Source organism: Nonomuraea sp. NPDC050394, from assembly GCF_044459065.1.
Lineage (GTDB): Bacteria > Actinomycetota > Actinomycetes > Streptosporangiales > Streptosporangiaceae > Nonomuraea.
Genome location: NZ_JBITIO010000005.1, coordinates 337,385 through 392,769 on the forward strand (window position 1 = coordinate 337,385; position 55,385 = coordinate 392,769).

The 55,385-nt window shown below is 70.4% G+C and carries 56 protein-coding genes and 1 pseudogene (2 of these 57 running past the window's edge); 24 read left to right on the plus strand and 33 right to left on the minus strand.

All coding sequences use genetic code 11. The features are described from left to right. Positions 1 to 166 carry the 3' portion of a cystathionine gamma-synthase gene (locus ACIBKY_RS22470; RefSeq protein ID WP_397098979.1) on the plus strand. Its footprint begins 974 nt before the window's first position, so 166 of the gene's 1,140 nt are visible here — the last part of the coding sequence; its start codon lies beyond the left edge, outside the window; the stop codon is at positions 164 to 166. Here ACIBKY_RS22470 and ACIBKY_RS22475 read toward each other — a convergent pair. Beyond that, the gene (locus tag ACIBKY_RS22475; protein WP_397098981.1) at positions 163 to 591 is read right to left on the minus strand and encodes a hypothetical protein; all 429 of its coding nucleotides are present in this window, start codon (positions 589 to 591) and stop codon (positions 163 to 165) included. The two genes, ACIBKY_RS22470 and ACIBKY_RS22475, sit on opposite strands and share 4 nt — an antisense overlap. Before the next feature lie 10 nt (positions 592 to 601). After that, complete coding sequence (locus ACIBKY_RS22480; RefSeq protein ID WP_397098983.1) at positions 602 to 727, minus strand: hypothetical protein; 126 nt, start codon at positions 725 to 727, stop codon at positions 602 to 604. A 123-nt stretch (positions 728 to 850) separates the two neighbouring features. Between ACIBKY_RS22480 and ACIBKY_RS22485 the strand changes: the two genes are divergently transcribed. Continuing rightward, positions 851 to 1,273: a DUF6292 family protein gene (locus ACIBKY_RS22485; RefSeq protein ID WP_379610758.1), complete on the plus strand. Its 423-nt coding sequence runs from the start codon at positions 851 to 853 to the stop codon at positions 1,271 to 1,273. A gap of 327 nt (positions 1,274 to 1,600) precedes the next feature. Here the strand turns inward: ACIBKY_RS22485 and ACIBKY_RS22490 are convergent, their stop codons facing one another. Continuing rightward, positions 1,601 to 2,365, minus strand: coding sequence for a GntR family transcriptional regulator (locus tag ACIBKY_RS22490; protein WP_397098985.1), 765 nt, complete (start codon positions 2,363 to 2,365; stop codon positions 1,601 to 1,603). A gap of 114 nt (positions 2,366 to 2,479) precedes the next feature. Between ACIBKY_RS22490 and ACIBKY_RS22495 the strand changes: the two genes are divergently transcribed. Further along, a complete protein-coding gene (locus tag ACIBKY_RS22495) occupies positions 2,480 to 2,857 on the plus strand; it encodes a DUF6292 family protein (RefSeq protein WP_397098987.1) in 378 nt (125 codons plus the stop codon). On the opposite strand, the gene ACIBKY_RS22500 is transcribed toward ACIBKY_RS22495, so the two are convergent. From ACIBKY_RS22500 to ACIBKY_RS22510, 3 genes are all read right to left on the minus strand, one after another. Further along, on the minus strand, positions 2,854 to 4,809 hold the full coding sequence (locus tag ACIBKY_RS22500) for a hypothetical protein (protein WP_397099463.1): 1,956 nt from the start codon (positions 4,807 to 4,809) through the stop codon (positions 2,854 to 2,856). The two genes, ACIBKY_RS22495 and ACIBKY_RS22500, sit on opposite strands and share 4 nt — an antisense overlap. Positions 4,810 to 4,932: 123 nt before the next feature. Then, the gene (locus ACIBKY_RS22505) at positions 4,933 to 5,646 is read right to left on the minus strand and encodes a hypothetical protein (RefSeq protein WP_397098989.1); all 714 of its coding nucleotides are present in this window, start codon (positions 5,644 to 5,646) and stop codon (positions 4,933 to 4,935) included. Positions 5,647 to 5,704: 58 nt separating this feature from the next. Next, positions 5,705 to 7,132 (minus strand): sigma 54-interacting transcriptional regulator, encoded by a 1,428-nt coding sequence (locus tag ACIBKY_RS22510; RefSeq protein WP_397098991.1) that lies wholly within the window; start codon positions 7,130 to 7,132, stop codon positions 5,705 to 5,707. Positions 7,133 to 7,254: 122 nt separating this feature from the next. Between ACIBKY_RS22510 and ACIBKY_RS22515 the strand changes: the two genes are divergently transcribed. Continuing rightward, positions 7,255 to 8,424 carry an FIST N-terminal domain-containing protein gene (locus ACIBKY_RS22515; RefSeq protein WP_397099465.1) on the plus strand — a complete coding sequence of 390 codons (1,170 nt, stop codon included), beginning with the start codon at positions 7,255 to 7,257 and terminating at the stop codon, positions 8,422 to 8,424. Further along, positions 8,421 to 9,365 carry an ROK family protein gene (locus ACIBKY_RS22520; RefSeq protein ID WP_397098993.1) on the plus strand — a complete coding sequence of 315 codons (945 nt, stop codon included), beginning with the start codon at positions 8,421 to 8,423 and terminating at the stop codon, positions 9,363 to 9,365. Before ACIBKY_RS22515 ends, ACIBKY_RS22520 begins: the two co-directional genes overlap by 4 nt. Here the strand turns inward: ACIBKY_RS22520 and ACIBKY_RS22525 are convergent. Genes ACIBKY_RS22525 through ACIBKY_RS22575 form a run of 11 tightly spaced genes read right to left on the minus strand, consistent with a single transcriptional unit; the run spans position 9,362 to position 19,025 of the window. Beyond that, positions 9,362 to 10,174, minus strand: a complete 813-nt coding sequence (locus tag ACIBKY_RS22525; protein WP_397098994.1) for a hypothetical protein — start codon at positions 10,172 to 10,174, stop codon at positions 9,362 to 9,364. The two genes, ACIBKY_RS22520 and ACIBKY_RS22525, sit on opposite strands and share 4 nt — an antisense overlap. Continuing rightward, positions 10,174 to 11,019, minus strand: coding sequence for a hypothetical protein (locus ACIBKY_RS22530; protein WP_397098996.1), 846 nt, complete (start codon positions 11,017 to 11,019; stop codon positions 10,174 to 10,176). The genes ACIBKY_RS22525 and ACIBKY_RS22530 overlap by 1 nt, the downstream gene beginning before the upstream one ends. Positions 11,020 to 11,030: 11 nt before the next feature. Further along, entirely contained in the window at positions 11,031 to 12,209 is a 1,179-nt protein-coding gene (locus tag ACIBKY_RS22535; RefSeq protein ID WP_397098998.1) for an ABC transporter permease, read from the minus strand. After that, positions 12,196 to 12,873 carry an ABC transporter ATP-binding protein gene (locus ACIBKY_RS22540; RefSeq protein ID WP_397099000.1) on the minus strand — a complete coding sequence of 226 codons (678 nt, stop codon included), beginning with the start codon at positions 12,871 to 12,873 and terminating at the stop codon, positions 12,196 to 12,198. The genes ACIBKY_RS22535 and ACIBKY_RS22540 overlap by 14 nt, the downstream gene beginning before the upstream one ends. After that, positions 12,866 to 14,566, minus strand: a complete 1,701-nt coding sequence (locus ACIBKY_RS22545) for a peptidoglycan-binding protein (RefSeq protein ID WP_397099002.1) — start codon at positions 14,564 to 14,566, stop codon at positions 12,866 to 12,868. The genes ACIBKY_RS22540 and ACIBKY_RS22545 overlap by 8 nt, the downstream gene beginning before the upstream one ends. A gap of 49 nt (positions 14,567 to 14,615) precedes the next feature. After that, the gene (locus ACIBKY_RS22550; RefSeq protein ID WP_397099004.1) at positions 14,616 to 15,512 is read right to left on the minus strand and encodes a hypothetical protein; all 897 of its coding nucleotides are present in this window, start codon (positions 15,510 to 15,512) and stop codon (positions 14,616 to 14,618) included. Then, positions 15,509 to 15,841, minus strand: a complete 333-nt coding sequence (locus ACIBKY_RS22555) for a PadR family transcriptional regulator (protein WP_397099006.1) — start codon at positions 15,839 to 15,841, stop codon at positions 15,509 to 15,511. The genes ACIBKY_RS22550 and ACIBKY_RS22555 overlap by 4 nt, the downstream gene beginning before the upstream one ends. 45 nt (positions 15,842 to 15,886) lie before the next feature. Further along, positions 15,887 to 16,771, minus strand: coding sequence for a hypothetical protein (locus ACIBKY_RS22560; RefSeq protein WP_397099008.1), 885 nt, complete (start codon positions 16,769 to 16,771; stop codon positions 15,887 to 15,889). 2 nt (positions 16,772 to 16,773) lie between these two features. Continuing rightward, the gene (locus tag ACIBKY_RS22565) at positions 16,774 to 17,706 is read right to left on the minus strand and encodes a hypothetical protein (protein ID WP_397099010.1); all 933 of its coding nucleotides are present in this window, start codon (positions 17,704 to 17,706) and stop codon (positions 16,774 to 16,776) included. A 33-nt stretch (positions 17,707 to 17,739) separates the two neighbouring features. Next, positions 17,740 to 18,666: a hypothetical protein gene (locus ACIBKY_RS22570; RefSeq protein WP_397099012.1), complete on the minus strand. Its 927-nt coding sequence runs from the start codon at positions 18,664 to 18,666 to the stop codon at positions 17,740 to 17,742. Then, complete coding sequence (locus tag ACIBKY_RS22575; RefSeq protein WP_397099014.1) at positions 18,663 to 19,025, minus strand: PadR family transcriptional regulator; 363 nt, start codon at positions 19,023 to 19,025, stop codon at positions 18,663 to 18,665. The genes ACIBKY_RS22570 and ACIBKY_RS22575 overlap by 4 nt, the downstream gene beginning before the upstream one ends. A 226-nt stretch (positions 19,026 to 19,251) precedes the next feature. Between ACIBKY_RS22575 and ACIBKY_RS22580 the strand changes: the two genes are divergently transcribed. Then, positions 19,252 to 20,247, plus strand: a complete 996-nt coding sequence (locus ACIBKY_RS22580; protein ID WP_397099016.1) for an ROK family protein — start codon at positions 19,252 to 19,254, stop codon at positions 20,245 to 20,247. Here ACIBKY_RS22580 and ACIBKY_RS22585 read toward each other — a convergent pair. From ACIBKY_RS22585 to hppD, 3 genes are read right to left on the minus strand one after another with little or no spacing between them, the layout of a single operon-like run. Then, positions 20,244 to 21,659, minus strand: a complete 1,416-nt coding sequence (locus ACIBKY_RS22585; protein ID WP_397099018.1) for a M1 family metallopeptidase — start codon at positions 21,657 to 21,659, stop codon at positions 20,244 to 20,246. The genes ACIBKY_RS22580 and ACIBKY_RS22585 overlap by 4 nt on opposite strands. Before the next feature lie 55 nt (positions 21,660 to 21,714). Further along, positions 21,715 to 22,149: an RDD family protein gene (locus tag ACIBKY_RS22590; protein WP_397099020.1), complete on the minus strand. Its 435-nt coding sequence runs from the start codon at positions 22,147 to 22,149 to the stop codon at positions 21,715 to 21,717. Positions 22,150 to 22,183: 34 nt separating this feature from the next. Further along, positions 22,184 to 23,284 (minus strand): 4-hydroxyphenylpyruvate dioxygenase, encoded by a 1,101-nt coding sequence (hppD, locus tag ACIBKY_RS22595; RefSeq protein ID WP_397099022.1) that lies wholly within the window; start codon positions 23,282 to 23,284, stop codon positions 22,184 to 22,186. Between the two features lie 67 nt (positions 23,285 to 23,351). On the opposite strand from hppD, the gene ACIBKY_RS22600 reads away from it, so the two are divergent. Continuing rightward, entirely contained in the window at positions 23,352 to 23,831 is a 480-nt protein-coding gene (locus ACIBKY_RS22600; protein WP_397099024.1) for an Lrp/AsnC family transcriptional regulator, read from the plus strand. A 171-nt stretch (positions 23,832 to 24,002) separates the two neighbouring features. Continuing rightward, positions 24,003 to 26,087, plus strand: coding sequence for a transglycosylase domain-containing protein (locus tag ACIBKY_RS22605; RefSeq protein WP_397099026.1), 2,085 nt, complete (start codon positions 24,003 to 24,005; stop codon positions 26,085 to 26,087). Here the strand turns inward: ACIBKY_RS22605 and nadE are convergent. Beyond that, complete coding sequence (gene nadE, locus ACIBKY_RS22610) at positions 26,084 to 26,932, minus strand: ammonia-dependent NAD(+) synthetase (RefSeq protein WP_397099028.1); 849 nt, start codon at positions 26,930 to 26,932, stop codon at positions 26,084 to 26,086. The two genes, ACIBKY_RS22605 and nadE, sit on opposite strands and share 4 nt — an antisense overlap. 9 nt (positions 26,933 to 26,941) lie before the next feature. Further along, positions 26,942 to 28,913, minus strand: a pseudogene (locus tag ACIBKY_RS22615) (thioredoxin domain-containing protein). 92 nt (positions 28,914 to 29,005) lie between these two features. On the opposite strand from ACIBKY_RS22615, the gene ACIBKY_RS22620 reads away from it, so the two are divergent. Beyond that, positions 29,006 to 30,160, plus strand: coding sequence for a hypothetical protein (locus ACIBKY_RS22620; protein WP_397099030.1), 1,155 nt, complete (start codon positions 29,006 to 29,008; stop codon positions 30,158 to 30,160). Here ACIBKY_RS22620 and ACIBKY_RS22625 read toward each other — a convergent pair. The 3 genes from ACIBKY_RS22625 to mca are packed head-to-tail and all read right to left on the minus strand — an operon-like array spanning position 30,146 to position 31,531. Then, positions 30,146 to 30,427, minus strand: coding sequence for a GNAT family N-acetyltransferase (locus tag ACIBKY_RS22625; RefSeq protein WP_397099031.1), 282 nt, complete (start codon positions 30,425 to 30,427; stop codon positions 30,146 to 30,148). The genes ACIBKY_RS22620 and ACIBKY_RS22625 overlap by 15 nt on opposite strands. After that, positions 30,428 to 30,595 (minus strand): hypothetical protein, encoded by a 168-nt coding sequence (locus tag ACIBKY_RS22630; RefSeq protein ID WP_184967652.1) that lies wholly within the window; start codon positions 30,593 to 30,595, stop codon positions 30,428 to 30,430. A 51-nt stretch (positions 30,596 to 30,646) separates the two neighbouring features. Then, positions 30,647 to 31,531, minus strand: coding sequence for a mycothiol conjugate amidase Mca (gene mca / locus ACIBKY_RS22635; protein ID WP_397099033.1), 885 nt, complete (start codon positions 31,529 to 31,531; stop codon positions 30,647 to 30,649). 134 nt (positions 31,532 to 31,665) lie between these two features. On the opposite strand from mca, the gene ACIBKY_RS22640 reads away from it, so the two are divergent. The 13 genes from ACIBKY_RS22640 to ACIBKY_RS22700 all read left to right on the plus strand — a co-directional run bounded on the left by ACIBKY_RS22640 (position 31,666) and on the right by ACIBKY_RS22700 (position 43,928). Then, positions 31,666 to 32,085 carry a DUF4307 domain-containing protein gene (locus ACIBKY_RS22640; RefSeq protein ID WP_379610731.1) on the plus strand — a complete coding sequence of 140 codons (420 nt, stop codon included), beginning with the start codon at positions 31,666 to 31,668 and terminating at the stop codon, positions 32,083 to 32,085. A 100-nt stretch (positions 32,086 to 32,185) separates the two neighbouring features. Continuing rightward, on the plus strand, positions 32,186 to 32,686 hold the full coding sequence (greA, locus tag ACIBKY_RS22645) for a transcription elongation factor GreA (protein ID WP_184967656.1): 501 nt from the start codon (positions 32,186 to 32,188) through the stop codon (positions 32,684 to 32,686). Between the two features lie 10 nt (positions 32,687 to 32,696). Next, positions 32,697 to 33,965 (plus strand): C40 family peptidase, encoded by a 1,269-nt coding sequence (locus ACIBKY_RS22650; protein ID WP_397099036.1) that lies wholly within the window; start codon positions 32,697 to 32,699, stop codon positions 33,963 to 33,965. 74 nt (positions 33,966 to 34,039) lie between these two features. Then, positions 34,040 to 34,546, plus strand: coding sequence for a hypothetical protein (locus ACIBKY_RS22655; RefSeq protein ID WP_397099038.1), 507 nt, complete (start codon positions 34,040 to 34,042; stop codon positions 34,544 to 34,546). Positions 34,547 to 34,781: 235 nt separating this feature from the next. Then, positions 34,782 to 36,575, plus strand: coding sequence for a phosphoenolpyruvate carboxykinase (GTP) (locus ACIBKY_RS22660; protein WP_397099039.1), 1,794 nt, complete (start codon positions 34,782 to 34,784; stop codon positions 36,573 to 36,575). A gap of 40 nt (positions 36,576 to 36,615) precedes the next feature. After that, positions 36,616 to 37,581: a TIGR04222 domain-containing membrane protein gene (locus tag ACIBKY_RS22665; protein ID WP_397099041.1), complete on the plus strand. Its 966-nt coding sequence runs from the start codon at positions 36,616 to 36,618 to the stop codon at positions 37,579 to 37,581. 60 nt (positions 37,582 to 37,641) lie between these two features. Beyond that, positions 37,642 to 38,598, plus strand: coding sequence for a TIGR04222 domain-containing membrane protein (locus ACIBKY_RS22670; RefSeq protein WP_397099043.1), 957 nt, complete (start codon positions 37,642 to 37,644; stop codon positions 38,596 to 38,598). Positions 38,599 to 38,658: 60 nt separating this feature from the next. Then, entirely contained in the window at positions 38,659 to 39,489 is an 831-nt protein-coding gene (locus tag ACIBKY_RS22675) for a DUF692 family multinuclear iron-containing protein (protein ID WP_397099045.1), read from the plus strand. Between the two features lie 316 nt (positions 39,490 to 39,805). Then, the gene (locus ACIBKY_RS22680; protein WP_397099047.1) at positions 39,806 to 40,186 is read left to right on the plus strand and encodes a hypothetical protein; all 381 of its coding nucleotides are present in this window, start codon (positions 39,806 to 39,808) and stop codon (positions 40,184 to 40,186) included. Positions 40,187 to 40,195: 9 nt separating this feature from the next. After that, a complete protein-coding gene (locus tag ACIBKY_RS22685; RefSeq protein WP_397099049.1) occupies positions 40,196 to 41,023 on the plus strand; it encodes an amidohydrolase family protein in 828 nt (275 codons plus the stop codon). Between the two features lie 72 nt (positions 41,024 to 41,095). Then, positions 41,096 to 41,596, plus strand: a complete 501-nt coding sequence (locus ACIBKY_RS22690; protein WP_397099051.1) for a hypothetical protein — start codon at positions 41,096 to 41,098, stop codon at positions 41,594 to 41,596. 49 nt (positions 41,597 to 41,645) lie between these two features. Further along, positions 41,646 to 42,413, plus strand: coding sequence for an isoprenyl transferase (locus tag ACIBKY_RS22695; protein ID WP_184967670.1), 768 nt, complete (start codon positions 41,646 to 41,648; stop codon positions 42,411 to 42,413). 195 nt (positions 42,414 to 42,608) lie between these two features. Then, positions 42,609 to 43,928 carry a PhoH family protein gene (locus ACIBKY_RS22700; protein WP_397099053.1) on the plus strand — a complete coding sequence of 440 codons (1,320 nt, stop codon included), beginning with the start codon at positions 42,609 to 42,611 and terminating at the stop codon, positions 43,926 to 43,928. On the opposite strand, the gene ACIBKY_RS22705 is transcribed toward ACIBKY_RS22700, so the two are convergent. From ACIBKY_RS22705 to ACIBKY_RS22715, 3 genes are read right to left on the minus strand one after another with little or no spacing between them, the layout of a single operon-like run. Continuing rightward, on the minus strand, positions 43,918 to 44,466 hold the full coding sequence (locus ACIBKY_RS22705; RefSeq protein WP_397099055.1) for a hypothetical protein: 549 nt from the start codon (positions 44,464 to 44,466) through the stop codon (positions 43,918 to 43,920). The two genes, ACIBKY_RS22700 and ACIBKY_RS22705, sit on opposite strands and share 11 nt — an antisense overlap. Beyond that, positions 44,463 to 45,872 carry an ATP-binding protein gene (locus ACIBKY_RS22710; protein WP_397099057.1) on the minus strand — a complete coding sequence of 470 codons (1,410 nt, stop codon included), beginning with the start codon at positions 45,870 to 45,872 and terminating at the stop codon, positions 44,463 to 44,465. Before ACIBKY_RS22710 ends, ACIBKY_RS22705 begins: the two co-directional genes overlap by 4 nt. After that, positions 45,872 to 46,546 carry a response regulator transcription factor gene (locus tag ACIBKY_RS22715; protein WP_184967676.1) on the minus strand — a complete coding sequence of 225 codons (675 nt, stop codon included), beginning with the start codon at positions 46,544 to 46,546 and terminating at the stop codon, positions 45,872 to 45,874. Before ACIBKY_RS22715 ends, ACIBKY_RS22710 begins: the two co-directional genes overlap by 1 nt. A 322-nt stretch (positions 46,547 to 46,868) precedes the next feature. On the opposite strand from ACIBKY_RS22715, the gene ACIBKY_RS22720 reads away from it, so the two are divergent. Both ACIBKY_RS22720 and ACIBKY_RS22725 read left to right on the plus strand, forming a co-directional pair. Then, positions 46,869 to 47,504: a lytic transglycosylase domain-containing protein gene (locus ACIBKY_RS22720; protein WP_397099059.1), complete on the plus strand. Its 636-nt coding sequence runs from the start codon at positions 46,869 to 46,871 to the stop codon at positions 47,502 to 47,504. A 60-nt stretch (positions 47,505 to 47,564) separates the two neighbouring features. Then, entirely contained in the window at positions 47,565 to 49,559 is a 1,995-nt protein-coding gene (locus ACIBKY_RS22725; protein ID WP_397099061.1) for a glycosyltransferase family 2 protein, read from the plus strand. Here ACIBKY_RS22725 and ACIBKY_RS22730 read toward each other — a convergent pair. The 5 genes in view from ACIBKY_RS22730 to ACIBKY_RS22750 are tightly spaced (at most 31 nt apart) and all read right to left on the minus strand, a layout consistent with a single transcriptional unit that may run on beyond the window. Continuing rightward, positions 49,549 to 50,685 (minus strand): alpha/beta hydrolase family protein, encoded by a 1,137-nt coding sequence (locus tag ACIBKY_RS22730; RefSeq protein WP_397099063.1) that lies wholly within the window; start codon positions 50,683 to 50,685, stop codon positions 49,549 to 49,551. The genes ACIBKY_RS22725 and ACIBKY_RS22730 overlap by 11 nt on opposite strands. Continuing rightward, positions 50,685 to 51,680 carry an alpha/beta fold hydrolase gene (locus ACIBKY_RS22735; RefSeq protein ID WP_397099065.1) on the minus strand — a complete coding sequence of 332 codons (996 nt, stop codon included), beginning with the start codon at positions 51,678 to 51,680 and terminating at the stop codon, positions 50,685 to 50,687. Before ACIBKY_RS22735 ends, ACIBKY_RS22730 begins: the two co-directional genes overlap by 1 nt. Next, positions 51,677 to 52,948, minus strand: a complete 1,272-nt coding sequence (locus tag ACIBKY_RS22740) for an MFS transporter (protein WP_397099067.1) — start codon at positions 52,946 to 52,948, stop codon at positions 51,677 to 51,679. The genes ACIBKY_RS22735 and ACIBKY_RS22740 overlap by 4 nt, the downstream gene beginning before the upstream one ends. Positions 52,949 to 52,979: 31 nt before the next feature. Beyond that, a complete protein-coding gene (locus ACIBKY_RS22745; protein WP_397099069.1) occupies positions 52,980 to 54,860 on the minus strand; it encodes a helix-turn-helix domain-containing protein in 1,881 nt (626 codons plus the stop codon). Beyond that, on the minus strand, positions 54,860 to 55,385 hold the 3' portion of the coding sequence (locus ACIBKY_RS22750; RefSeq protein WP_397099071.1) for a 3-hydroxybutyrate dehydrogenase. Its footprint extends 224 nt past the window's final position; the window shows 526 of its 750 coding nt (coding positions 225–750); the start codon falls outside the window, past its right edge; it ends in the stop codon at positions 54,860 to 54,862. Before ACIBKY_RS22750 ends, ACIBKY_RS22745 begins: the two co-directional genes overlap by 1 nt.

Sequence of the window (55,385 nt, forward strand, 5' to 3'; positions counted from 1 at the left end):
GGAGTCGCTCGGCGGGGTCGAGTCACTGATCGAGCACCCGGGCAGGATGACCCACGCGTCGGCGGCGGGCTCGCCGCTGGAGGTCCCGGCCGACCTGGTGCGGCTGTCGGTGGGCATCGAGACGGTCGACGACCTGCTCGCCGACCTCACCCGGGCGCTCGGCTAGGACGGCACGACCATCAGGAACAGGATCGCCAGCCAGATCAGCGTGACCACGCCGGCGATGGCGGCGATCCGTCCTGTCTGCACCTTCGCGTCGTCGTCCGGGGTCTCGCTGGAGAGCGCCTGGACGGCGGTGCGCAGGTCGCGTTCGACGATGACGATCAGGACCGCGGCCACGATGAACAACGTCATGGACGCGGTCATGTTCCACTTGCCCAGGGTGCCGTTCCCGGCGATGACCCCGGCTCCGATGCCGAAGATCAGCACGCCCAGCGAGAGCAGGGCGTAGAGCCGGGTCGAGCGGTGGATGAACGTCAGCAATGCGGCGTTCTTGGTGCGAATTGCGCGGGGGGCGGCGTGCGTCAGCGCGGTGAGCGGCCCGACCGCGAAGATCGCGAAGGCGATGTGCAGCCAGATAAGCAGGGACATGCCGCAGAGACTAGTCCCCGGCGATCTCGGCCTGTGGCTCGACACTCTCTTCGCTCTTGCGGGAGCACCGCATGCACAGCTCGAAGGACGCCACAGTGACGACCATGACCATGATGAGCAAGACCATCGCGAACATAGCACTCCCTCCTTCCCCGAATATCCTCCGTAATGACTAGACGCCCTGGCAACGGAATAAGTTCAGCCCGGGTATCGTTGCGTACCGCCGTTTTCTTCCGTTCAGGCACAAGGGGGTGCCGTCGTGGCCGTCAGGCACGTCGAGCCGTACACCGATGAGTGGCAGCATCAGCCGCGCTGCTACGTGAAACAGGTGGTCGAAGTGCTCGACGCCGAGGTGGCCGAATGGTGGGAGGGGCCCGGCGAGCCGCGTACGGCGACGGTTCTGGTGTCCGGCGGCTCGGCGCTGGTGTGGGACGAAGAGAGCGGCTGGCGGCTCGGCCGCTTCCTCTCCGGGGCCCGTGGCGAGCACACCGAGCTGGCCGATGTGCGCTATCTGGGTGGCGGTCTGCTGCCCCGGCCCGAGCGGGTTCCCGCGGCCCTTTCGGACGCGCGGCTCGGGATCGGTGCGAGCAGCGCCTGGCGGCCCTGCTACCGCTCGCACCGCAACTGCCGGGACGGGTTCGATGTGGCGCTGGACTTCTGGTCCGGCCTGGTGCGCGCCTAGTTCAGGCGGGTGTGACGGTCTGGCGCCCTTCCCGGGCCACGCACTCCGTGCAGTCGGTGTTGTTCACGTGAAGGCCGAGAATCCCGCGGGTGCAGCGGGAGAAGGGCCCTGGGGCGCGATGCGTCGGCGAACCGCGCCAGTCCTCTCCGAGGACACTGAGCACGATCATGACGAACGTGCCGGTCGCTCCTCCGATCAAGGCGATCGGGATCATGAGGTACAAATCCATGGGTAATTATGGCAGCGGCACCCCGCCGGTCATCAATAGGTGGACATAGAAAAGGATCCGCCAGGTGATCTGGGTTGGCGGAATACAATTGACTACACTTATTGGGATAAGTGGCCCGAGCCTGCATAATTGATTTCGTAGGCCAGGTGGGTCATATCACCGGCATAGATCGCCACCGTGAGCCGGATCGGCCGCTCGGCCGAGTACGCCGTCCTGATCACCTCGATCACCGGCACCCCCGCCCTTCGCCCGAAGAACGGGACCTCCTGCGGAGTCGGCATCCTGGCCAGCACCACGTCGCGATGGCGCACCTGCACGTGGCCGTGGTCGGCCAGTTCGCGGATCGTGCCACGCTCCAGGTCGACGGGTAACATCAGGCCCGTTCCCTCGGCCACGTCCAGCGGATAGAACGAGTCCTGCAGCGACCAGCTCTCCCCGTCGACCAGCCGCCGCGACAGGCGCACGACCACCACGGAACCCTCGGGGATCTGCAGGTAGGAGGCGACTTTCGGGCTCGCCTCCCGGAACTCCATGGTGAAGCCCTCCTGCGCGGGCTGGCGGCCCTGCTCCTCCACCGCGGAGGTGAAGGCGTCCTTGCCGCTCGCCGTGCGCAGGCCCTCCCTGTTCGACATGACCATGGTGAAGGTCAGCCGCGCGTTCACGTACGTGCCCAGCCCCTGCCGCGACTCCACCAGGCCCTCGTTGGCCAGGACGGCGATCGCCAGGCGGACGGTGTTGGTGGAGACGCCGAAGAGCTGCTCGAGCTCCGACTGGGACGGCAGACGCTGACCTGGCTGAAGGGACCCGGCGGTTATCTTTTTCCGCAGGTCGTCGGCCACCTTGCGGTAGAGCGGCTCGGACATGCTCTCATTGTCCGCTTATTGGTATGAGCGGTCTAGGTCCTGGCTTTACAGCGCCGCCGCCCGGCGGGACGATTTCCTTCCGTCCCATTTCCCGAGAGGAAAGGCAGAATCAGGATGCCGGTTCCCTATAGCCAGGAATGGCTGAGGTTGCCCCTGGGTTACGTGTCGTCGGTAGCAGCCGCGGTGGAGCATGTGATGTGGTGGGACGACCCCTTCGACCCGCGGGACGCGACGATCCTGCTGGCCGGAGGCGACGCCCTGGTGTGGGACGAGGAGACCGGGTGGCGCCGCGGCCGGTTCGTCTCGGGTGAGCAGGGTGTGCGGACGGTCCTGGCCGGGGTCCGTTACCTCGGGGGCGGGGTGCTGCCGGAACCGGGCGAGGTGGTCGCGCTGATGGCGCGGGGCGGCGGCCGTACCAGGGTCGCCTACCGCTCCTTCCGCGACCTGCACGACGGGTTCGACGCCCGGCTGGGCCGCCACGCCCTCGTCTAGCGGGCGCGGCGCAGCCGCAGGAAGTCGCTGACCACGTACTCGCCCAGCCGTTCCGCGCTGGGCGAGAACACCCGGCCGCCGTTGCGGCGCGCGACCTCGTCGACGAACTCGCGCAGCCGGTCGTCGGCGGCCAGCATGAACACGTTGATCGTGGCCCGCCGCCTGGTCATCTTGTCGACCTCGGCCAGCGTCAGCTCCAGCGTCTCGTGCGAAGGCGGCCACTCGAAGGCCGAGCGGCCGTTGCGCATGAGGTGCGCGGTGGGTTCGCCGTCGGTGACCACGAGCACGACCGGCTCGAAGTCGGGGTGGCGGTCCAGGTGCCGCCCGGCGATCAGCAGCGCGTGGTGCAGGTTCGTGCCCTGCACCATGTCCCAGTCGAGCCCGGCCAGCTCGTCCGGCTGCAGCACCCGCGCGTAGTTGGAGAAGCCGATGATCTGCACGGCGTCCTGCGGGAACTTCGAGGCCACCAGCGCCTGCAGCGCCAGCGCGGTCTGCTTGGCCGCCGCCCACGTGCCCCGCAGCGCCATCGAGTACGACAGGTCCACCAGCAGGCAGACCGCCGCCGCGGTCCGGCGCTCGGTCTCGGCGACCTCGAAGTCGTCCACGGACAACCGCAGGCCTCCTGAGGTACGGCCGCCGCCGTTGCGAATGCCGTTGACCAGCGTGCGCACCACGTCGATGGGCTGCTCGTCGCCGAAGCGCCACGGCCGCGAGGACCCGGTCAGCTCGCCGGCCGAGCCCGCGTCGTGCTGCTCGTGGTCGCCGCGCCGCCCGGCGTCCAGCGAGGCGAACACGCGGCGCAGGGCGGTCTCGCCGAGCCTGCGCACCGCCTTGGGCGTCAGCTCCAGCTTCCCGCGCCGGCGCAGCAGGTAGCCCTGCTCCTCCAGTTCCCGTTCGATCCGCCGCAGCGCCTCCAGGTCGTCGACGGCCGAGCGGCCGAGCGCCCGGCGTACGGCGGCCTCGTCGATGTCGTCGAGCCTGGCGCCGGGGTAGTCCTGGCGCAGTGCCGCCTCCAGCTGGGTGAGGTCGGCCAGTTCCTCCAGGGCGGTGACGGCGTCGCCCATGCCGAGCGGCTCGTCGCCGGTGAGGCGTTCCGGGGTGTTCCAGGCGAGGTCGGGGCGGCGGGCGGTGAGGGCGTCGCCGAGGCGGCGCATCTGCTCGCCGAGCCCGGCCTGCTCCAGGGTCTGGTTGATGAGGCCGCCGAGCTCCTCGCGCTGGCGCGGGGTCATCGAGGCCAGCATGCGCTGCGTGGCGGCGGCCCGGCGGGCGAGGATGTCGACCAGCTCTTCCAGCGTGCGCGGCTTCTCGGGGAACATGTCCCCGTACGTGGCCATGAAGGCGTCGAAGTCGGCCTGGGTGTGCTCGCCGCGGGAGTCGCGCTCCAGCATCTCGTTGAGCGCGGCGACCATCTGGCGCACGCGCTCCATGGCCGCCGGGTCGGGGTTGGCCAGCGCCTCGCGCAGCCCCCGGAACTGGGTGTCCAGCACCTCCCTGCGCAGCAGGTCGCGCAGTTCCTCGAAGGTCTGCCTGGCCGCGGCCGAGCGCCACTCATAAGAGCTCAGCTGCTGGATGGCGCTGGCGGTGTCCTCGGGCAGGCCGTCGAGCTCGGCCTCGCGCATCCTGGCCGCGTCGGACGGGTCGGGGAACAGCTCGGCGCGCTCCTGGCCGATCGCCTTGTCCAGCAGCGCGCGGGCCCGCTCCAGGGTGCCGTCGAGCCTGCCGCTCTCGCGCAGCTCCCGGCGGCGGCGCCGTACCTCTCTGAGCATCTCGTCGAGGCCGCGGCGGTCGCGCGCGCCGGGCAGGCCGCGCTTGAGCAGGTCACGCAGCGCGTGCACGGGCGTCGAACCGGACAGGATCGCATCGCCCATCTCGTCCAGCGCCGCCCGCACGTCATAGGGCGGCGCGAGGGGATCGGGGCCGTCCTGATACTCGCCATAGCGATAAGCCACGATCTCACGCTAACTCGTCTTTTGTTCTTCCGTTACGGCAAGCCGCCCCCACACCACCCGCCGCCGCCGGTTTCCGCCGATCGTGGGGGTCGCTTCTCACGTCGGACGTGGCGCCCGCCGTCACGGTCACGCGTCCCCGAAGACCTCCCACACGCTCAGCAGCTCGTCGCTGAACGGGTTGTAGTGCACCACGGCGAGGTTGCCGCCCTTGAAGACCTTGGAGAAGTCCTTGTTCGTGCAGCCCTTGGTGCCGAGGCCGTCGTCGTCGGCGTTGACGGGCCTGCCGGTCAGCCAGCCGTCGCCGCACTTGGCGGTGACCCGGTTGAAGGTCAGGTGCCAGGTGTAGGTGAGGTGGCGCGTGCCGTGGGCGACGGTGTCGGCGTCCACACGCTTGATCACGCCCTTGGCGGTCCGGGTGTACCACTTGGCCGGCTGGAACTCGCTGACCCTGATCGCCTTCTTGCCCGAATAGACGATCTTCACGGGGTTCGGGCCGAGCTGGAGGGTGAAGGCCAGGTCCTTGGGGGCGCAGCGGGTCTTGCCGAGGCCGTCGGCGTCCTGGGCGACGCGGCCCTCGGTCTCCTTCAGCCCGCAGGCCACGGCCAGGCGGCGGAAGGCGGCCGATGCGTAGCCCAGCTTGATCTCCTTGGCGCCCTTCTTGGCGGCCAGCTGGTACTTCTTGCCGTCGCGGGTGGCCGTGACCGGTGTGACGCGCAGGGTGCCGGTTCCGTCGGCCCAGGCGTAGCCGTACACGGTGGTGGTGGTGGTGGCGGCGGCGGTGGTGGCGGACGGAGTCAGTGGAGCCGCGGCGACGAGCGCGGCGATGAGCAGAGTGTGCATTGGGCGGTCCCCCGGTGTCGTGAACTACCAGGTTGGACGCGCGGGACCGCCCCGATGTTCACGTGCGGTAGACGTTCACCCCGTCAAGATCGTCCTTGGACAGCCGGCGCATGAGGTAGAGGCCCTCCAGCGCGAACTCCAGGGCCGCCGCGGCGTGACCGGGCGACTCGTCGCCGGCCCCCATGCCCAGCTTGGCCATGATCTTCGCCAGGCCGTTGACCGGGCCGATCCGGCGCAGCAGCTCCGCGGCCGGGACCAGCTCGCCCGACTCCACCTGGCTGCCCTCGGCGAACTTGTCGGTCAGCGGCGCGAGGTCGGTGCCGCCCAGGCGGTTTCTGAACGTCTCGGCCGTAGCCCGGCGCAGCAGGTGGGCCAGGATCTCGGTCTCCCTGCCCTCCTCGCTGACCTCGAACTCGACCTTGCCACGCAGCGTCGGCACCATGCTCGGCAGGTCGCAGACGCGGGCCACCGCGTGCTCCTCGCCGGTGATGGCGGCCCTGCGCACCGCGGAGGCGGCGGCGGTCTCGGCGGCGGCGATGGAGAAACGGGCCGAGACGCCCGAGCGGGCGTCGACCGCGGTCGACTCGCGCACGAGGCGGGTGAAGCGGGCGATCACCTCGATCAGGTGCTCGGGGATGTCGGCCCCGATGTCGGGCATCGACTCCTGGCGGATGAGCGTGAGCTCGTCCTCGACCGTCTGCGGGTAGTGGGTGCGGATCTCGGCGCCGAAGCGGTCCTTCAGCGGCGTGATGATCCGGCCGCGGTTGGTGTAGTCCTCGGGGTTGGCGCTGGCGATGAGCAGGATGTCCAGCGGCAGGCGCAGGTTGTAGCCGCGTACCTGGATGTCGCGCTCCTCCAGCACGTTCAGCAGCGAGACCTGGATGCGCTCGGCCAGGTCGGGCAGCTCGTTGACGGAGAAGACGCCGCGGTTGGTGCGCGGGACCAGGCCGTAGTGGACGGTCTCCGGGTCGCCCAGCGTGCGCCCTTCGGCGATCTTGATCGGGTCGACGTCACCGATCAGGTCGCCCACCGAGGTGTCGGGCGTGGCCAGCTTCTCGCCGTAGCGCTCGTCGCGGTGCTTCCAGGCGACGGGCAGTTCATCGCCCATCTCCCGCGCCTTGCGCAGGCACGTGGTGCAGACCGGCGCGTAGGGATGGTCGTTGATCTCGCAGCCCTCCACGACCGGGGTCCACTCGTCGAGCAGGCCGGTGACGGTGCGGATGAGCCGGGTCTTGCCCTGGCCGCGCTCGCCCAGCAGGACCAGGTCGTGCCCGGCCAGCAGAGCGCGTTCGAGGTGGGGCAGGACCGAGTCGTCGAAGCCCACGATGCCGGGAAAACGGGGCTCGCCTGCCCGCAGCTTGGTCAGCAGATTATGGCGGACCTCTGCTTTGACACTGCGATGAACGTGATCGCTCGCTCGCAGCTCGCGGAGAATTCGAGGCTGATGCACGGGAACGAGACTACGTCTCCTGCGAGCCGTTCGCATCGTGGTGAGATTTCGGATCTTGACTATTGCGTGACGGTTCGTGCGCGTGCTTGTTGCTCCAGTGGGGAGAATCGGGCCAAGGGAACCAGCAAACAGCAAGGGAGGCGAGACGCGTGGCCCTGATGACGAGCCGCTTCGCTGATGGCCTCGCCGTGGGATCCGACCTGGGCGCGACCGCCGAGCGCGCCGTGGGGCAGGCCCTGTCGAGGCTTGCCGGCAAGGCCGACCTGGTCTGTTTCTTCATCTGCGGCGATGACCCCGACGACGTGGCGGAGGCCGGCCGCCGGGCCATGGCGCTCGCGCCGGACGCGCACGTGATCGGCTGCAGCGCCACCGGCGTGATCGGCGACGGCCAGGGCGTCGAACTCGCGCCGTCCGTCAGCGCCTGGGCGGCGACGCTCGACGGCGCCAGACTGTCCACCTTCGCCCTGGAGACGCTGACCGCCGAAGACCGATTCGTCGTCGTCGGCCTGCCGGAACGCGGCGCCGACGACCACGTGGCCGTCCTGATGGCCGACCCGTACACCTTTCCGACGGACGCGTTCGTCGAACGCTCCGTGGACGTGCTCGGCGACCTGCCGATCATCGGCGGCCTCGCCAACGGAATGAGCGGCAGAGGCTCGGTACGCCTGTTCGCCGACGGCCAGGTCTACACCGAGGGCGCCATCGGCGTGCTGATCAGCGGCCAGGTCAACGTCAGCACCGTGGTCAGCCAGGGCTGCCGCCCGATCGGCCCCACCATGGTCGTCACCCGCGCCGAGGAGAACCTGCTGCTCGAACTGGCCGGTCAGCCCGCCCTCGCCCGCCTGGAGGACATCGTCAGCGACCTCGACGAGGACGACCGCGACCTGGTCGCCTCCGGCCTGCAGATCGGCCTGGCCATGGACGAGTACGCCGAGCGCCACGAACGCGGCGACTTCCTCATCAGAGGTGTGCTCGGCATCGACCCCGACCGGGAGGCGGTCGCCATCGGCGACGTGGTCGAAGTCGGCAGAACAGTCCGCTTCCAGGTACGCGACGCCGCCACCGCCGACGAGGACCTCTACGACCTGCTCGACGCCCACCGCGAAGAGCTGGGCAAGGTCGACGGCGCGCTGTTGTTCGCCTGCAACGGCCGCGGCTCCGCCATGTTCGGCACCGCCGACCACGACGCCGTCGCCCTGCGCGACACCCTCGGCCACATCGGCATGGCCGGCTTCTTCGCCGCCGGCGAGGTGGGCCCGGTCGCCGGGCACAACCACGTCCACGGCTTCACCGCCTCGGTCCTGGTCTTCTCCTCGGGCAGCCGGTGATCCTCGCGATCGACGTCGGCGGCACCAAGATGGCTGCCGCCCTGGTCGCCCCCGACGGCGCCGTACGGCGCACCCGCCGCCTGGCCACCCCGCAGGACGCGGACGCCGAGACGCTGTGGAAGACCCTGCTCACGCTGATCGAGCCCTACGACGGATTCAGCGGCGTCGGCGTGGGCTGCGGCGGGCCCATGGCCTGGCCCTCCGGCGAGGTCTCGCCGCTCAACATCCCCGGCTGGCGCGGCTTCCCCCTCGGCGAACGGCTGGCCGCCCGCTTCCCCGGCAGGCCCGTGCGCGTCCACAACGACGCCATCTGCCTGGCCGTCGCCGAACACTGGAAGGGCCACGGGCGCGGCAGGGCCAACATGCTGGGCATGGTCGTCTCCACCGGAGTCGGCGGCGGTCTCATCCTCGGCGACCGGCTCGTCAACGGCGGCACCGGCAACGCCGGGCACGTCGGGCACGTCATCGTGGAGCCCGGCGGCCCGTCCTGCGGCTGCGGCGGCCACGGGTGCCTGGAGGCCGTCGCGCGCGGGCCCGCGCTCGTGGCGTGGGCGCAGGAGCAGGGCTGGACGCCTTCGCGGGCGGAGGGGACGGCTGGGCCGTACCGGGAGGATCGGGAGGCGACGGGGCAGATGCTGGCGGCCGACGCGCGCCGCGGCGACCCGGTCGCCCGCGCGGCCCTCTCCAGGGCGGGACACGCGCTGGGCCTGGCAATCGCCTCCGCCACACACCTGTGCGACCTGGACGTGGTGACGATCGGCGGCGGGCTGGCGCAGTCGGGCGAGTTGCTGTTCGGGCCGCTGGAGCGGACGCTGCGCGAGCACGCGCGCATGGACTTCGCGCGGCGCCTGTCCGTCGTCCCGGCCCTGCTCGGCCAGGAGGCCGGCCTCGTGGGGGCGGCGGCGCTGCTCCTGGGCGGCGACAGGTACTGGGCGGTCTAGTCGAGCGCCCACTCGGCGGCGACGCGCTCCCTGATCTCGGCCTCCTTCTGGTGGGTCTTCCTGAAGAACCGCGTCGCGCAGGTCAGGTCGGTCAGTGCCGCCTTGATCTCCCTGTCCAGGTACGGCCCGGCCTGTGCGGGCGAGAGCGTCGGCAGGTACTCCACGCCCTCCTGCTTGATCGGGAACTCCGCGGCGGCCAGCCGGGTGCGTTCGGCGACGAACGACTCCGGCAACTGGCTGGAGATCCGGCTGGGCAGGTTCGAGCGGACCGTGTAGCCGTGGTTCTCCAGACAGGCGGCATATCTGCGGGCCGACATCTGCGCCGGAGGGTAGCTGTCGAGCTCCCGCGCCAGGGCCCGCCTCAACGCCTTGTCCCGCTTCCGGTCGAGGTCGAAGCGCCCGGTGACCAGCCTGCCTGTGAGCCGCCGTACCGCGGAGCCGAGGCAGACGTCGTAGGCGCGGCTGTAGGCGCGTACCTGTGTGAGGGACAGCGCCCCGGTCAGCCGGTCGTTCGGGTCGAAGGGGAGTGCCGCGAGGCCACCCGCCTCCTTGTCGGTGGTGTGGACGTACATGGCGAAGACCTTGAAGCCGTATTGGGTCCGGCTCTGGAGTTCCTGCTCGGGGGTGTTCCGGTGCGGCGGACGGCGGGGGGTGCCGACCGGGATGTACCGGAACCCCTGATCCTTCATGCAGGCGGCCATGAGGGTCTCGCGCCGGTTCGCCACAGGCTCCGGCCCGGGTTCGGGAACGGGCGCCGCCGGGCCCGCGACCATCAGCGTGGCCAGCGCGAACGCCAGCGACCCCCGCACTATTCCTGCCCCCACTCCCGGGTGACGCGGGCCTGGACGGCGTTCGCCCGCGGCTGGTAGACGGGGTAGAAGTCCTTGCCGCACTCCAGGTCGTCCAGGGCGGCCCGCACCTCCTCCCGGAAGTACGGCGCCGCCTCGAAGCGGGACAGGTCGGGCATCACGTTGCCCCGCATCCGGGGCCACTGCCGGCGGCCGAGCTCCCACAACTGGTCCAGGAGCGACTTCTGGATCTGCGAGGTGATCTGGCTCGGACGGCTGTCGGCCACGGGACGGCCCTTGGACTTCAGGCAGGCGGCATAGGCTCGCGCCGCCGCGGTCAACCGGAGGTCCGCGTCGAGCGCGTCCCGCATCGCGGTCTCCGCGGCCACCTTGAACTGGGCGTCGAGGTCCTCGAAGCCCGTCACCTTCCGGCCCAGCGCCCTTCCCGCCGCCCAGGCGTGGCACGAGGTCTGGGCCTCGAAGTAGGCCTGAGCCTGGGCGCGCGACAGGGCTTTGATGATCTCGGTGTTGGGGTGCATGCGGTAGGCCGCGACGCCTCCGGGACCGGTGTCGTCGGGGAAGACGAACCGGGCGAAGATCCGGAAACCGTTCTTCTCCCGGTCGGCGAGCATGGCCGTGTAATCGCCCTCGGCCAGCCTGCGCTCCGCCTCCGTCAGCGGGGCCGGTGCCTCGAGGTCCTGGATGTAGCGGAAGCGGTGCCGCTTCATGCAGTCGGCCATCAGGCTCTCCCTGAGCTGTTTGGGCGACAGAGGCGGCCGGTGCGCGACGGACGGCACGGCGGGCAGCGTGCTTGAGCCGCTGACCAAAAGGATGGTCAGGGCGGCGGCCAGTTGCCGGAGTCCCATCGGGGCGGACACTATCTCAGCGCGTCCACGGGTTCCATCCTGGCCGCCCGCAGCGCCGGATACAGCCCGGCCAGCAAGCCGACGGCGGCTCCGGCCACAGGGGCGGCCAGCGCCAGCCGTACGTCCAGGAGGGGTGTCCACTCCTTGACCGCGCAGACGGCGACGATGGTCACCACCCCGAGCGAGGCACCGATCACGCCGCCGGTCAGCCCGGTCAGCGTGGACTCCAGCAGGAACTGCGCGGCGATGTGCCGCCGGGCGGCGCCCAGCGAGCGGCGCAGGCCGATCTCGGAGACCCGCTCCATCACGGTCACCAGCGTCACGTTGGCGATGCCGACGGCGCCGACCACGAGGGAGACCAGGCCGAGGATGAGGAAGAGGGCGTTGACGTCGTCCTGCGCCTTGTCGCGCGCCCTGATCGGGCTGGGCGGGGCGATGACCTGGAGCAGGTCGTCGTTTCCCGGGCTGAGCGCCGACGGGGCCTGGCGGGAGATGAGGTCGGCGGCGCCGAGGCTGGTGTTGATCAGGACCCGGGTCACGTCGCGCAGGCCGAACTGGCGGCCGGTGCTCGCCGGGATCATCACCGCCATCGACAGGTTCCGCTCCCGGCGCAGCTCACCGAGTATCCCGATGACCGTGTACGCGTGCTTGCCGATGAAGATGGCCGGAGCGCGCTTCAGGCTGCCGACGCCCAGCAGCCTGGCCGCCTGGTCGCCGATCACCGCCACCCGGTCCTGACGCCGCACGTGCCCGGCGTCGAAGAACCGGCCGGAGACCATACGGCCCCGCGCGGCCTGCGGCAGGTCCGTGGTCGACGCCAGGACGCTCAGGGTCTGGGCGGTCACCCGGGTGGGGTCCACCAGGTCGTTGGAGCGGACGGACAGGTTGGCGCTGTCCTTGGTCTCGGCCAGGGCGGCGGCCGAGGTGACGCCGCGCAGCCTGGTCACCCGGGAGACGGCGTCCCAGCTCACCAGCGGGTCGTTCTTCTGCTCGGGCACCTCGACCGTGACGGCGGTGGCGACGAGTTCGTCGAAGCGGCCGACGATCTGGTTGCCCGCCGTGGCCGCCACGCCCAGCGTGACGACGAGCGTGGTGATGCCGAGCACCGTGCCGAGCGTGGTCAGCGCGGAGCGCACCGGCCTGGCGAGCATGCCGGCGAGCGCTTCGGTCCACAGGTCACGAATCTTCACTGAGTACCCCGTCGGTGATCCTGACCCGGCGCCCGGCGCGCCGGCTGACCTCGTTCTCGTGGGTGATGACGACGATCGTCAGTCCCTGCGCGCGCAGGTCGTCGAACAGGGCGAGCACGGCTGCGGTGTTGCGGCTGTCGAGGTTGCCGGTGGGCTCGTCGCACAGCAGCAGGGACGGGCCGCCCATGAGCGCCCTGGCGATGGCGGCGCGCTGGCGTTCGCCGCCGGACAGGCGGTCGGGCGCGAAGCCGGTCCGATGGGAGAGCCCCACGCGGTCCAGGGCTTCGAGCGCGCGTTCCCGCCGGTTCTTGCGGGGGTGGGCGCCGTAGACCTCGGCCAGCATGACGTTCTCCACCACGCTGCGGTGCGCGAGCAGATGGAAGGACTGGAAGACGAAGCCGATACGGCTGCCGCGCAGCCTCGTCCGCGCCCCGTCGCGCAGCGTGGTGGTCTCGGTGCCGTCCAGCCGGTAGCTGCCCGAGGTGGGACGGTCCAGCAGGCCGAGCACGTTGAGGAGGGTCGACTTGCCGGAGCCTGACGGGCCGACGATGGCCAGGTAGTCGCCCTGCCGTACGGCGACGCTGACCTCGTCGAGCGCGCGGACCGGCGGGTCGGCGGGGAACTCCTTGGAGACCAGTTCCAGCTCGATGACCGGCTCAGGCACCGCTGATCACCACCCGGTCGCCCTCCTTGAGTTCGCCGCTCACCTCGACCTGGCCGTCGGCGGTCAGCCCGGTGCGTACCTCGACCTCTCTCGTCCGGTCCTGCGCCGTCTCGACCTGCACCCGCGCCCTGCCGTCGGCGGCGGTGACGACGGCGGCGACCGGTACCACCAGCACCGGCTCGTCGGTCGCGCCCACGGTCACCTTGACGGCGACGCTGGTCCCGGACAGGCCCTTGAGCCCCTTCATCGACTCGGGCGTGATCAGCACGGGCCGGCTGCCGGCGGGCGGCGCCTCCTCGCCGGGGACCTTGGCCTTCTCGCCGACCGCGCTCAGCGTGGCCGGATAGGTCTGGCCCGAGTCGAGTTCGATGCTGGCCTTGAGTCCCTCGCGCAGCAGGCCGGCCTCGCCGGACTCCACCGATCCCGCCACCATGAACGACGAACTGGTCACGGTGGCCACCTCGTCCTCGACCATCTGCCCCGCCTTCACCTTCGCCTTGTGCACCCGCGCGGGCAGCGCGGGCAGGAACACCACCTCGCCCGGCGGGATCGACGTGCCGAAGGTGCGCAGAAACTCGCCGAGCAGCGACGACGCCGCGGCGACGTCCTTCTTCGCGTTGGCGACCTTGAGCTTGGCGGGGGAGAGCTGCCGGGCGTGCCGCAGCGCCTGCTCGGCGGTGACGAGCCCCTCCTGCGCGGTCCGCGCGGCCGTACGCAGTTCGCGCAGGCGTTTCACGCGGGCCTGCGCGCTCTCCTCGGCGAGCCGGTCGCGCGCCCGGCGGGCGGAGTCCAGCTCCGCCCCGGCGTTGGCGACCTTGAGCTCCAGCAGCCGGATGCCGGCGCCCGGCGAGGGCGACGGCGTGGGCGCGGGCCTGTTCGCCTCGGCCAGCGCCTGCTCGGCTTCGAGCAGCTTCTCCTCGGCCGCGCGCACGGCCGCGTCGGCCGCGTCCATCTTGGCCTGGTCCTCGGGCGTGAGCCTCCCGTCCTCCGCCTCCTCCAGCGCGCTCTCGGCCGCGCGCAGCTCGGCCTCGGCGTTTCCGAGCTTGATCTTCAGCGGCAGGACGTCGCGTCCCTGGTCGAGCGCGCGCTGTTCGAGCGCGAGCGTCTCCTTGGCCGTCTGTACGGCCTTGCGCAACGTGTCCCGAGCCTGCCGGTCGGCCAGAGCCGGCCGCTGGGCCTCATAGCCGCCCTTCGCGTACAGCCGGGTGACCGCGGCGACCGTGGCCCCGTCGAACACCCCCGTGACCGCCGCGCCGAACCCGAGCCTGCGCAGCGCCCTCTGCAACTGCTCGACGTCGTCGCCCTTGGTGCCCGGGGCGATCGTGCGGTGCATCGGCACCTTGCCGCGCAGCGCGAACACCGGCCGCCCGTTGACCTCCATCAGCACGCCGCCCTCGCGCAGCCTGCCCTGGCGCGGGGCCCGCGTGGCACGCTGCAGCTCCGCCGGCCCGCCGACCACCCCGGCGAGGGTGATCGGGAACGGCGAGCCGTACTCCAGGGTGCCGTTGACGGCGACGGTGCTGACGAGCTTGCGGCGCTCGACCGCCACGGTGACGAGACTGGCCTTGGGCGGCGTACGGCGGGCCGCCTCGTCGGCCGGCGAGCGCAGGCGGGTGCTCAGGAACCAGCCGGCGCCCGCGATGGCCAGGACGCCCGCCAGGACGGCGGCGAGAAGCTTCCGCGGCGACTTCATGGGAACTCCAAAAGGGCATGCTGAAGAGAGCCGGTGGCGCCGGCGGGGTTCAGAGCAGGACGTTGCGCCTGGTACGGAACGGCAGAACCGCCGCGACCAGGGTCAGCAGGAGCACCAGCGCCCAGTGCGCGCTGTCCTGCCGGGCGACGATGACGAGCGTGAAGCTCTCGGCGAGCACCACCGTGCTGTGCAGCGTGTAGACGGCCGCGGCGATCGACCAGCGGTGGTCGGCCGTCACGTGGCCGGCGTAGCACGCCGCCAGGAGCAGCGCGGTCTCCAGCCCGACGCGGAGCATCGCGGAAGGGGTGGCTTCGACGATGTCGCGCCAGGCTGGATCCGCGCCGGCGGCCACGGGCACCGCGGCCAGCCACCACCACGAACGGCGGTGGAGGGTTTCGCCGCGAATGGCCAACGCCACGAGGCCGAGGATCAGGAGGCCGTTGGCGACGGCCGGGGCGATCGGGCCGCCGCTGGCGTACAGCGCGGGCGTCGACTGCCACGGCCGGTCGGGGAAGACCGGCAGCAGCGTCTCGTCCAGCCACGGCTTGGCCAGCGTGATCGCCAACGTCTTGACGGAGAGCAGGGCGGCCAGGGGGATCGCCAGACGTACCCGGCCGAGCAGGGTGGCCAGGAACGCCGCCGCGGCCACGCCCACCCACAGCGGGACGCTGCCCGCGTACGGGATGAGCACCGCCAGGTTGAGCAGGCTGAGCACCGTCACCGCGAGGTGCAGCCCGTCGGCCCAGGCCGGGCCGTGCGCCGACTGCAGGATGCGGGTCCTGATGCCGCCCTTGACGAGCGCGGCGGCCTCGCGCAGGGGAGGCAGTGCCCGGTCGGGCTCTGCCGTGGTCAGCAGGACGTCCAGCAGTTCGTCGCCGTAGTCGGCGCGGTAGCCGTCGGGGTAGGCGCGCAGCAGTAACCGGTAGCGGCGCTCCAGCCGGCTCATGAGAAGGTCATCCCGAGGGTGCGTCTGGTGACCACCGACGCGGCCTGCTGCATGCGCAGCGCCTCCTCCTCCACCAGGCGACGGCCGTCGTCGGTGATGCGGAAGTAGCGGCGCTTGCGGCCGTTGACGACCTCTTCCTTCTCGACCACGATCACGCCGTTGTCGGTGAGGCGGTCGAGCGCGCCGTACAGGGTGCCGACGGCGAGCTTGACGCGGTCCTGGGAGAGTTCGACGACGCGCTTGAGTATCGCGTGCCCGTGGAGCGGGCCGTCCAGGAGGGCGGCGAGTACGAAATACGTCTGCTCACTCACCGACGATCCCCTAGACATGGCTGAGAAGATACTTCGAGGCGCGAAGCATGGTCAAGAATCCGCTCATCTCAACGCGTACTCGGCGAAGAGCGTGTTGTTGATCTTCAGGTCCTTGGGGTTGTAGGCGGGGTAGAAGTCCTTGCCGCACTCCAGGTCATCCAGCGCGGCCTTGATCTCCTTCTGGAGATAGGGCTTGGCCTGGGCGGCGGTGAGGTTCGCCTGGATGATCGACTTCGAGCCCGGCTCCCACGCGATGCCCTCCTGCTTGGCGCCGATCCGGCTCATCGTGTCGTTGATCGTGTCGTGGACGCCCATGGAGATGTCGCGCGGAGCGGTCTTGGTGACGGTGTAGCCCTTGCCGCGCAGGCAGTCGGCCATCGACGAGGCGAGTGCGACGAGCCGCTGGTCGCCGTCCATCTCCCTGGCGACCATGAGCTTCTTGGCCTTGGCGAACTGGTTGTAGATGTCCATCCGCTGGGTGACGGTCTTGCCGAGGACCTGCTTGGCCGCGCGGGAGAAGCAGGCCTCCAGGGACTTCCTATAGGCCTTGTACTGGGCCGTGGAGAGGTCGCGGGTGATCTTCGTGTTGGGGTCCTTGTCGATTTTGGCCTCTTCCTTGCTGATGCCGACCTCGCCCGGGTAAACGAACTCAGCGAACACCTCGAAGCCGTATTTTTCGCGATGTTTCCGCATTTCTTGGTAATCGCCGTTGTCGCGCTTGATCTCGGCGGCGGTCTTCTTCTCCTCCGGCGGCACGTAGGCGACGTATTTGAAGCCCTTCTGCTTCATGCAGTCGGCCTGGACCGACTCCATCTGGAGCTTCTTGTCCACGGTGGCCGTACCTGGCGTAGCCGAAGCCCCCGCTTTCGGCTCACCGCCCGCCTGCGCGTTCCCGCAGCCGGTCAGTACGGCCAGCGCGGCCACGGCCAGGCTCGTCTTCTTGATCATGGTCAGTTCCCGCCGCCGCCGAATTCGAGTGCCACGCGCTGCTGGATCTCCGCGTTCCTGGGCGAGTAGGCGGCGTAGAAGTCCTTGCCGCACTCCAGGTCGTCCAGCGCGGCCTTGACCTCCTGGCTGAAGTACCGCTTGCCGTCGGCGACGGAGATCACGGGCATCGTGTACTGCCCGTACTTGGCCATCTCCTCGTCCTCCGGCTTGTCGTCGTTCTTGGCCAGCGCCTTGACCTTGTCCTCGAACGTCCGCCAGCCCCAGGTGTGGAGCGTGGACGGCCGCGTGTCGGCCACGGAGTAGCCCTTGCCCTTGAGGCAGACGCCCATCGCCGCGGCCAGTTCGACCAGCTTCGGGTCGCCGTTGAGCTCGCGGTCCAGGACCTTCTGGACCGTCTCGTCCAGCTGGGCGAACAGGTCGTTGTCATCCTTGACCACCTTGCCGGTGACCTCCTTGATCGCCCGGGACTTGCACGCCGTCAGCTGCTTCTCGTACGCGGCCAGCTGGGCGGGTGACAGGTCCCGCACGATGGCGCTGTTCGGGCTGTCCTCCGACGACCAGAGCACTTCCTCCTTCTGGTCGGGATGCGCGTAGCGGTAGAAGACCGTGAAGCCCTTCTTCGCCCGCTGCTCCTTCATCGCCGCGTAGTCGCCGAGGTAGGCTCGGTCGCTCGCGGTCTTGGGCGCCTTGACCGGCGGCACCCAGGGGACGTACCTGAAGCCCTTCTTCTTCATGCAGTCGCCGACGATCGACTGGATCCTGTGCGCGCTGTCGGACGCCTTGGTGCTGCTCGCGGCCTGAGGAGCGGCGGTCGGGGCGGGCTCGGCCGCGCAGCCGGCGATGAGCGCGAGTGCCGCGGCGAACGTGACGCCGCACATCATCGCGCGTGGCCCCCCGTTCCCGGCGGACGCGGCAAGAGCTGATCTCTTGGGCATGCCGGAGATCATAGTCCGTTCAACGGAGTATCGTCAATCCAGGGCATGCCTCCGCTGCCGGAGGGGCAGGAGGGCGGTGGCCGCCGTCAGCAGTCCCAGCAGGGCCCAGTACGCCAGGTGCTGTGAGGAGGGGACCACGCCGTTCTCGGGGAGCGTCAGCAGGCTCACCCCGGCGACGGTGACCGTCAGGTAGAACGCGCAGCCGAGCGCCCAGCGCAGGTCGCGGGTCAGGTGGCCGGCCACGGCCGCGGCGGCCATCAGGGCCAGCTCCAGCCCCATCCGGCTCAGGCTGATCGGCAGATTGTGCTCCTCGGCCATCCAGGCGGGGCCGTCCCATGCCAGGAAGGGGACCGCCGCCCACCACCACCAGGAACGCACGCGCGGGGCGCCCCCGCGCGGCGCCAGCGCCAGCAGGCCGAGCACCACCAGCCCGTAGGCGACGGTCACGGCCCCCGGATCGCTGTCGGCGAACAGCGGCCGGTCGGTGAGCAGCCCCGGATAGACCGGCACCTGGGTCAGCTCCGCCACCTGCCGGCCGCCCGCGATGGCCACCGCCTTGACGCCGACGGCCACGGTGAGGGGGATCGCGGCCCAGACCCACCCCCGCAGCACGGCCAGCACCGACAGGGCCGACAGCGCCATCCACAACGGGATCGATCCGGCGTACGGCACCAGCGCCGCCAGATTGGCGACGGCGACGGCGGTGACGCCCAGGTGCAGCCCGTCCCGCCAGACGCTGCCATCCGCCAGGTGGATGACGCGCGTACGGATGCCACCGGCCACCAGCCCCGCCGCCTCCCTGGGCGGCGGGATGGTGCGATCGGCGTCCGTCGACTCCATCAGCACGTCGAGCAGTTCGTCGCCGTGCGCCTGCCGGTACGGGCGGGGATAGGCGAGCAGCAGTTTGCGGTAGCGGCGTTCGAGCACGCTCGTGACCGGACTCTCCAGCGTGGCCGTCATCCGCGCGCGATCCCCGGCACGCCCCAGGCCTGTGCCCGGCCCGGCGACAGCCGCAGGACCAGCGCCGCCGCCTCCTGCATCCGCCTGGCCTCGGCCTCGACGAGCGCATGGCCGTCGTCGGTGATCCGGAAGTAGCGGCGGTTGCGGCCGTTGACCGTCTCCTCGCGATCGACGGCGATCACGCCGCGCTCGTGCAGGCGCTCAAGGATGCCGTAGAGCGTCCCGACCGACGGGCGTACCCGGCCGTTGGACAGCTCCTGGATCAGCTTGCTGATCGCGTGTCCGTGGAGCGGTCCGTTGAGCAGAGCGGTGAGCACGAAGAACATCGGCTCACTGACTTCAGAGGTTCCTCTGGGCATGGGGAAGACCGTATTCCGTTCAACGGAGTGTCTGCAACGCGTGTAACGCTTCGCGGCGGGGTGTCCAAGCAGGGGGTGCTGACCGACGCGCTCCGGTCGTTCAAGAGGCCGCTCGTCGCCGGTGCGGTCGTGGATCCGTCGTGGAACGACCTGGGCGGACCCGAGGGGCAGCTAGTGCCTTTTGGGTCTTGTGTCCGGTGATGGGGAGATTAGGTTCGTTCTCACCATGACCAATACAGCCCGCGGCCTCGTGCTGCGTCTCCTCCGTGACGCCGGACCGATGCCGAGGGCGGAGCTGGCCCGCAGGACGGGGCTGTCGGCCACCACGATGACCAAGGTCGTCGGCCAGCTCATCGCGGACGGCTGCCTGGCCGAAGGGCTGCCGGGCGCGCCCCGGGTCGGGCGTCCCGCCACCGACGTGGCGTTGCTGCCGGAGGCGTTCTGGGTGGTCGGGGTGCACGCCGGGGCGGACGGGGTGCGGATGGGGCTGCGCGATCTCCTGGGCCGGGCGGCCGGCGGCGCCGTACCGGCCCGCGGGCCTTTGCCCGAGGCGATCCACGCGCTGGTCGCGGCGTCGGGGGTGGATCCCGCGCGGGTGCTGGGCGTCGGCGTGGCCGCGCCCGACCGGCGCGTGGCCGACCGGCTCGGGGTCCCGCTCGGGCCGGGCGTCGTGACCGGCCACGACGCCTGCGCCATGGCCCTGGCCGAGGCGAGGTACGGCTGCCGCGCCCGCGACCTGGTCTACGTGCACGTGGACGGCGGCGTGAGTGCGGGGGCGGTGCTCGACGGCCGCCCTTTTCGCCCGGCGGACCTGGGCCACCTCCGCGTGACGGACGACGGCCCGGCCTGCGCCTGCGGCGGCACCGGCTGCCTGGCCGCCGTGATCTCCGGACCCGCCCTGTCCGCCCGCCTGCCCGGCGGCGGAGGAGGACGGGAGGGCCTGATGGCGGCCGTGGCGGCCGACGCGGTGCTCCGTGACGAGGTGGCCACCTGGCTCGCCACCGCCCTGGCCGCCGCCGTCACCCTGCTCAGCCCCGAGCACGTCCGGCTCGGCGGCCTGTTCGCCGCCGCGCCCGAGGACCTGCTCGACCGGATACGCGCCGCCCTGCGAGACAGGACGCGCGAGCCCGTCCACCTGGACCGCTGCGGCCTCGGCCGCGACGCCGGAGTGGCCGGGGCCGCGGCGCTCGCCCTGGACCGTTTCTTCTACTGGCGGGACTAGCCGCCCGCCGGCTTCCTGGGCTGGAAGAGCCACGCGTCGAACAGCTTGTCCAGCTGCTTGCCCGACACCTTCTCGGCCAGCGCGACGAACTGCGTCGTGGTCACGTGCCCGTAGCGGTGCCCGGCGGCCCAGTCCTTGATCAGGCGGAAGAACGCGGGGTCGCCGATCTCGGTGCGCAGCGCGTGCAGCGTCATCGCGCCCCGCGTGTAGACCGACTCGTTGAACAGGTCCTTCGGCTTGGCCCTGCCGGGCGGGTAGGCCCAGATGGGGTCGGTGGCCGGGCGGGCGTAGTAGTTGTCGAAGACCGCCTGGGCGCGGGACTTGCCGCGGTGCTCCTGCCACAGCCACTCGGCGTAGGTGGCGAAGCCCTCGTTGAGCCACAGGTCGCGCCAGCGCTTGACGCTCAGGCTGTTGCCGAACCACTGGTGGGCCAGCTCGTGGGCGATGATGCCCTCGTCGGGGTCGAAGCCGCCGTACATGGGCTTGGTCTGGTTCTCCAGCGCGTAACCGGCGGGGAAGTTGTCCACCACGCCGCCCGTCGAGGAGAACGGGTAGGGGCCGAAGACCGAGCTCCAGTAGTCGGTGACCTGGCCGGAGACGGTGTAGAGCCGGTCGAGCGAGGAACGGAACCCCGGGTCGACGGCGGCCAGGTTCGTGATGCCGGTGGCGGTCTTGCCCTGGCGCAGTTCGAAGCGGCCCAGCGTCGCCGTGGCCAGGTAGGTGACCATCGGGTGCTTCTCGCGCCACGTGAAGGTGGTCTTGCCGCCCGAGGTCCGCGGCTTGCCGGTCAGCTCGCCGTTGGCCAGCGCGGTCAGCCCCTGCGGGACGGTGATCTCGAAGTCGAAGCGGGCCTTGTCGGCCGGGTGGTCGTTGGCGGGGAACCAGGTCTTGGCGCCATTGGGCTCGCAGACGACGAAGGCGCCGTCGGGGGTGGCGATCCAGCCGTACGTGCCGAGGTTGGTGGCGTCCTTGATCGGCCGCGGGGTGCCGGAGTACGTGATCTTCACGGTGAACTTGGCGCCCTTGTCCAGCGGCCGCGCCGGGATCACGGTCAGCTCGTCGCCGTTGCGGGAGTACGTCGCCTCGCGCGCGTCGACCGACACGCCGCCGACGTCGAGCCCGGCCAGGTCGAGGTTGAACCGGCTCAGCCGCTGGGTGGCCCTGGCCTGGATGGCGGCCACGCCGTTGAGGTGGAGTTTGCCGGGGTCGTAGTCGAGGCGGAGGTCGTAGTGGGCGACGTCGTAGCCGCCGTTGCCGTCGAGCGGGAAATCCGCGTCGCCGATCCCCGGCGCGCCCGCGTCTCCCGCCACCGGCTGGGCCGACGTCGGGGCGGCGGCGCCGTTGGACGGCGAGCAGGCGAGCACGGCGAGAAGCGCGGTGAGCGATACCGCGATGCGCCGGGTGGACCCCATGGCCACGTCTCCCTTCGAAGCGTGACCAGAAGCCTACGATAGGTAAGACCCTGGTTCAGGCATCCACGACGAGCGTCTTGCCCGCCTTGTCGTGCAGTGCCTGCTTACGGTCGTCGAAGAGAATCCAGCCCAGGTCCAGAAGGGCGCCGATGCAGCACAGCCAGCTCAGCACGGTCCGTACCGCCTCGCGGATGGCCACCTGGCCGACCGTGGCCTTGCCGCCGCTCTCCTGCACCACCCGCATGCCGAAGACCTTCTTGCCGACCGTCTGGCCGTTCCAGTAGGAGTGCAGCAGCCAGAAGTAGAGGAAGGCGATGACCGACTGCAGGAAGACGTGCTGCGTCGGGATGCGCTCCCAGATGCCCCGGCTGGAGTCCCAGACGTACGTCCAGCTGCTCCAGCTGAACGGTATCGAGACGATCGCGATGATGATCTCGTCCAGGATGCCCGAGAACAGTCGCCGCCAGCGCCCCGCCAGTGGTGGTGTCATGCAAGCAAGATCACCACCACCGGGTCAGGACAAACTAAAGGTTGCCCCTGAGTTCCTGCTCGCGCTCGATGGCCTCGAACAGCGCCTTGAAGTTGCCCTTTCCGAAGCCGAGCGAGCCGTGGCGCTCGATGAGCTCGAAGAAGACCGTGGGCCGGTCCTGCACGGGCTTGGTGAAGATCTGCAGGAGGTAGCCGTCCTCGTCGCGGTCCACGAGGATCTTGCGCTTCTTCAGCTCCTCGATCGGCGCCCTGACCTCGCCGATGCGCGAGCGCAGCTCGGGGTCGTCGTAGTAGGAGTCGGGAGTGTCGAGGAACTGCACGCCCGCCGCGCGCATGTTGTCCACCGTGGCCAGGATGTCGTTGGTGGCCAGCGCGATGTGCTGGACCCCGGGGCCCCCGTAGAACTCGAGGTACTCGTCGATCTGCGACTTCTTCCTGCTGATCGCGGGCTCGTTCAGCGGGAACTTGACCTTCCTGGTGCCGTCGGCGACGACCTTGGACATCAGCGCGGAGTACTCGGTGGCGATGTCGTCGCCCACGAACTCCGCCATGTTCGTGAAGCCCATCACCTCGCGGTAGAACTCCACCCACTCATCCATCTTGCCCAGCTCGACGTTGCCGACGCAGTGGTCGATCGCCTGGAAGAACCGCTTGGCGGGAGGTGCCACCATCGGCTCGCGGGCGGCGTAACCGGGCAGGTAGGGGCCGTTGTAGTTGGAACGGTCGATCAGCGTGTGGCGGGTCTCGCCGTAGGTGGCGATCGCGGCGACGATCACCTTCCCGTGCTCGTCCTCCATCGTGTACGGCTCCGCAAGCCCCCGCGCCCCATGGGCGACGGCATAGGCGTACCCCGCCTCGACGTCGGGCACCTCGATGGCCAGGTCGACCACGCCGTCACCGTGTTCGGCCACATGGCGGGCCAGGTCGTGGCCGGGCCGTACCGCGGACCTGAACTCGAAGACGGCGCCGCCGGACTTGAGCACGTACGCCACCTCGTCCCTGCTGCCGGTCTCCGGGCCCCGGTAGGCCACCAGCTGCATTCCGAAGGCGGTCGAGTAGTAGTGGGCGGTCTGCTTGGCGTTGCCCACCGCGAAGACCACGGCGTGCATGCCGTTCACCGGAAATACGTCGCTCATAGGGCTAACTGTTGAATTTGATGAGCTTAGTGCGCAACAGTGACTTGTTTTGGTGGACAATCTGTCCATGGCCATCGACGAACTGGACGCCAAACTGCTCAGTCTGCTAACCGCTGAGCCGCGGCTCGGCGTCCTGGAGTGCTCGCGGCGGCTCGGCGTGGCGCGCGGGACCGTCCAGGCGCGGCTCGATCGCATGATCGCCCGGGGGGTGATCACCGGCTTCGGTCCTGAAGTCTCGCCCGCCGCGCTGGGCTACGACGTCATGGCGTTCGTCACAATGGAGATTCGCCAGGTGGCCGGGCACGACCCCGTGGCGGACCGGCTCGCGCACATTCCCGAGGTGCTCGAAGTTCACACGATCACCGGCGGAAGTGATCTCATCTGCCGGGTCGTGGCGCGCACGAATGCCGACCTCCAGCGGGTTATCGACCAGATCGTGGAAGTCCAGGGGGTGCTCAGAACATCTTCCGTAATCGCACTCGACACACCTGTCCCATACCGTGTGCTGCCCTTGGTCGCGGATGTCCCGCGTCGTGTGGCGCGGTAGACGTACCATCGGGTTCAGGGTCGAGGCACCGTTATCGATCGTTTACCCTTGACATTCGCCCAGGTCGCGAGGGCGGAGCAGAGGGCGATCGGGGGGTTGCGCGTGCGGAGTGATGGGGAGAAGGGCATGCGAAAGCGGCGGATTCTCCGCTATTTCCTAATCGCCAGTGGTGTGGGAATCGTGCTCATGATCGGGCTCTTCGGCATCGCGTGGGCGATGACTCCCATTCCCGACAGCACGCAGAAGCAGGCCACCGCACAGGGCTCCGTCATCTACTACCGCGACGGCAAGACCGAGATCGCCCGGCAGGGCGTCGACCGTAAGAACGTTCCACTCGCGAGCGTGCCCAAGCACGTGCGCGACGCGGTCATCGCCATCGAGAACCGCTCCTTCTACACCGACAGCGGCGTGTCGGTGAAGGGCACCGTGCGCTCGGTCTGGTCCACCGTCACCGGCCAGCAGTTGCAGGGCGGCTCCACGATCACGCAGCAGCTCGTCCGCAACTACTACAGCGGGCTCAGCCAGGAGCGGTCGGTCACCCGCAAGTTCAAAGAGATCCTCATCGCGATGAAGGTCGACCAGTCCAAGTCGAAGGAATGGGTGCTGGAGCAGTACCTCAACACGATCTACTTCGGCCGCGGCGCCAACGGCGTGCAGGCCGCCTCCCAGGCCTACTTCGGCAAGGACGTCAGCAAGATCACCGTCTCCGAGGCCGCCTACCTCGCCTCCGTCATCCAGCAGCCCAGCCGCTTCGCCGACCCCCAGGGCGGCGACCTCGACGCGGCCAGGTCCCGCTGGACCTCGGTGATCAACGGCATGCGCGAGATCGGCGCGCTCACGCCCGACCAGGCGGCGGCCGAGAAGTTCCCCACGCTCAAGGCACCGAAGAAGCCCTTCGAGTTCAAGGGCCAGAGCCAGTACATGGTCGACCAGGTACGCGCCGAGCTCAACCGGCGCGGCTACACCGACGAGGCCATCAACGGCGGCGGCCTGAAGATCGTGACCACCTTCGACAAGAAGCTCATGGACGCCGCCGCCCGCGCGGTGAAGCAGGTCATCCCGGCCGGCACCCCGAAGAAGATCCGCGTCGGCCTGGCCGCCGTCGAACCGTCCACCGGCGAGGTCATCGCCTTCTACGGCGGCAAGGCCTCCCAGTACAAGTACGACAACGCCTTCTCCTCCCAGGTACAGGCGGGCTCGACCTTCAAGCCGTACACGCTGGCCGCCGCGCTCAACGACGGCATGGGCCTGTCGACGCGGGTCGACGGCAACTCGCCGATGCGCGTGGCCTCCGACCCCTCACACCCCATCCCCAACGACAGCGGGCGCTCCTACGGCCACATCAATCTGATCCGCGCCACCCAGAGCTCCGTCAACACCGCCTTCGTCGACCTCGGCCAGAAGGTCGGCCTCGACAAGGTCGCCGCCACCGCCGAGGCCATGGGCATCCCCGCCGCCCAGCTCAAGCAGCACCAGGGCGCCGCCTCGTTCCCGCTCGGCGTGGCCTCGCTCAGCGCCGTGCAGAACGCCTCCGGCTTCTCCACCTTCGCCAACGGCGGCGTACACGCCGAGGCGCACGTCATCAAGTCGGTCACCGACGCCCGCGGCAAGAAGACGACCATCAAGCCGGCCACCGCCCAGGCCATCAGCAAGGAAGCCGCCGGCGACGCCACGTACGCGATGCAGCAGGTCGTCAAGTACGGCACCGGCACCGCCGCCCGCCTCTACGACCGCCCCGTCGCCGGCAAGACCGGCACCACCGACGACTCCGGCGCCGTGTGGTTCAACGGCTTCACCGCCCAGATGGCGACCGCGGTGAACATGTTCCGCGACGACAACAAGACCGTCCAGATCCCCGGGTACGGCGTGCAGTTCGGTGGCCAGCTCCCCGCCCAGATCTGGCGGGCCTTCATGACCGAGGCGATGGCCGGCAAGCCCGTCGTACAGTTCCCCGAGCCCACGGACTTCGGCTACGGAACCTACGACTCCGAGCCCCAGGACGACCGCGGCACGCGCGACGACGACGCCCGCGATCCGGACGGCTGGCCCAACGACGACGTCACCCAGACGCCCGACCCGACGTTCGAGCCCACGGAGCCCGAGCCCACGGACACCCCCAGCGACGACCCGACCCTCCCGGAGGAGCCGGAGACCGGCCCGCCCACGGGCGGCGACGGCACCGGCGCCCCCACCACGGGACCGGGTGACGGCCGGGACAACGCCGGCCGCCCCGCCAACGGCCGCCCCAACGGCTAGGCCCCGGGCCGCCACCAGTCGTCGAGCGGCGTGACGGGAAGCGCCCGCTTGTGCCGGGTGGCGAGATAGGCCGACTCGACCTTGGCCGCCACCTCCGGCGGAACCTCGGCGCCTTCCAGGTAGTCGTCGATCTGGGCGTAGGTCAGGCCGAGCGCCACCTCGTCGGGCAGCGCGGGCCGATCGTCCTCCAGGTCGGCGGTCGGCACCTTCTCCCAGACGCTCGGCGGCGCGCCCAGCTCCTGAAGCAGCGCGGCGCCCTGGCGCTTGGTCAGCCCGGTCAACGGGGTGAGGTCGGCGCCGCCGTCGCCGTACTTGGTGAAGAAGCCGGTCACGGCCTCCGCCGCGTGGTCGGTGCCCACGACGAGCATGCCGAGCTGCCCGGCGATCGCGAACTGGATCACCATGCGCTCGCGCGCCTTGGTGTTGCCGCGCACGAAGTCGCGCAGCGTGGGCTCATCGCCCAGCAGTTCCCGCACGCCGAGCGCCGTCTGCGCCGCGGTCGCGTCCGCGCCCGGCTTGACGTTCACCGCGATCGAGCGGTCCGGGCGGATGAAGTCCAGGGCGATCTGCGCGTCGTGCTCGTCGGCCTGCACGCCGTAGGGCAGCCGCGCCGCGACGAAGGTGGCCGCGTGCCCCCCGGCGCGCAGCTCCTCGGCGGCGAGCTGGCACAACCGGCCGGTCAGCGTGCTGTCCTGGCCGCCGCTGACCCCGAGCACGTAGCCCTTGGCCGGGGTCGAGCGCAGGTAGTCCTTGAGGAAGTCGATCCGCCGGCGGATTTCGACTTTGGGGACGATGGTCGCCTTCACCCCGAGTTCGCGGAGAATCTGCTCCCGTAGGTTAGCCATCCCGGTACTTTAGGCCGACAGCTCGGCCCGCAGGTCCTCCGGGGTGGTCACGGGCAGCCGGCAGGCGAAGTCGCGGCAGACGTAGGCCGTGGCCCCGCCGTCGATCCCCGCGCGCCCCGCCAGCAGCGGCACCTCCTCGGACGGCCCGAGCGCGATCACCAGTCCCGGCGAGCCGGACAGCATGGCCTCCCGGTGCAGCGCCCGCGTGCCGGGATCGCCGGGGGCGCCGACCACGGCCACCTCCACCGGTCCGGCCAGCGCGGCGGAGGCGACCGCCAAGCCCCAGCCCGCGAACCTGGCATGGCCGGCGGCCAGCACGGAAACGGTGCCGAGCGCGTCGTAGGCCGCCTCGCGGTGCCGTCGGGAGCCGGTCAGCGCCGCGTACGACAGCAGGGCCCCGGCCGCCGCGAACTGCCCGGAGGGCACCGCGTTGTCCGTGGGGTCCTGCGGACGCTGGAACAGCCGCTCGGAGTCGTCCGCGGTGTCGTAGAACCCGCCCTCGCCGTCGGCGAACCTGGTGAGCACGGTCTCCAGCAGGGTCCCCGCCAGCGTGAACCAGCGGGTCTCGCCGGTCGCGGAGTAGAGCGTGAGCAGGCCCTCGGCCACGTCGGCGTAGTCCTCGAGCACGCCGGCGTTGGTGCCGGCCCGGCCGTCGCGGGAGGTGCGGGTCAGCCGGTCACCGGTGACGTGCACCTCCTCCAGCAGGACGGCCGCCGCCCGCGCCGCCGCCACCAGGTCGTCGCGCTCGAACACGACGCCGGTCTCGGCCAGCGCGGCGATGGCCAGGCCGTTCCACGCGGCCACGACCTTGTCGTCGCGGCCGGGCCGTACGCGCAGGTCCCGGGCGGAGAGCAACCGCTCGCGGACCCGCTCGTAGCGCGCGCGGTCGTCCGGGTCGCGCGGCAACTGCAGCACCGACGTGCCGTGCTCGAACGTGCCGGTGACCTCGAACAGCTCCGCCGCCCACGCGCCGTCCTCGGCGCCGAGCACCTCCGTGAGCTCGGCCGGCGTCCAGACGTAGAACTTGCCCTCCTCGCCCTCGCTGTCGGCGTCGAGCGCGGAGGCGAACCCGCCCTCCGCCGTGCCCATCTCACGCAGCAGCCACTCGGCGGTCTCCAGCGCGACCCTGCGGGCCAGCGGCTCGCGCGACAGGCGCCACCAGTGGGTGTAGACGCGCAGCAGCAGGGCGTTGTCGTAGAGCATCTTCTCGAAGTGCGGCACCACCCAGCCCGCGTCCACGCTGTAGCGGGCGAAGCCGCCGCCGAGCTGGTCGTAGATGCCGCCCCTGGCCATAGCCTCCAGCGTGCGCGCCGACATCTCGCGCTCACCCGCGCGCAGCAGGAACTCCAGCACCATCGACGGCGGGAACTTGGGCGCGTCACCGAACCCGCCCCGCTCGGCGTCGAAGCCCGCGCGCAGATTCCGTACGGCCCGCTCCAGCGTGGCCGCCTCCGGCAGCGGGCCGTTGGGCAGCGAGGTGTGGGAGTTGAGCGCCTGGACCACCTTCGACCCCTGGGCCAGGACCTGCTCCCGGTCGCCCGTCCACGCCTGGTGGACGCCGAGCAGCAGCCTCCGGAAGGTGTCGCGGGGGAAGTAGGTGCCGCAGTAGAAGGGGTGGCCGTCGGGCGTGGCGAACACCGTCATCGGCCAGCCGCCCTGGTGGGTCATGGCCTGGGTGGCGCTCATGTACACGGCGTCGACGTCGGGGCGTTCCTCGCGGTCGACCTTGACGCAGACGAAGTGCTCGTTCATCAACTGGGCGGTGGCTTCGTCCTCGAAGCTCTCATGCGCCATCACATGGCATCAGTGGCGGTCAAGAAGCGGGTAACCAATGGCAGGATGAGTAACCCACACTGATCAGTAGGGGTACGTCCCGCCGTCTCGCTTCTTGCATCGCCTCCTCTCCCCAAGGCCACCAGTCGACTGGATTGGCGGCGTGCTGGAGGAGGTAGGGAGAGGTCTCACTACCCAGCCGGTTCATGTGACCATCCTGTCAGAAGCGAACAACTAGGTCACCGGGACGAACCGGGCGGTCCGGGACGTGCCGCCGTCGTGGGGCGTAGGTTACGGAGCGTGGATCTGGATTTCGTCAGCAGGCATGCCGGCCGCCCCGCCGCCGCCCTCACTCGCAGGGACGTGGCCCGCGCGCTGCTCGCCGTACCGTCGGGGGTGGCGCTGGTGGCCATGCCCGACCTGCGCCGCGCCCTGATGGGCGCGGCCAACCCGCTCTCCCTGCCGTTCTGGGAGTCGGCCAAGGCGATGCTCAGCTCGATCGAGTCGGGCGCGGCCACCGTCGGTGAGGTGCAGCGGTGGCTGGAGGCCACGGGCAGCGAGCCGATCCTGCTGACTCCCGGCTACTTCGTCTGGCCGGAGGAGGACGAGCGCGGCCCGGTGGCGGCCGAGATGTACGACCTGATGGTCGCCTTCCTGGAGGAGCGGATCGCGGCGGGTGAGATCGACCCTGACGCGCTGGCCCGCGAGGAGCCGGAGGAGCGCCGCGCGTACGAGGACCTGCAGGAGCGGTGGCTGAACTCGCCGCTGCCCGACGGGCGGGTGCCCGGTCACGCGGTCAGCGACGAGCAGGACGAGGAGTTGTTCGCCGCCTGGGACGAGGAGGAGGCGTTCGCCCTGTCGGAGCTGCGCCGGATCGTGGCCCAGTTGCCCAAGCGGCCGGAGCTGCCCGAGGCCGATCTGGAGCGGGCGGCCGAGCGCCTGCGGGAGATCCTCGGCCTGCCCGGCTATCCGGGCAACGTGCTGCGCGCGTGCGCGGGGCTGGACGACCGGCCGCTGCCCGACGACGACGCGGACCTGTGGACGGCGGTCGCGGCCGGCATCGCCGGGCCGATCTCCGACCTGGCCGACGTCGAGGACCCGGAGGAGTTCTCCGACCTGGACGCCGAACTCGGCCACGAGGACACGGTGCTGGCCAACCTCTGCGCGATCCAGCACGCCGACTGGCTGGCGGCCGTGGCCGCGCTGGCCAGGCTGGGCCCCGGGGTGCTGGCCTCGCCCGAGCGCATCGCCAGGCTCATCGCCGAGTCCGAGGACATCGATGTCGAAGGCGCGGAGGGCGACGAGGAGGAACTCGCCACCACCGAGGGACTGTTCCTGCCGGTGGTGTTCCTGTGGGGCTACCTCGGCATCGTGGACCAGGACGACGTGCTCACGCCGCTCGGCTGGTGGGGCCTGCCGAGGGCGCTGGAGCGCGCCTGGTCACCCGCTGAGTAGGTCCTGGTACTCGGGGTGGCGCTCGATGTAGGTCTTCACGTAGGGGCACACGGGCGAGACCTTCAGCCCGGTGTCGCGGCTGGCGTCGAGCGCGTGCCTGACCAGCCTGCCCGCCAGGCCCTGACCCTCGAACTCCCGCAGCACCTCGGTGTGGGTGATAATGATCTTGGTGGGCAGCAGCTTGTAGTCGGCGAACCCGGCGACCCTGCCGTCCACGAGGATCTCGAAGCGGCTCTCCGTCGAGTTGTCGACTATCTCGGTCGGCATCTACTCGGCCTTCTTCTCGTCGGGCACGTCGCCGTCGCGCGGCACCGTGATCCTGCCCATCTGCTTGTTCATGGACTTGATCAAGAGGTACAGGGCCGCGCCGATGGCCGCCACGACGAGGAAGCCGAGCAGGCCGGGGCTGACTTCGCCAGCTGCCAGAACTGTCACTCTTCCAGTCTGCCATCCGGGTGCGGTGGTCGGACCGGCACCCGGTCCCGTTCAGTGGCAGGCGGGGCTGGGGTCGTCGGCGTGGATGCCGGCGAACAGGTCGTCCTCCGGCAGATCGGTGTCGACCAGAGAGCGGGCCAGGTGGTAGTCCTCGGTCGGCCAGATCTCCTGCTGCAGCTCGCGCGGGCAGCTGAAGAACCAGCCGTCCGGGTCGATCTGCGTGGCGTGGGCGATGAGCGCCTGGTCGCGGATGTCGAAGTACTCGGCGCACGGCACCCGGGTGGTCACCGGCCACTTGGCGGGCCGGTCCTCCCAGCGGGAGATCCAGTCGGCGTACGGCGAGCCGATGCCGCGCTCGGTCATCGCGTCGTGCAGTGCCTCGAAGCGCTCCTTGGTGAAGCCCATCTGGTAGTAGAGCTTCAGCGGCTGCCACGGGTCGCCGGTGCCCGGGTAGCGGTCGGGGTCGCCGGCCGCCTCGAAGGCCTCGACGGAGACCCGGTTGGTCATGATGTGGTCGGGGTGCGGGTAGCCGCCGTCGTCGTCATAAGTGATGATCACGTGCGGGCGGAACTCACGGACCGCGGCCACGAGCGGCTCGGCGGCCTTCTCCAGCGGCTGGAGGGCGAAGCAGCCGTCGGGCAGCTCCTCCTCCTCGCTCTCCGGCAGCCCCGAGTCGATGAAGCCGAGGAAACGCTGCCGGACGCCGAGGATCTCGCGCGCGCGATCCATCTCGGCCCTGCGGATCTCGGCGATGTTGGCGACCACCTCGGGACGGTCCATCTTCGGGTTGAGCACGGAACCGCGCTCGCCGCCCGTGAGGGTACAGACCAGAACCTCGACGCCTTCGCGCACGTAGCGCGCCATCGTGGCGGCTCCCTTGCTCGACTCGTCATCCGGATGGGCGTGGACGGCCATCAGCCTCAGCGGTGCACTCACGGGCTCGATGTCTCCTCAGTTGGACCGATCAGGTGCCCAGAGAGGTTAGTTTCTGCTGGGCGGTCGCGAGGGCGGGGCCCACGCGGGCGACAATTGTCTCGGATAACGCTTAGGGAGTGCAGGGAGATTCCGCCATGGCCACCAGAGATGTCGAGAACGGGCCCGTTCTCGGCACACCCGACGACTTCCCCGATCGGCAGAGGCGCGGGGGCCGCATGGTTGTGCACGTGGTGATCGGGGTGCTGGTCGCCATCGTCGCTGGTGGCTGGGGCTATGTGATGTGGTCGATGACGGGCAGCGCCACCGGCGCCAAGCCTCAGGTCATCACCTTCTCCATAGAACGCCCGGACGAGGCCGAGATCACCTTCACGGTGAGCAAGCCGGCCGACCGGATGGCCGTGTGCCGCCTGCGGGCGACCGACGTCAACCACGGAGAAGTAGGCAGCAAGGAAGTAAGAATCCCCCCAGGTGAGGGTAGTAAGCAGCTCAAGGAGCGTCTGGACACCACTGCCCAGGCCACTTCCGTCCACATCCAGTACTGCAATCTCGTATAGTGAGACATTTGGGGAAGCGTTCGAGCAGCTAACTTGTTAGCCTTTCGCAATTCGTAACCCCAAGTGAACTCAGGGCCCCCTAAGTAAGCAAGGAGATCCCGTGGCCGACTCTCGCGATGAGAACGTCACCTGGCTGACGCAGGAGGCGTACGACCGCCTGAAGGAGGAGTACGACTACCTTTCGGGCCCGGGTCGCGTCGACATCGCCAAGAAGATCGAGGCCGCTCGCGAAGAGGGCGACCTGCGGGAGAACGGCGGCTACCACGCCGCCAAGGACGAGCAGGGCAAGATAGAGGCCCGGATCTTCCATCTGCGGCAGCTGCTCGACAACGTCAGGGTGGGCGAGGCGCCCAAGACCGAGGGCGTGGTGGGCCCCGGCATGACGGTGACGATCCGCTTCGAACGCGACGACGACGAGGTGACCTTCCTCCTGGCCTCCCGGGAGGAGACCGGCGCCCCGATCGACGTCTACTCGCCCAAGTCCCCGCTGGGCGCCGCGATCAACGGCAAGAAGATCGGTGAGCGGGCCACGTACTCGCTGCCCAACGGCCGGCAGAACACGGTCGAGATCCTCGAGGCCGTGCCGTACATCGGCAATTGACGACCCAGGTTTGACGACACAGAACGACAACCTCCGCCGGGCCGTGGGCCCGGCGGATCCTCCGCATGCCTCGGGCATCCGGCAGGATCTGGCGTTCCTGGTGACCTCGCGCAGGCGCCGCGACTTAGGCCGGCTGATCCCCTTCATCGTGGTGACGCTGGTCGCGGTGCTCACCGCCGACGTGCTGCTGCTGGGCGAGTTCCAGAGCCCGCCGGAGCCCGAGGTCAAGACCGCCCAGTCGGTACGCCGCAAGCCCGCCGCGCCGCCCAAGGAGAACCTGGTGGCGCAGACCAGCCCCCAGGACCCGGGGGTGCGGCCGCTCGGCCGCCTGCACAAGCCGAACCTGTTCGTGGTCACCAAGAAGCCCTTCACGACCCCGCTGCTGGGCAAGGTGGCGAAGGTACGCGGCATCAGGGCGCTCGAACTGGCCGACGCCGCCTCGGTCATGATCGACGGCAAGCGGGTCCAGACGCTCGGCGTGGACCCCTCGACCTTCCGCGCGTACACGCCCAAGGTCACCGCCGCCTCCGACGGCCTGTGGACCAACGTGGCGCGGGGTGACGTGGCCGTCTCCTTCGTGCTCGGCAACGACGGCGGGCTCACCCTGCATCGCCAGGTGAGCGGTCCCGGCGGCCCGCTGCGGGTGGGCGCGTACGCGACGACCGGCTTCGGCGCGGTGGACGCGGTGGTCTCCAAGCAGACCGCGAGGACCCTGGGCCTGCCGCACGACAACGCGCTCATCGTCAGCGCGCCCAAGGCCAACTCGGCGAACCTGCGCAAGAAGCTGATGGGCATCCTGCCCAAAGGCACCCAGATCGCCGAGATCAACCCGGTCGGCCCGCCACCGGTCCAGAACCTGGTCTACCAGGGCAACTCCTTCATGTCGGGCGAGCAGATCACCGTCGCGCTGAAGGCCGCCCTGTCGAAGCTGGGCCGTCCCTATGTGTGGGGCGCCGAGGGGCCGGAGACCTTCGACTGCTCGGGGCTGGTCCAGTGGGCCTACGCCCAGGCGGGCATCAGGGTCCCGCGCGTGACGCACCAGCAGTGGCTGGCGGGCCCCCAGATCCCGTACGCCCAGGCGCAGCCCGGCGACCTCATCTTCTGGCGGCACGACCCGACCAACCCGGGGTACATCTCCCACGTGGCCATCTACCTGGGTGGCGGCAAGATGCTCCAGGCGCCGCGTACCGGTGACGTGGTCAAGATCTCGCCGGTGGGCATGCGCAACTTCGCGGGCGTGGTCCGCATCGCGCCCTCGGTGGCGGCCCGCGTCCGCTAGGGCGTTCTCTCCTCTCGTCGTTTCGGCCCGAGCAGGCTCTTGGCTACGGCCTGCAAGTGTGTAATGTTGATTACATGGAAAGCGAGATTCGCGGCTGGTTCACCGGCCGCATGCCAGAGAGCTGGTTCTCGGCTCCGCCGGAGATCGTGCTGGACCGCGAGGAGATCGCCGTGCTCGGCACGCTCCCCGACCCGCCCGCCGAGGGCGGCGAGGCTGAGCGGGCGGCGCTGATCGACGGCCTGGTCAGGCGCTTCCGCGAGGAGACACGCGAGCGGCGGATCGAGATCGCCAGGGAGGCGGAGCGCAAGTTCCGGCAGAAGGTGTCCTGGGGCGTGGTCTGCGGCGGCGAGACCGTGATGTTCACCACGTTGTCGGTACCGGTGATGACCCGGCTCCGGCAGTCCGAGCGGCAGGTCCTCGACACTCTCGTGGCCGCGGGCGTGGCCCGCAGCCGCAGCGACGCGCTGGCGTGGTGCGTGCGCCTGGTCGGCAAGCACACCGACACGTGGCTCGCCGATCTGCGCGACGCGCTGCAGCACGTCGACCGCGTCCGCTCCTCCGGCCCGGACGTCAATTCCTAGGACTGCGCAGCGGAAACGCTCCGGCGAAAGGACTAAACCTCTCGCGCTATTGGTTTAGACCATTCACATTGGCCTAAACCACTGATTCGAGGGTTTTCTTTAGAACCCGTTCATGTGGGTAGGCTTCCCCAATCACCAGGGCCTCTGCCTGCGACAACAGGTCTATGCCAATTGGCGAAAACCGGTCGTCGTCGTTAATGATGTTTTGGCCCTGAGAAGTGGAGGAGTCGCTGCCGTGTCCGTTTCTGTGGAAGTACCCGCCCCGACGAGCAATGCCGAATTGGTCGCCTGGGTGAACGAGATCGCCGCCCTGACCCAGCCCGATCGGATCGAGTGGTGCGACGGTTCCGAGGAGGAGTGGACGCGCCTGACCAACCTCCTCGTCGAACAGGGCACGTTCACGCGTCTGGCCAAGCGCCCCAACAGCTTCTACGCCAAGTCCGACCCCAGCGACGTGGCGCGCGTCGAGGACCGCACCTACATCTGCTCCGAGCGTGAGCAGGACGCCGGTCCCACCAACAACTGGATCGCGCCGGACGAGATGCGGGCCACCTTCGGCGAGCTGTTCAAGGGCTCCATGCGCGGCAGGACCATGTACGTCGTGCCCTTCTGCATGGGCCCGCTCGGCGGCGAGATCTCCCAGCTCGGCGTCGAGATCACCGACTCGCCCTACGTCGCGGTCTCCATGCGGATCATGACGCGGATGGGGGAGCGGGCGCTCCGGCTGATCGAGGAGCGCGCCGAGTTCGTGAAGGCCGTCCACAGCGTCGGCGCGCCGCTGGAGCCCGGCCAGGACGACGTCGCCTGGCCCTGCAGCAGCACCAAGTACATCAGCCACTTCCCCGAGACCCGCGAGATCTGGTCCTACGGTTCCGGCTACGGCGGCAACGCCCTGCTGGGCAAGAAGTGCTACGCCCTGCGCATCGCCAGCGTCATGGCCCGCGACGAGGGCTGGCTGGCCGAGCACATGCTCATTCTCAAGCTCACCCCGCCCAGCGGCGAGACCCGCTACATCGCCGCCGCCTTCCCGAGCGCCTGCGGCAAGACGAACCTCGCCATGCTCCAGCCGACGATCCCCGGCTGGAAGGTCGAGACGGTCGGCGACGACATCGCCTGGATGCGCTTCGGCGCCGACGGGCAGCTGTACGCGATCAACCCCGAGGCCGGCTTCTTCGGCGTGGCCCCCGGCACCGGCGAGGTCACCAACGCCAACGCCATCAGAACCCTCTGGGGCAACAGCATCTTCACCAACGTCGCGCTCACCGACGACGGCGACGTGTGGTGGGAGGGCATGACCGACATCCCGCCCGCGCACCTGACCGACTGGAAGGGCCGCGACTGGACCCCGGACAGCGACGAGCCGGCGGCCCACCCCAACGCCCGCTTCACCACACCCGCCTCCCAGGCGCCCACCATCGCCCCCGAGTGGCAGGACCCCAAGGGCGTGCCCATCTCGGCGATCCTGTTCGGCGGCCGCCGCGCCACCGCGGTGCCGCTGGTCACCGAGTCGCTGAGCTGGCAGCACGGCGTCTTCCTCGGAGCCAACGTCGCCTCCGAGAAGACCGCCGCCGCCGAGGGCAAGGTCGGTGAGCTGCGCCACGACCCGTTCGCGATGCTCCCGTTCTGCGGCTACAACATGGGCGACTACTTCGGCCACTGGCTGAAGATCGGCGACAGGGAAGGCGCGCGGCTGCCGCGCATCTACTACGTCAACTGGTTCCGCAAGAACGCCGGCGGAAAGTTCATCTGGCCGGGCTTCGGCGAGAACAGCCGCGTGCTGAAGTGGATCGTGGACCGGCTCAACGGCGAGGCCCAGGCCGTACCGTCGGCGATCGGCCTGCTGCCCAAGGAGCTCGACACCGAGGGCCTGGAGATCGCGGAGGAGGACCTCCAGACCCTGCTCAGTGTCGACAAGGACGTCTGGCGCGAGGAGGCGGCGCAGATCCCGCCGCACTTCGAGAAGTTCGGCACGCACCTGCCCAAGGAGTTGTGGGAGGAGTACAACGCGCTGCTCGACCGCCTCTCCTGAGGTTGTGGGGTACGGCGGCGCCCCTTTACCTTGACCAGGGATGGACATCTTCCTGGTCTTGGCCGCCTTCGCCCTGGTCACCCTGATCAGCAGCCTGTCGGGCCGCGTCGCCAAGCAGCGGCTCAAGGTCGTGAACGCGACGCTCTCGCAGGCGGGCCACCGGCTGACCCACTACGAGCTCGCCTACCTGGCGGGCGGGCCGCGGCGGGCGGTCAACACGGCGCTGGCCGTCCTCGCGACGGCCGGCGCCGTACGTGTCTCCCGCGGCGCCCAGGTCAGCCCGGTCCACGGCGCCACGACCTCCTCAGAGCCGCTGGAGCAGGCGGTGCTCGACGCCGTGGCCATGCGGCCCGGCCACCGGGCCGCCGAGGTGCGCAAGCTGCTGGAGTCGAGCCCGGCCCTCCTGGCTCTGGAGGCACGGCTGCGTCATGGCGGTCTGCTGATGCCGGAGGGCGCGCAGAGCGTGGCCCGGCGGCGCCTGGAAACGCTGCGGCTGGCCGCCTGGGGCGCCTTGGGCTTCGAGATCGCCCTGGTGGTGCTGGCGTTCGCCGGGGTGGCGGGCAAGGACTTCGCGTTCGTGGGCGCGCTGATGTTCGGCGGGTTCGCCGTGATCGTCGGCTTCTCCGGCTACCACAAGGAGAAGCGCAGGCTGCGCAACCTGGTCACCGGCGAGGGCAGGCGGGTGCTGAAGTCGGCGCGGCAGTACCACCCGAGGGGCCACGGCGACACCTCGACGCTGGCCATGGCCGTCGCGATGCCGGTGGCCCTGTACGGGCTGACCGAACTGGACGACCGCGACCTGTGCGACGGACTGTCGGCCGGCGACCCGCACTCCGACTGCGGCGGATCCTGCGGCACCCACAGCGACTCCGGCTCCTCGGCCTTCGGCGACGGCGGGTCCGGCGGGGGCGACTTCGGCGGATCGAGCTCGGACGGCGGCGGCGGGTCGAGTGGCTCCAGTTGCGGTGGAGGCGGCGGCGGATCGAGCTGCGGATCCAGTTCCTGATCCGGGAAACTTTCGCCGGGCCGTGTGCGTCTATCGGGTACGAGCCAGAGGAGGCCGCGCATGGACCTGATCTTGCTGATCGTTTCCGTCTTCCTCGCGGTGGCGGCAGGCGCCACCGTTTCCGCGCTCAGGCGCGAACACCTCCGCATCCGCTCCACGGCCGTGAACGGCAATCTCCGCGCCCTGGGACACTACGAGCTCGCCTACCTCGCCGGCGGGCCGAGGCGGGTGGTCAACGCCGCCATCGGCCTGCTGGCGAAGTCCGGTGACCTGCGCGTCTCGCGCGGCGGCTCGCTGCACGCGGTCTCCACCGTGGCCCGCGACCCGATCGAGGAGGCGGTGCTGGCCGCCGTCGCGGCGCGGCCCGGCGGGGTCTCCGTCGCGGCCGTCAGGCACGAGGTGGGCAACGGGGCGGCCATGGACTCGCTCAAGCACCACCTGTCGGCGCTCGGGCTGGTCGTGCCGGACGGCGATCTGGCGTCGGTGCGCGCGTACCTGAAGAAGCTGAGCGCGCTGGAGATCGGGGCGCTGCTGGCCTCGATCGGGCTGGCGATCTACCTGGTCTTCGGCGGGGGCGGGCTGCTCGGGGTGGTCGCGCTGGCGGTCACGGCCGGCACGTGGATCGGCGGCATCGTCGTGCGCAGACGCCACCACAAGATGCTCGGCAACGACGTCACGACCGCCGGGCGCGAGCAGGTCGAGTACGCCGAGCGCCGCCACATGCCGGGCGCCTACCTCGTCACCGGCGCCGCGGTCGGCGCGGTCGCCATGCCCGTCGCCCTCTACGGCCTGGGCGAGCTGGGCGACCCGCAACTGGAGGCCGAGCTGGAGGCGCAGCGCAACTCGAACGGCGCGGCCGGCGGCTCCTGCGCCGCGGGCAGCTGTGGCGGCGGCAGCGGTGACCACGGTGGTGGAAGCGACTTCGGCGGCTCGTCGGGCGGTGGCTCGGACGGCGGCGGCGGATCGAGCTGTGGAGGGGGCGGCGGCTGCGGCGGTGGCTGCGGGGGCGGCGGCTGAGCTGACGTCGGTGGCTTCGGCTGGTAAGGGGGCGGCGGTGGCGTTGGAGAGGGGGCGAGGGTGGCTGACTTCGAGCTGGGCGTGGGGATCGGCTGGCGATCCGAGATCGACCTGACCGTCGAGCGGATGGCGGGCGTGAGCTTCGTCGAGGTCATCGCGGAGAACATCAGGCCCGCCGCCGGACTGCCCGAGTCGCTGCGGGTACTGCGCGGGCGCGGCCTGCCGGTGGTGCCGCACGGCGTTGGCCTGGGCGTGGGCGGCGCCCAGCCGCCCGATCCCGACCGGCTGGCGCACCTGGCCGCGTGCGCGCAGGCGCTGGATTCGCCGCTGGTCAGCGAGCATCTGGCGTTCGTGCGGGCGGGCGGGGTGGAGGCCGGGCACCTGCTGCCGGTGCCGCGTACCCGGGAGGCGCTCGCCGTCATCGCCGACAACGTCCGCCGCGCGCAGGACGCGCTGCCGGTGCCGCTGGCGCTGGAGAACGTGGCGGCCATCTTCGGCTGGCCGGAGGACGAGCTGACCGACGGCGAGTTCCTGGCCGAACTGGTCGAGCGGACCGGGGTGCACCTGCTGATCGACGTGGCCAACCTCTACACCAACCAGGTCAACCTCGGCCTGTCCGCGGTGGCGGCCCTCGACGCGCTGCCGTTGTCGCAGCTGGCCTACGTACACGTCGCCGGGGGGCACGAGCACGGCGGCATCTGGCACGACACGCACACCGCCGGCGTGCCGCAGGAGGTCCTCGACATCCTGACCGAGCTGTGCGCGCGCGTCACGCCGCCGGGTGTGCTGCTGGAGTGGGACGACGACTACCCCAGCGACGCCGCCCTCGCGGGCGAACTGGACCGTATCAGGACCGCGATGTCGCCCGGGACCGCCCACCATGCCCCCTGACCCTTTCCCCGGTACGGCCGCCGCCCCCACACCCCACGAGCCGGAGACCGGGCAACCGCCTGGGCCGGAGGCCGGGAAGACGGTCGGGCCGGAGGCCGCGAAACCGTCTGGATCGGTGGCTGGAGAGGTGGTTGGGCCGGAGGCTGGGGGAGCGGTTGGGCCGGAGGTCGGGGAGGCGCTTGGGCCGGAGGCCGCGACACCGTCGGGATCGGTGGCAGGCGAGGCGGTTCGGCAGGACGCCGCGACACTGCCCGGGGACGGGGACGGGGACGGGGACGGGGACGGGGACGGGGCTGTGGGGGGTGTTGGCGGGCGGGTGAGTGCGGAGGACCGGCGGCGGCTGGAAGAGGCTCAGGAGCGGGTCGTGGCGGCGCTGGTGACCGGTGCGCGGGCGCCGGAGGGGTTCGACGCCGAAAGGCTCAGGGTTCAGGCCGCGAGCCTGGTGTCCAAGCGGCGCGGCGTCGTGGCCAGGCTGCGCCCCGATGCCGCCCTGGCAGCCGGAGCGGACCTGAGAGCCGAGTTCGCCGCCTACGCCGCCGCCCGCACCACCCCGCCGAAGGGCTACAGGGAGGACGCCGACGCGTTCGCCGCCTGGCTGGAGGAGAGGGGCAGGCTGCCCAAGCGGTCAAGGGGCGGGCTGCCCAAGCGGTCCGGGGGCTGGCGCGACCTCTTGCCGTGGCGGCGCAAGACATCCTAGGTTTGCGAGGTGATAGTCGACGCGCACCAGCACTTCTGGAACCTTGACACCGGCGACTACCCCTGGCTCACCCCGGACGCGGGAGTCCTCTACCGCACCTACACCCCCGAGCACCTCGCCCCTGAGCTGGCGGCCACGGGAGTGCAGGCCACAGTGCTGGTCCAGGCGGCCGACTCGCATGCGGAGACCGAAGCGATGCTGGCCCTGGCCGACGCCCACGACTTCATCGCCGGCGTCGTCGGCTGGATCCCGCTCACCGACCCCGACGAGGCCGCGGCGGCCATCGAACGCTACGGCAGTCATCGGAAGTTTGTCGGTGTACGCCACCTGATCCACGAGGAGCCCGACCCGGACTGGCTGGTGAGGGAGGGCGTGCTGGAGTCCCTGGGTGTGCTGGCCGACAGCGGGCTCGCCTTCGACGTGGTCTCGCTGCTGCCGCGCCACCTGGAGCACGTGGTCACGCTGGCCTCCCGGCACCCGACGCTCAGGATCGTCATCGACCACCTGTCGAAGCCGCGGATCAAGGACGGCGTCTGGCAGCCGTGGGCGGAGCAGATGGCCGCGGCGGCGGCCTTTCCCAACGTGTACGCGAAGGTCTCCGGGCTGGTCACCGAGGCCGACCATGCCGGCTGGACGGTCGAGGACCTGCGGCCCTACGTGGCGCACGCGGTCGAGGTGTTCGGGCCTGAGCGGCTGATGTTCGGCAGCGACTGGCCCGTGGCGCTGCTGGCCGCCGACTACCGGACGGTCTACGAGACGGCGCTGGCCCTGGTCGGGGAAGAGGGGAGAGATGAGGTGTTCGGTGGCACTGCTGGGCGTTTTTACGGGTTTAGCTGAGTTTCGGGGGGAAACTCTCTAGGCGTGGGGGGACTACGTTGTGTTGATGGGTCTTACCTGACCGTGACGCCTGTGGCCTGTCGTGACAGTGTCGGCAGGCCGTACGAGGTCACCCTTGAGCTTTGGCGGGACGGCACGCCGTACGGGATGGTGGGGGAGCGGTGCGGCTGGCTGCTCGCGCGCCTCGCGCGCGGGGTCGCGGACGCGCGCGATGGGCGCGGCGACGCGGGGCTCTGGCCGGATCCCGACGACCGGTTTCCCGAGGACGAGGCGGACGGTGAGCTGTTCTCCTTCCGTTACCGGACGCGGTCGGGCGCCGTGGGCGGCGGTGAGCTGCGCTGCCAGCTGCGCACGATTCCGGTCTGGATGCCAGGTCAAGGCCGTCGGGGTGAGTGGCGGCTGACCCGCAGGGCCTACGTCGAGGCGTGGGGTCCCGGGGGCGTCGGCATGCGGGCGGTGCTGACTTCCGCGGAACTGGCGGTGTTCGTGGGGGTGCTGGTCACAGAGGCGGAGGGCTGCCTCGGGGGACGGGATCTCGCGAGGAATCCCGTTGAGGGGGCGGGCAACGCCTAAACGCGGTGATAATTGCCTCTTACAGGCACAGCATCGCTGGGAGGGCTCCGTGGGCCTGCGCGACCTGGTCTACCGGGTGTACGAACACCGGCTGGAGGCCAAGCTCAAGCTGTCGAAGGGCAATGGCCCCCGGCACGTAGGCGTCATCATCGACGGCAACCGCCGATGGGCCCGCTCGATGGGTCTGGAGGACGTCAGCAGAGGGCACCGTAAGGGCGCCGACAAGATCTCCGAGCTGCTCACCTGGTGCCGTGAGGCGGGGGTGGAGGTCGTGACCGTCTGGATGCTGTCCAGCGACAACCTCAACCGCCCCAAGGACGAGCTTGAGCTGCTCCTTCGCATCATCGAGGACGTGGTGCAGGAGCTGGTCGAGGAGGGCTGGCGGATTAGCCCGGTCGGCGCGCTCGACCTGTTGCCGGATAGGACGGCAAATGTCCTAAAAAACGCAAAGGAAGTCACATCACACCGTCCAGGGTTGATTGTGAACGTTGCGGTTGGGTATGGAGGAAGACGTGAGATTGCCGATGCGGTGCGCTCACTCCTCCAGGAGCAAGCAAGCAAGGGAGCCAGCATCGAGGACCTCGTCGAGGTTCTCGATGTCGAGCACATCGCCGAGCATCTCTACACTCGCGGCCAGCCCGACCCGGACCTTCTCATCCGGACCTCGGGAGAGCAGCGGCTTTCCGGGTTCATGCTCTGGCAGAGCGCTCATTCCGAGTTCTATTTCTGCGAGGCCTACTGGCCCGACTTCCGCAGGGTCGACTTCCTGCGGGCGCTGCGCGACTACGCCGCGAGACACCGTCGTTACGGTTCCTGATCCCGCATGGGGGTATCTGGTACGTAACGTTGAAAGTGACCGGCCGAAGGCCGGTCACTTCGGAGGGGGCCCGCCTTTGCTGCGCTATCTGCTGAGGGGGGCCGGACCCCGGCACCCGTCGGCGGGTGCGGGTCCGGTCCGATTCCCACCTCGTCTGCAGGGCGCCTGTCCCCATGGGCGCCCGGGGGAGAACGTGTGGCAGTGTCCTCGAGCAACCCTTCGACCAACTCCGGCAAGCGCACCTACGTGCTGGACACGTCGGTCCTTCTAGCCGACCCGGCGGCGATGACCAGATTCGCCGAGCATGAGGTCGTCCTCCCGATCGTCGTGATCACGGAGCTGGAAGGGAAGCGTAACCATCCAGAACTCGGCTACTTCGCGCGCAAGGCATTGCGTTACCTCGACGACCTGCGCGTGCAATACGGCAGGCTCGACGAGCCCATGCCCACCGGGGAAGGCACGATCAGGGTTGAACTCAACCACAGCGACCCGTCCATCCTGCCCGTAGGCTTCCGCCTCGGCGACAACGACACCCGCATCCTCACCGTGGCCCGTTCGCTGGCCGCAGAGGGACGCGACGTCGTCCTGGTCTCCAAGGACCTGCCCTTGCGGGTCAAGGCGGCCTCGATCGGCCTGTCGGCGGAGGAGTACCGCGCCGAACTGGTCGTGGAGTCGGGCTGGACGGGGATGGCCGAGATCCAGGTGACCACCGAGGACGTCGAGAAGCTCTTCGAGCACGGCGCCGCGGAACTGGAGGAGGCCAGGGACCTGCCCGCGCACACCGGGCTGCGGCTGCTGTCGAGCAAGGGTTCGGCGCTCGGCCGGGTGCTGCCCGACAAGTCGGTCAAGCTGGTGCGGGGCGACCGCGAGGTGTTCGGGCTGCACGGCCGTTCGGCCGAGCAGCGCATCGCGCTGGAGCTCCTGATGGACCCCGAGATCGGCATCGTGTCGCTGGGCGGCAGGGCCGGCACGGGAAAGTCCGCCCTGGCGCTCTGCGCGGGCCTGGAGGCCGTTCTGGAGCGCCGCCAGCACCGCAAGGTCGTGGTCTTCCGCCCGCTGTACGCGGTCGGCGGCCAGGAGCTCGGCTACCTTCCCGGCACCGAGGGCGAGAAGATGGGCCCCTGGGCCCAGGCCGTCTACGACACCCTGGGCGCGGTGACCACTCCTGAGGTGATCGAGGAGGTCATCGACCGCGGCATGCTGGAGGTGCTGCCGCTCACCCACATCCGCGGCCGGTCGCTGCACGACGCGTTCGTGATCGTGGACGAGGCGCAGTCGCTGGAGCGCGGGGTGCTGCTGACGGTGCTGAGCCGCATCGGGGCCAACTCCCGCGTGGTGCTCACCCACGACATCGCCCAGCGCGACAATCTGCGGGTGGGCCGCCACGACGGCGTCGTGGCGGTGGTGGAGAAGCTCAAGGGACATCCGCTGTTCGCCCACGTGACCCTGACCAGGTCCGAACGCTCGCCGATCGCGGCGCTGGTGACGGAGATGCTGGAGGACATCACCCTTTAGCCTCTTCCATTTCCCCGCAGATGTGCTGCCCCTCGTCCTGGGGAGCCCTGCTGGGGAACTGGCGGATGATCTTCACTTGCCCGAACTGCGTTTCCTGCTGGGCGGTGCAGACGATCTGCGCCTTGCCCAGCGGGGAAAGCGGTCCGGTGCCCCTGATGTACACGGTCAGCGTGGACGTCCTCGGCAGGCGCGTCTCGTCGCGGGTCTCCGGGTCGAGCGAGTCCTGCATGCCTTCGTAGGTGAAGCCGCCCAGGGCGGTGTGCAGGCCGCCCAGTTGCCGGCTGTTGGCCTGGAACAACGCGGTGAGCAGGCTGTCCACGGTGTCGTTCTCCACGTCGGCCGGCTCCTTGGTCAGCGCGAAGCGCGCGCGCCTGCTGTCCCGCCGCTGCTCGGTCGGCTTGAGCAGGTAGATGGTCTTGGACGGTGGCGGGATCTTGACCGTCGGCGGTCCCGCCACGTCCACCACGTTCGTGGGCGTGATCCCGCAGCCCGCCACCGCGAGGAGGAGGCCGGCCGCCAGCGCTCGCCGGCCGTTCACAGGCCCGGCAGCCAGACCGTGAACAGGGTGCCGGGACCCTGCCTGCGCACCGAGATGGTGCCCTCGTGCAGGTGCACGTTCGCCCGGGTGATGGCCAGGCCGAGACCGCTGCCGTGGCTGCGCGAGCGTCCCGCTCCCGCCTTGAAGAACCGGTCGAAGACGTACGGCAGCGCCTCCTCGGGAATCCCGGCGCCATGGTCGCGTACCTTCATCTCCAGCCCGTTCTCCGTGCCTCTGGCCGACACCTGGACCGGCGGGCCGCCGTGTTTGAGCGCGTTGCCCACCAGGTTGGCGACGATCACGTCGAAGCGGCGCGGGTCCACGGTGGCCGCCAGTCCCTTTGCCACGTTCACCTCCACGGTCTCCGTCCAGCCGCGTGTCTCCAGGCTGTCATGGATGGCGTCGTGGACGTTGACGGATTCCACGTTGAGCGTGGCCGTACCGGCGTCGAAGCGGCTGACCTCGATGAGGTGCTCGACGAGGTGGCGCAGCCGTTCGATCTCCGACAGCACGAGCCTGACCGCCTCGGCGGGCGCGTCGGGCAGCCGCTCGGCCTCCTCCATGAGCATGTCGGCCACGGCGGTCATCGCGGTCAGCGGTGTCCGCAGCTCGTGCGAGACGTCGGCGACGAAGCGGCGCGAGAGGGCCTCCAGCGCGCGTAGCTCGGAGACGCTGAGCTCCAGCGCGGCGGCGGCGTCGTTGAACCTGGCGGTCAGCGCGGCCAGCTCGTCCTGGCCGTGGACGGGCAGCCGGGTGTCGAGACGGCCCTCGCCGAGCGCCTGGGCGGCGGCGCTGAGGCGGCGTACGGGCAGCAGCACGCTTCTGGCCGAGACCAGCGCGACGCCGAGCGCGATCAGCACGATGACCGCGCCGCCCTGCGCGAGCGAGCCCTTGAGCGTGGTGAGCTGGTCCTCTTCCTCGCGCATGGAGAAGAAGACGAAGGCGCGCAGCCCGCTGGCCTCGGGCACGGGGCCGTCCCTGCGGTAGACCTCGGCGCCGACGATCAGCCACATGTCGTCGCCGATCACCTGGCGCTGTTTGACCACGCCGCCGCGGGCCCTGCCGTGCAGCTCGTGCGGGACGTTGGCCATCGACAGCGGGCCCTCCGAGAAGCTCAGGTGGCCGTATTCCAGCGCGATGCTGCGGCCGGGGCCGTTGAGCGCGTCGGCCAGCTGTTGCAGGTCCTTGTAGTCGGCCGCCGCCTCCCCCTGGCGCAGCGTGCCGACCGGGAAGGTGATCTGGCGCAGCTCCCGGGTGACCAGGTCGACGGCGCTGCCCTCGGCCCGCTCGATGAGGGCGGTCTTGGCCAGTTCGTAGCCGATGGTGGCGACCATGACCGAGGCCGCCACGGCGACGAGCGTGAACGTGATGACCAGGCGGGCGCGCAGTCCGGTGGGCGGCCGCATCACGGAGGGCTGAACCGGTAGCCGAAGCCGCGGACGGTGTGGATGAACACCGGTTCGGCCGGGCGCGGTTCGATCTTCGCCCGCACTCGCTGGACGCAGGCGTCGACGAGGCGGGAGTCGGCCACGTGGGTGTGGTCCCAGACGACGCGCAGCAGATAGCGCCGGTTGAGCACCTGGCCGGGATGACGCACGAGCTCCAGCAGCAGGCGCAGCTCGGTGGGGGTCAGGTGGATCTCCTTGTTGGCCAGCGTGACCTTCAGCGCGCCCCGGTCGATCATGAGGTCGCCGAAGGAGATGCGGTCGGAGGAGGCCGACTCGGCGCGGCGCAGGATGGCTCTGATCCGCGCGTCCAGTACCCGGGGCTCGACCGGCTTGACCACGTAGTCGTCGGCGCCGGCCTCCAGCCCGACCACGACGTCGAGGTCGTCGCCGCGGGCGGTGAGCAGGATGACCGGCAGCTGGTCCAGGCGGCGGATGCGGCGGCACACCTCGACTCCGTCGATTCCCGGCAGCATCACGTCGAGAATGGCGATCTCCGGGCGGCGGGACCTGATGTGGTCGAGCGCCTCCTCGCCCGTGGCGTAGGACGTCACGGAGTGCCCCTGCCGGGTCAGCGCCAGCTCCAGGGCGGTGCGGACGGAGGGGTCGTCTTCGACGAGGAGGATGCCTGCCACGCGCACATTATTCTTCCACCCCGCGAATATCCGTGTTCTGTCATAAAAATGTGACATCACCGGGAAGGGCGGGCGGAAGTCTGTAATGAGGGCTCTCCCTTCGGTGAGCGGGGCGCGAGGGGCGGGCCTTACGCATGTGACAAAAGTCACAGTCGTGAAAGAAAGACCTGTGTGGCCTGCTGGTCAGTCAATGGAACACCAACCGGATGTCGCGTTTTGGTTGCGGACCACCCCCTGGGACAGGGCATTCTCATAGGTCGTGAGCCCTGGTCCGGAGTTGAAGGAGCGCGAAGCGCCGCCGTCTCGCCGCAAGAAGAAGGCGATGAGCCCGAAGCGCGTGCTGATCTTCGGTTTGGCGGCCGTGGTCGTGGCCGGCGGCGGTGGTTTCACCGCCTACACCGCGATCCAGAACTCCAAGGCCGCCCACACCCCGATCTCCCTCGAGGAGTGGGGCAAGATCGCCATGGGCGACTTCTACTCGCCGGATCCCAAGGCCGACTCCTACAAGGCCGCGGCGGTCACGGCGTACCAGAAGGACAAGCTCAAGAAGGAGCGCAAGGGCGTCGAGAGCCTCGACCCGGTCATCATCAAGAAGCGCGGGCCCGGCGGCGACGGCTTCCCGCCCGCCAACTTCCCGGTCGGCAGCAACCCCTCGCCCGGCAGTAACAAGGCACTCGCGAAGGGGATGCTCGGCCAGTTCGGCTTCGGCGAGGACCAGTGGGGCTGCCTGGAGAAGCTCTGGCACAAGGAGAGCGGCTGGAACGAGCGGGCCATGAACCGCTACTCCGGCGCCTACGGCATCCCCCAGTCGCTGCCCGGCAGCAAGATGGCCAGCGCGGGCGCCGACTGGCAGACCAACGCCGCCACCCAGATCGAGTGGGGCCTCGGTTACATCAAGGGCCGCTACGGCACCCCTTGCGGTGCTTGGGGCCATTCCCAGGCCAAGGGCTGGTACTGACCCGCTATTCGATCGGCAAGCCGGCGCGCCTGATCCGGTAGTACGGCGCACCCTGGCGGCATGGCTATGAAGGTCAGCGTGATCGTCAGTGTCCATAATCCGGGTGCCGGCGCCGATCCGTGCATCCGCTCCGTGCTGGAGCAGACGTTGCCGCCGGAGGCGTACGAAGTGATCTTCGTGGACGACGGGTCCACGGACGGCATCGCGGAGCGCCTCGACACCGTGGCCGCGGTCCGCAGAAACGTGAGGGTCCTGCACCTGCCGCACACCGGCTCGCCCATGCGCGGGCGCAACATCGGACTGGCCGCCGCCAAGGGCGAGTTCGTCTACTTCCTCGACCAGCGCGACCGCCTGGAGCGCACCGCGCTGGAGCACATGCACACGCGTGCGGGGGAGACCGACGCCGACGTGCTCGTCGGCCGCCTCGTCCGTGACTCCGGGCCGCCGATGACCGCGTTCGAGGCCAGCACCGCCCGCGCCGACATCCTGCGTGACCGGCTGCTCAGCCTGCTCACGCCGCACAAGCTCTTCCGCCGGGCGTTCCTGGAGAGGCATCAGCTGGGCTTCGCCGTACCCGGGGGGCGGATGGCCGAGCAGGCGTTCGTGGTGCGCGCCTATCTCCTGGCCAAGGTCGTCGCGGTGATGGCCGACCAGGTCTGCTGTCACCTCGGCGAACGCGAGGAGACCGACGACGACCTGCGCACTGTCGCCGGCGAGCTGCTGTCGCTGCTGAACGTCGTCGACGAGCACACCGAGCAGGGCCGCCAGCGCGATCGCATGTACGCGCACTGGCTGCGGTCCGTGGTACTGCGCCCGTTCCTGAGCGCCCGTTTCGCCGGATCCTCGGTGGATCGCGGGAAGATGTTCACCACGAGCAGGGAGCTCGTGCTGGAGCGCTTCCCCGAGCGGCTCGACCGGCACCTGCCGGTACACCTGCGCGCGGTCGCCGCGTTCCTGCGGGCCGGCCGCCTCGACCAGCTCGTCAGCTACGCCAACGCCACCCGCCGCGCCGACCTGCGCGCCGACCTGCTCGACGTGCGCTGGGACGGCCCCGTGCTCGCCCTCGGCCTCGCCGTGGAGCTGCTGGCCGCCGACGGCGAGCCCGCCCGCTACCGGGTGGAGGACGGGCGCCTGCGGTGGCTGCCGCCGTGCTCGCTCGACGACAAGGTCCTGCCCGACGGCGTCACGGACGTCACCACCGCCGTGGCGCGCGCCCGCATCGAGGTCTACGTACGGCACGCCGACACCGGCGTCGTCTACTTCCTGCCCGTCACCTACCACGTGGAACGCGTGCCGGAGGACGAGGACGTACGGCTGCGCATCGTCGGCGAGGCCAAGCTGGACGTGGCCGTCGCCGCGCTCGGCGCCCCGCTCGCCTCCGGCCAATGGGAGGTCCACGTCCGCATGTACGGCGGCGCCCTCCAGGCCAGAACCCGCGTACGCCGCCCCGACGGCCCGCTCAACTGCCTGGGCATCCTGGCCCAGCGCCCCAGGCGCCGCCTGGTCGTCCCATGCTGGACCGACGCCGGAGAGCTGGGCCTGGCCATCGAGCCGCGCTCGTTCTCCGAGTCGATCGCCCTGGTCTCACCGGGAGCCAGCATCCGCAGGCAGGAGAACCACATCTACGTGGTCGTGCCCGTGCCGTATGTGCCGCCGAGCGGCGGACCCCCGTTGGAGCTGGTGCTGCGCAACACGGCCGGCCGCCTGCGCGAGATCTCCGCGCCCGCACTGGTGGAGCCGGGCGTACCCGGCAGGATCGCGGGCCAGCTCGTGGCCAAGGTTCCGGTCAAGCGGCTGCTGCCGGGCCGCGACCGGCTCGGTCCCGGCGCCTGGATGTCCTCGTTGCGCGCCGAGGACGACGAGGTGGGCCTGCGCTTCAGGCTGGAGATGCGCGGCAGCAAGGTAGAGGTGTGCGCCTCGACCGAGCTGGACCCGGCGCGGCGCTCGCCCATGGGACGCGACACGATGCTGCGCCGCCTGGGCCGGCGGCTGCCGGGAGCCCGGCACCTGGTCCGCCTGGCCCGCGCGGGCAAGCACCGCTACCTCAAGGACTGACCCAGTCCTCCAGTTCCTCGAAAGCCTTCCTGAACTCGGGCAGGATCGGCCTGAGCCGGTCCGGATAGGCGTCGGCCAGGGCGTCCAGGTGGTTGCCGCCCTCGACGCGGTGGTAGCGGAAGGGGCGGTGCGGGCCGACCATCCCGGCGTAGACGTCGGAGGAGCGCGCGATGGGCAGCAGGGCGTCCAGCGTGCCGTGGACGGTGATGAGCGGCTTGGTGATCCGGCCGGTCAGCGCGATCTTCGCCACGGCCGCGTACGGCCGGCGCTCGGCATACACGTAGTCGGCCGGTGCGCCCGTGTAGGCCGGGTCCAGTTCCTTCTGGTAGAGCTGCTGGGTGAGCTCCCAGTAGTACTGGCGGTGGAAGGGCCACAGAAACTCCGACTCCGGCGGGAAGCCGGCCCGCGAAGGGCCGTGCTTGAGTGCCGTGGGCAGGAAGTCCAGCAGGTTGTCGCCCTTCACCCGCCAGAGTGTGCCCTCCCAGTCGACGCCGCCGTCGTAGAGGTGGCCGCGGTTCTCCAGCTGCCACCTGACCAGGTAGCCGCCGTTGGAGATGCCGGCCATGAGGGTGCGGGCGGGCGGCCTGCCGTACCGCTGCCTGACGACGGATTTCGCGGCCAGCGTGAGCTGGGTGACGCGGTGGTTCCACTCGGCGATGGCGTCGCCGGGGCGGCGGCCGTCGGTGTGGAAGTCGAGGCCGACGTTGCCCTTGTCGGTGGCGGCGAAGGCGTAGCCCTTGGCCAGGACCCAGTCGGAGATGGTGAAGTCGTTGGCGTACTGCTCCCGGTTGCCGGGGGTGCCGGAGACCACCAGGCCGCCGTTCCAGTTCTTGGGCAGGCGGATGACGAACTGGGAGTCGTGGTTCCAGCCCCGGGTCTTGTTGCCGGTGGAGGTGTCGGGGAAGTAGCCGTCGATCTGGGTGCCGGGGACGCCGGTGGGGTTGGTCGTGGCCGCCGAGTGGAGACCGGCCCAGTCGGCGGGGTCGGTGTGGCCGGTGGCGGTCGTGCCGGCGGTGGTGAGGTCGGCGAGGGCCGCGGTGACCGTGTGCCCGGCGCCGGGGACGGTGAGCTGCGGGGTGGCGACGACCATGCTGCCGAGCAGGGTGACAGCGGCTAAGGCGTGCATCAGGACCGTCCGAGGTGGTCGAGCAGCAGGCGGCGGAACTCCTGCGGGTGCTCCAGGTGGGGGCTGTGGCCGCAATCGGGCAGGACGGCTTCCTCGTAACGGCCGTAGCGCTCCAGGACGGCTCTGGTCTGGGCGATCATCGGCTGGGCCGGGGTGCCGGGGGAGCCGGGCACCACGCCGATCGCGCCGAGGTGCGCCAGGTCGAACGGCGAGGCGTCGGCGACGATCAGGTCGTCGGCGCCCCTGATCCACAGGATCGGCGGCTTCTGCGGGAGCTCGTGGAGGTCGTCGAGGCGGAAGTGGGTGGGGGCCAGGGCGTTCAGGACCCCGCTCTTGCCCGGGGCCACGCCGGGCCAGCGGTCGGAGGTGACGGCGTCGCCCGGGTAGTTGTGCTCGCCGATCCTGGTGGTGAGCATCGAGGCCACGTAGAAGTCCTCGTCGGGGACCGGGGCGGCGACGTAGGCGCTGCGGAAGACGGATCGCGGGGAGGTCGGGGACTCGGCCGAGGTGTCGCCGGAGCCGAGGCGGGCCACGAAGTCGGGGTTGGCCGCTCCGGCGCCCGCTCCGGTGCCGTCCTCGTGGGTCAGCCTGCCGTCGGGGCCTTCGGTGCCGCTGTAGCCGTAAGGGGAGACGGGGTTGACCAGGGTGATGCTCCGGACCAGGTCGGGGCGGTCGCGCAGGAGCTGCAGGACGACGCCGCCGCCCATGCTCCAGCCCACCAGGTGGGCTTTGGGCAGGGCGAGCGTCTCGATCAGCTCGGTCAGGTCGTCGGAGAAGTCGCGCAGGCCGCGGGTGGCGTCGACGGGGGCCGGGTCGCTCTCGCCGAAGCCGCGCAGGTCGGGCGCCAGCGGGAGGTACGGCTCCGGCAGGGCCTTCAGGGTGTCGCGCCAGAAGGCGCCGGAGGAGACGTTGCCGTGGACGAACAGCACGGGCTCAGCCCCGTTGTCACGAAATTTCAGGACGTGGTGGGTGAGGCGGGCGGTGGTGACTCTCACGCGTGGATCCTCTCAGCCAGGTCGCGGCCCTGGGTCTCCCTGGCCTTGTACACGGCGAACAGGGTCAGGAGGGCGGCGATGCCCAGGTAGATGGAGATCGGTATCGTGCTGTCGTACTCCCTGAGCAGGGCGACCGCGATCACCGGGGCCAGCGCGCCGGCCACGATGGCCGACAACTGGGCGCCGATGGACACGCCGGTGTAGCGCGAGCGCGTGGCGAACAGCTCGGCGAAGAAGGCGGCCTGCGGGCCGTACATCATGCCGTGGAACAGCAGGCCGACCGTCACCGCCAGCGTGATCGCCAGGAAGTTGCCGGTCCCGACCAGCGGGAAGAACGCGAAGATCCACACGCCGATGCCGGCGGCGCCGGCGAGGTAGATCGGACGGCGGCCGACGCGGTCCGACAGCGCGCCCCACACCGGGATCGTCAGGAAGTGGATGGCCGAGGCGATGAGCACCGCGTTGAGCACGGTCGAGTTGTCGATCTTCTCGGCCTTGGCGTAGGTGATGACGAAGACCGTCAGCAGGTAGAACGAGATGTTCTCGGCGAGGCGGGCGCCGATCGCGATCAGCACGTCGCGGCGGTGGTGGCGCAGCACGGTCACGATCGGCGGCGTCTCCTCCTTCGGCGCCTGCCGGAAGACGGGCGACTCGGAGATCGACAACCGGATCCACAGGCCGATCAGCACCAGCACGCCCGACAGCAGGAACGGCACTCGCCAGCCCCACGACAGGAACGCCGACTCCGACTGCACCGCGGCCAGCACCGCCAGCACGCCCGTCGCCAGCAGGTTGCCGCCCGGCGCGCCCGCCTGCGGCCACGACGCCCAGAAGCCGCGCCGGGCCGAGTCGCCGTGCTCGGAGACGATCAGCACGGCGCCGCCCCATTCGCCGCCGAGGGCGAAGCCCTGCACCAGGCGCAGGACCGTCAGCAGCAGCGGTGCCGCCGCGCCGATCGCGGCGTGCGTGGGCAGGCAGCCGATGAGGAACGTCGCCGCGCCCATCAGCAGCAGGCTGACGACCAGCAGCGTCTTGCGGCCCACCCGGTCGCCGAAGTGGCCGAAGACAAGGCCGCCCAGCGGTCTGGCGACGAACCCGACGGCGTAGGTGAGGAAGGCGAGCAACGTGCCGGTCAGGGGGTCGCTCTCGGGGAAGAAGAGCTTGTTGAACACCAGCGCGGCTGCGGAGCCGTACAGGAAGAAGTCGTACCACTCGATGGTGGTGCCGATCAGGCTCGCGCCGACGATCTTCTTGATGGAAGTGGCCATGCCGGTCACGCTAAAGAGTGACGGGCGTCACTCATATGGGGCCGTTCTCCACACTCTGGGGGGAGGTTGTGTGGCCGAGCCTGTGCAGGCGGAGCGCGAGCTGGAGCTCAAGGGCGCGCTCGGGTTCCTGCCAGCCGTCGCCCAGGAGCTTGGCGATGCGGTCAAGGCGCTGGGTGACGGTGTTGACGTGGATGTGCATGGCCTCGGCCGTACGCGAGGGCGAGCCGCCCGCGGCGAAGTAGGCGGCCAGCGTGTCCACCAGCGCCGTGCCCCGGCGGGCGTCGTAGCCGCTCACCGGGCCCAGGACGGAGCCCACGAAGCCGGGCACGTCCTGGCCGTCGCCGATGAGCAGGCCGACGAAGCCCAGCTCGGCCGCGCCCGCTCCGTCGCCCGCCCGGCCCAGCGCGACCAGCGCCTGGGCGCACCGCTGCGCCTCCCGGTAGGCCGCCGTGACCTCCCCGTTCCTCGGTACGGCCGCGCCCGCCGTGGCCGGCTGGCCCAGGGAGGCGGTCAGCTCGGCGGCGATCCGGCGCGCGACCGCGCCGGGATCGTCACCCGGCAGCAGCAGCACGACCTCCTCGCCGCGCGCCGCCGCCAGCCCGTGCCGGATCGCCGCCTGCGAGGAGGCCCAGAACGCCGCGCGCTCACGCTGTCCCTCGTGCCTGGCCACGACCAGCACGTGCGGGGTGTCCAGGTCCAGGCCCAGCCGGCGGGCGCGGTCGGCCAGGCCGGGTGAGCCCGGACGGGAGATCAGGTCGTCGAGGAGTTCGCCGCGCACCCGGCCCTCGGCCTCCGCGACACTGCGCCGGAACAGCAGCAGCAGCGCGCACACCTGGGCGCCGCGTTCGAGTATGCGCTCGTCGGCATCGAGAACGTGGCCGCTGCGCAGCACCAGCGTGCACAGCGGCTCGCCGCCGACGTCGACGCTGGCGATGAGCAGCTCGCCGCGCCGTACGGTCCTGCCGAGGGCGCGCGAGGCCTGCGCCGCCTCGAAGACGCCCGGATCGGGCCCGGCCGCGTCGGCGTCACCGGCGAGGGGACGGCCGAGGTCGTCGAGGACGGTGAGCGTTCCGCCCAGCACCTCCGTGATCACCGCGGCGACGTTCTCGATGCCGCCGCCGCGCAGCACCACCGAGGTCATCCGGTCGTGGGCCAGCGCCGCCCGTTCGACCGCCGCCGCGTGCTCGCGCGCGGTCCTGTGCGCCTGGGACAGCTCGTCGAGGGCGTTGCGCGTCTCCTGGAGCAGCCGCGCGTTGTCGATGGCCACCGCCGCGTGCGCGGCCAGCGACGCCAGCAGCGCCTCCTCTTCCTGCAGGAACGGCCGCGCGCTGCGGTTGGCCGCGAACAACACGCCGATCACCCGGCGCCCCAGCCTGAGCGGCACCCCGAGGATGGCCACCAGGCCCTCCTCCTTGACCGCCGAGTCGATGGTCCCGGTGTGGTGGAAGCGCGAGTCCGCGGGATAGTCCGCGGTCGAGTACGGCCGCGCCGTCTGCGCCACGAGCCCGCCGAGCCCGTCGCCCATCCCGAGCCGCAGCGCCTGGAAGGCGGCCGAGACGGAGCCGTCGGTGACCCGCATGTAGGTGTCGCCGCGCTCGGGGTCTCCCAGGGTGAGATAGGCGGTGTCGGTGCCGAGCAACTGCCTGGCCCGGTGGACGATCGCCTCCAGCACCGCGTCGAGGTCGCGCAGCGCGGCCAGGTCCCCCGCGGTGTCGAACAGCGCCGACAGCTCGGCCTCGCGCCTGGCCCGGCGCCGCAGCAGCTGCCTGACCCGCAGCGCCTCCACCTTGGCCAGTTCGAGCCGCTCGATCTCGGCCGGGCCGGCGCCTGCCGCCCGCGCCTCGATGATCGGCCCCTCGAACTCGACCGCCGAGGCCTCCCGGGCGAGAAGTTCGAGGAAGCGCCTGACCACTAGCGTGCCGTCCAGCCGCCGTCGACGGTGAGCGTGACCCCGGTGATGAACGACCCGCTCGGCCCGCACAGGTACGCGGCCAGGTCGGCCACCTCCCCGGGCTCGATCAACCGCTTGATCGCCTCGGGCCCGAGCATGACGTCGGTGAGCACCTGGCTCTCGGGGATGCCGTGCGCCCTGGCCTGGTCGGCGATCTGGCGTTCGACCAGCTCGGTCCTGACGTACCCGGGCGAGACGCAGGCGGAGGTGACGCCGTGGGGCGCGCCTTCGAGCGCGATCACCTTGGACAGGCCCTCCAGCCCGTGCTTGGCCGCCGTGTACGCCGACTTGTACGGCGAGCCCCGCAGCCCGTGCACCGAGGTGATGTTGACGAAGCGGCCCCAGCCCCGTGCGTACATGCCGGGCAGCACGTGCCCGGCGATCAGGAACGGCGCCTCCAGCATGACCTTGAGCATGGTCGCGAACGTCTCCGGCGGGAACTCCTCGATCGGGGCGACATGCTGGAAACCCGCGTTGTTGACCACG

Excerpts from the sequence above, each read along its gene's own strand:
- ACIBKY_RS22740 (WP_397099067.1), bottom strand. The coding sequence starts at position 52,948 with ATGGCCACTTCCATCAAGAAGATCGTCGGCGCGAGCCTGATCGGCACC.
- ACIBKY_RS22490 (WP_397098985.1), bottom strand. The coding sequence starts at position 2,365 with ATGTCCGAGCCGCTCTACCGCAAGGTGGCCGACGACCTGCGGAAAAAG.
- ACIBKY_RS22640 (WP_379610731.1), top strand. The coding sequence starts at position 31,666 with ATGGCCACCAGAGATGTCGAGAACGGGCCCGTTCTCGGCACACCCGAC.
- ACIBKY_RS22550 (WP_397099004.1), bottom strand. The coding sequence starts at position 15,512 with ATGAGCCGGCTGGAGCGCCGCTACCGGTTACTGCTGCGCGCCTACCCC.
- ACIBKY_RS22495 (WP_397098987.1), top strand. The coding sequence starts at position 2,480 with ATGCCGGTTCCCTATAGCCAGGAATGGCTGAGGTTGCCCCTGGGTTAC.
- ACIBKY_RS22505 (WP_397098989.1), bottom strand. The coding sequence starts at position 5,646 with ATGCACACTCTGCTCATCGCCGCGCTCGTCGCCGCGGCTCCACTGACT.
- ACIBKY_RS22515 (WP_397099465.1), top strand. The coding sequence starts at position 7,255 with ATGACGAGCCGCTTCGCTGATGGCCTCGCCGTGGGATCCGACCTGGGC.
- ACIBKY_RS22575 (WP_397099014.1), bottom strand. The coding sequence starts at position 19,025 with ATGCCCAGAGGAACCTCTGAAGTCAGTGAGCCGATGTTCTTCGTGCTC.
- nadE (WP_397099028.1), bottom strand. The coding sequence starts at position 26,932 with ATGGCTAACCTACGGGAGCAGATTCTCCGCGAACTCGGGGTGAAGGCG.
- ACIBKY_RS22580 (WP_397099016.1), top strand. The coding sequence starts at position 19,252 with ATGACCAATACAGCCCGCGGCCTCGTGCTGCGTCTCCTCCGTGACGCC.
- ACIBKY_RS22480 (WP_397098983.1), bottom strand. The coding sequence starts at position 727 with ATGTTCGCGATGGTCTTGCTCATCATGGTCATGGTCGTCACTGTGGCG.
- hppD (WP_397099022.1), bottom strand. The coding sequence starts at position 23,284 with ATGAGCGACGTATTTCCGGTGAACGGCATGCACGCCGTGGTCTTCGCG.
- ACIBKY_RS22560 (WP_397099008.1), bottom strand. The coding sequence starts at position 16,771 with ATGATCAAGAAGACGAGCCTGGCCGTGGCCGCGCTGGCCGTACTGACC.
- ACIBKY_RS22570 (WP_397099012.1), bottom strand. The coding sequence starts at position 18,666 with ATGACGGCCACGCTGGAGAGTCCGGTCACGAGCGTGCTCGAACGCCGC.
- ACIBKY_RS22565 (WP_397099010.1), bottom strand. The coding sequence starts at position 17,706 with ATGCCCAAGAGATCAGCTCTTGCCGCGTCCGCCGGGAACGGGGGGCCA.
- ACIBKY_RS22590 (WP_397099020.1), bottom strand. The coding sequence starts at position 22,149 with ATGACACCACCACTGGCGGGGCGCTGGCGGCGACTGTTCTCGGGCATC.
- ACIBKY_RS22585 (WP_397099018.1), bottom strand. The coding sequence starts at position 21,659 with ATGGGGTCCACCCGGCGCATCGCGGTATCGCTCACCGCGCTTCTCGCC.
- ACIBKY_RS22710 (WP_397099057.1), bottom strand. The coding sequence starts at position 45,872 with ATGCGGCCGCCCACCGGACTGCGCGCCCGCCTGGTCATCACGTTCACG.
- ACIBKY_RS22720 (WP_397099059.1), top strand. The coding sequence starts at position 46,869 with ATGAGCCCGAAGCGCGTGCTGATCTTCGGTTTGGCGGCCGTGGTCGTG.
- ACIBKY_RS22670 (WP_397099043.1), top strand. The coding sequence starts at position 37,642 with ATGGACCTGATCTTGCTGATCGTTTCCGTCTTCCTCGCGGTGGCGGCA.
- ACIBKY_RS22625 (WP_397099031.1), bottom strand. The coding sequence starts at position 30,427 with ATGCCGACCGAGATAGTCGACAACTCGACGGAGAGCCGCTTCGAGATC.
- ACIBKY_RS22725 (WP_397099061.1), top strand. The coding sequence starts at position 47,565 with ATGGCTATGAAGGTCAGCGTGATCGTCAGTGTCCATAATCCGGGTGCC.
- ACIBKY_RS22545 (WP_397099002.1), bottom strand. The coding sequence starts at position 14,566 with ATGAAGTCGCCGCGGAAGCTTCTCGCCGCCGTCCTGGCGGGCGTCCTG.
- ACIBKY_RS22600 (WP_397099024.1), top strand. The coding sequence starts at position 23,352 with ATGGCCATCGACGAACTGGACGCCAAACTGCTCAGTCTGCTAACCGCT.
- ACIBKY_RS22665 (WP_397099041.1), top strand. The coding sequence starts at position 36,616 with ATGGACATCTTCCTGGTCTTGGCCGCCTTCGCCCTGGTCACCCTGATC.
- ACIBKY_RS22475 (WP_397098981.1), bottom strand. The coding sequence starts at position 591 with ATGTCCCTGCTTATCTGGCTGCACATCGCCTTCGCGATCTTCGCGGTC.
- ACIBKY_RS22510 (WP_397098991.1), bottom strand. The coding sequence starts at position 7,132 with ATGCGAACGGCTCGCAGGAGACGTAGTCTCGTTCCCGTGCATCAGCCT.
- ACIBKY_RS22555 (WP_397099006.1), bottom strand. The coding sequence starts at position 15,841 with ATGTCTAGGGGATCGTCGGTGAGTGAGCAGACGTATTTCGTACTCGCC.
- ACIBKY_RS22730 (WP_397099063.1), bottom strand. The coding sequence starts at position 50,685 with ATGCACGCCTTAGCCGCTGTCACCCTGCTCGGCAGCATGGTCGTCGCC.
- ACIBKY_RS22530 (WP_397098996.1), bottom strand. The coding sequence starts at position 11,019 with ATGGGACTCCGGCAACTGGCCGCCGCCCTGACCATCCTTTTGGTCAGC.
- ACIBKY_RS22655 (WP_397099038.1), top strand. The coding sequence starts at position 34,040 with ATGGAAAGCGAGATTCGCGGCTGGTTCACCGGCCGCATGCCAGAGAGC.